The organism is Micromonospora sp. NPDC050187 (genome assembly GCF_044459745.1).
In the GTDB taxonomy this organism is placed as follows: Bacteria; Actinomycetota; Actinomycetes; order Mycobacteriales; family Micromonosporaceae; genus Micromonospora.
Map to the genome: position 1 here is coordinate 24,680 of NZ_JBITJH010000013.1, position 57,671 is coordinate 82,350.

41 protein-coding genes and 1 pseudogene (1 of these 42 cut by a window edge) are annotated in these 57,671 nt (G+C 73.8%); 25 read left to right on the plus strand and 17 right to left on the minus strand.

Annotated elements, in window-relative coordinates; translation table 11 throughout:
- Positions 1-152 precede the first annotated feature (152 nt).
- The gene (locus ACIBJE_RS20175) at positions 153-2,918 is read right to left on the minus strand and encodes an AAA family ATPase (RefSeq protein ID WP_396750453.1); all 2,766 of its coding nucleotides are present in this window, start codon (positions 2,916-2,918) and stop codon (positions 153-155) included.
- A 1,577-nt stretch (positions 2,919-4,495) separates the two neighbouring features.
- On the opposite strand from ACIBJE_RS20175, the gene ACIBJE_RS20180 reads away from it, so the two are divergent.
- Both ACIBJE_RS20180 and ACIBJE_RS20185 read left to right on the plus strand, forming a co-directional pair.
- Positions 4,496-5,878, plus strand: coding sequence for an AMP-binding protein (locus tag ACIBJE_RS20180; protein WP_396750455.1), 1,383 nt, complete (start codon positions 4,496-4,498; stop codon positions 5,876-5,878).
- A 112-nt stretch (positions 5,879-5,990) separates the two neighbouring features.
- Complete coding sequence (locus tag ACIBJE_RS20185) at positions 5,991-6,650, plus strand: 4'-phosphopantetheinyl transferase (protein ID WP_396750457.1); 660 nt, start codon at positions 5,991-5,993, stop codon at positions 6,648-6,650.
- Between the two features lie 44 nt (positions 6,651-6,694).
- Here the strand turns inward: ACIBJE_RS20185 and ACIBJE_RS20190 are convergent, their stop codons facing one another.
- Positions 6,695-8,101, minus strand: a complete 1,407-nt coding sequence (locus ACIBJE_RS20190; protein WP_396750459.1) for an acyl-CoA synthetase — start codon at positions 8,099-8,101, stop codon at positions 6,695-6,697.
- Between the two features lie 224 nt (positions 8,102-8,325).
- Between ACIBJE_RS20190 and ACIBJE_RS20195 the strand changes: the two genes are divergently transcribed.
- The 4 genes from ACIBJE_RS20195 to ACIBJE_RS20210 all read left to right on the plus strand — a co-directional run bounded on the left by ACIBJE_RS20195 (position 8,326) and on the right by ACIBJE_RS20210 (position 11,479).
- Complete coding sequence (locus ACIBJE_RS20195) at positions 8,326-8,997, plus strand: HAD-IA family hydrolase (protein WP_396750724.1); 672 nt, start codon at positions 8,326-8,328, stop codon at positions 8,995-8,997.
- Between the two features lie 227 nt (positions 8,998-9,224).
- Positions 9,225-10,166, plus strand: coding sequence for an ATP-binding cassette domain-containing protein (locus tag ACIBJE_RS20200; protein ID WP_396750461.1), 942 nt, complete (start codon positions 9,225-9,227; stop codon positions 10,164-10,166).
- Positions 10,163-10,900, plus strand: coding sequence for an ABC transporter permease (locus tag ACIBJE_RS20205; RefSeq protein WP_396750463.1), 738 nt, complete (start codon positions 10,163-10,165; stop codon positions 10,898-10,900). The genes ACIBJE_RS20200 and ACIBJE_RS20205 overlap by 4 nt, the downstream gene beginning before the upstream one ends.
- Before the next feature lie 300 nt (positions 10,901-11,200).
- Positions 11,201-11,479: a DUF5988 family protein gene (locus tag ACIBJE_RS20210; protein ID WP_396750465.1), complete on the plus strand. Its 279-nt coding sequence runs from the start codon at positions 11,201-11,203 to the stop codon at positions 11,477-11,479.
- 116 nt (positions 11,480-11,595) lie between these two features.
- Here the strand turns inward: ACIBJE_RS20210 and ACIBJE_RS20215 are convergent, their stop codons facing one another.
- From ACIBJE_RS20215 to ACIBJE_RS20225, 3 genes are all read right to left on the minus strand, one after another.
- Positions 11,596-11,970: an SdpI family protein gene (locus tag ACIBJE_RS20215; RefSeq protein ID WP_396750467.1), complete on the minus strand. Its 375-nt coding sequence runs from the start codon at positions 11,968-11,970 to the stop codon at positions 11,596-11,598.
- Between the two features lie 58 nt (positions 11,971-12,028).
- On the minus strand, positions 12,029-12,862 hold the full coding sequence (locus tag ACIBJE_RS20220) for a glycosyltransferase family 8 protein (protein ID WP_396750469.1): 834 nt from the start codon (positions 12,860-12,862) through the stop codon (positions 12,029-12,031).
- Positions 12,863-13,330: 468 nt separating this feature from the next.
- Positions 13,331-14,974: a glycosyltransferase family 4 protein gene (locus ACIBJE_RS20225; protein WP_396750471.1), complete on the minus strand. Its 1,644-nt coding sequence runs from the start codon at positions 14,972-14,974 to the stop codon at positions 13,331-13,333.
- Between the two features lie 51 nt (positions 14,975-15,025).
- Here ACIBJE_RS20225 and ACIBJE_RS20230 point away from each other — a divergent pair, with 51 nt between their 5' ends.
- Complete coding sequence (locus ACIBJE_RS20230; RefSeq protein WP_396750473.1) at positions 15,026-17,548, plus strand: CHAT domain-containing protein; 2,523 nt, start codon at positions 15,026-15,028, stop codon at positions 17,546-17,548.
- Positions 17,549-17,654: 106 nt separating this feature from the next.
- Positions 17,655-18,218 (plus strand): hypothetical protein, encoded by a 564-nt coding sequence (locus ACIBJE_RS20235; protein WP_396750475.1) that lies wholly within the window; start codon positions 17,655-17,657, stop codon positions 18,216-18,218.
- 242 nt (positions 18,219-18,460) lie between these two features.
- Here ACIBJE_RS20235 and ACIBJE_RS20240 read toward each other — a convergent pair whose 3' ends face one another.
- From ACIBJE_RS20240 to ACIBJE_RS20250, 3 genes are all read right to left on the minus strand, one after another.
- Positions 18,461-18,619, minus strand: coding sequence for a hypothetical protein (locus ACIBJE_RS20240; RefSeq protein WP_396750477.1), 159 nt, complete (start codon positions 18,617-18,619; stop codon positions 18,461-18,463).
- 117 nt (positions 18,620-18,736) lie between these two features.
- On the minus strand, positions 18,737-18,907 hold the full coding sequence (locus ACIBJE_RS20245; RefSeq protein ID WP_396750479.1) for a hypothetical protein: 171 nt from the start codon (positions 18,905-18,907) through the stop codon (positions 18,737-18,739).
- Positions 18,908-18,989: 82 nt separating this feature from the next.
- Complete coding sequence (locus tag ACIBJE_RS20250) at positions 18,990-19,580, minus strand: hypothetical protein (protein WP_396750481.1); 591 nt, start codon at positions 19,578-19,580, stop codon at positions 18,990-18,992.
- Positions 19,581-19,788: 208 nt separating this feature from the next.
- On the opposite strand from ACIBJE_RS20250, the gene ACIBJE_RS20255 reads away from it, so the two are divergent.
- The gene (locus ACIBJE_RS20255; protein ID WP_396750483.1) at positions 19,789-21,006 is read left to right on the plus strand and encodes a low temperature requirement protein A; all 1,218 of its coding nucleotides are present in this window, start codon (positions 19,789-19,791) and stop codon (positions 21,004-21,006) included.
- 30 nt (positions 21,007-21,036) lie between these two features.
- Here the strand turns inward: ACIBJE_RS20255 and ACIBJE_RS20260 are convergent, their stop codons facing one another.
- The 3 genes from ACIBJE_RS20260 to ACIBJE_RS20270 form a co-directional block, all read right to left on the minus strand.
- On the minus strand, positions 21,037-22,089 hold the full coding sequence (locus ACIBJE_RS20260) for a cation diffusion facilitator family transporter (RefSeq protein ID WP_396750485.1): 1,053 nt from the start codon (positions 22,087-22,089) through the stop codon (positions 21,037-21,039).
- A complete protein-coding gene (locus tag ACIBJE_RS20265; RefSeq protein WP_396750487.1) occupies positions 22,086-22,835 on the minus strand; it encodes a substrate-binding periplasmic protein in 750 nt (249 codons plus the stop codon). The genes ACIBJE_RS20260 and ACIBJE_RS20265 overlap by 4 nt, the downstream gene beginning before the upstream one ends.
- A gap of 211 nt (positions 22,836-23,046) precedes the next feature.
- On the minus strand, positions 23,047-23,172 hold the full coding sequence (locus ACIBJE_RS20270; RefSeq protein ID WP_396750489.1) for a hypothetical protein: 126 nt from the start codon (positions 23,170-23,172) through the stop codon (positions 23,047-23,049).
- A gap of 345 nt (positions 23,173-23,517) precedes the next feature.
- On the opposite strand from ACIBJE_RS20270, the gene ACIBJE_RS20275 reads away from it, so the two are divergent.
- From ACIBJE_RS20275 to ACIBJE_RS20340, 14 genes and pseudogenes are all read left to right on the plus strand, one after another.
- Entirely contained in the window at positions 23,518-23,841 is a 324-nt protein-coding gene (locus ACIBJE_RS20275) for a TraR/DksA family transcriptional regulator (RefSeq protein WP_396750491.1), read from the plus strand.
- Positions 23,842-24,084: 243 nt separating this feature from the next.
- Positions 24,085-24,291, plus strand: coding sequence for a hypothetical protein (locus tag ACIBJE_RS20280; RefSeq protein ID WP_396750493.1), 207 nt, complete (start codon positions 24,085-24,087; stop codon positions 24,289-24,291).
- A 284-nt stretch (positions 24,292-24,575) separates the two neighbouring features.
- Positions 24,576-24,842 carry a potassium transporter TrkA gene (locus ACIBJE_RS20285; RefSeq protein ID WP_396750495.1) on the plus strand — a complete coding sequence of 89 codons (267 nt, stop codon included), beginning with the start codon at positions 24,576-24,578 and terminating at the stop codon, positions 24,840-24,842.
- A 331-nt stretch (positions 24,843-25,173) separates the two neighbouring features.
- A complete protein-coding gene (locus ACIBJE_RS20290) occupies positions 25,174-25,383 on the plus strand; it encodes an MbtH family protein (RefSeq protein WP_396750497.1) in 210 nt (69 codons plus the stop codon).
- Positions 25,384-25,853: 470 nt separating this feature from the next.
- Positions 25,854-27,092 (plus strand): annotated as a pseudogene (locus tag ACIBJE_RS20295) (condensation domain-containing protein); the annotation flags it as partial.
- A gap of 54 nt (positions 27,093-27,146) precedes the next feature.
- A complete protein-coding gene (locus tag ACIBJE_RS20300) occupies positions 27,147-31,793 on the plus strand; it encodes an amino acid adenylation domain-containing protein (RefSeq protein WP_396750726.1) in 4,647 nt (1,548 codons plus the stop codon).
- Entirely contained in the window at positions 31,790-35,041 is a 3,252-nt protein-coding gene (locus tag ACIBJE_RS20305) for an amino acid adenylation domain-containing protein (RefSeq protein ID WP_396750499.1), read from the plus strand. Before ACIBJE_RS20300 ends, ACIBJE_RS20305 begins: the two co-directional genes overlap by 4 nt.
- The gene (locus ACIBJE_RS20310; RefSeq protein WP_396750501.1) at positions 35,038-36,408 is read left to right on the plus strand and encodes an FAD-dependent oxidoreductase; all 1,371 of its coding nucleotides are present in this window, start codon (positions 35,038-35,040) and stop codon (positions 36,406-36,408) included. Before ACIBJE_RS20305 ends, ACIBJE_RS20310 begins: the two co-directional genes overlap by 4 nt.
- Positions 36,402-37,133 carry a DUF6875 domain-containing protein gene (locus tag ACIBJE_RS20315; RefSeq protein WP_396750503.1) on the plus strand — a complete coding sequence of 244 codons (732 nt, stop codon included), beginning with the start codon at positions 36,402-36,404 and terminating at the stop codon, positions 37,131-37,133. Before ACIBJE_RS20310 ends, ACIBJE_RS20315 begins: the two co-directional genes overlap by 7 nt.
- Entirely contained in the window at positions 37,133-40,519 is a 3,387-nt protein-coding gene (locus tag ACIBJE_RS20320) for an amino acid adenylation domain-containing protein (protein WP_396750505.1), read from the plus strand. The genes ACIBJE_RS20315 and ACIBJE_RS20320 overlap by 1 nt, the downstream gene beginning before the upstream one ends.
- Complete coding sequence (locus ACIBJE_RS20325) at positions 40,516-45,000, plus strand: amino acid adenylation domain-containing protein (protein WP_396750507.1); 4,485 nt, start codon at positions 40,516-40,518, stop codon at positions 44,998-45,000. Before ACIBJE_RS20320 ends, ACIBJE_RS20325 begins: the two co-directional genes overlap by 4 nt.
- Positions 44,993-46,390, plus strand: a complete 1,398-nt coding sequence (locus tag ACIBJE_RS20330; protein ID WP_396750509.1) for an MFS transporter — start codon at positions 44,993-44,995, stop codon at positions 46,388-46,390. The genes ACIBJE_RS20325 and ACIBJE_RS20330 overlap by 8 nt, the downstream gene beginning before the upstream one ends.
- Positions 46,391-46,434: 44 nt before the next feature.
- Positions 46,435-47,490: a methyltransferase gene (locus tag ACIBJE_RS20335; RefSeq protein ID WP_396750511.1), complete on the plus strand. Its 1,056-nt coding sequence runs from the start codon at positions 46,435-46,437 to the stop codon at positions 47,488-47,490.
- Positions 47,490-49,811, plus strand: a complete 2,322-nt coding sequence (locus ACIBJE_RS20340; RefSeq protein WP_396750513.1) for a lantibiotic dehydratase — start codon at positions 47,490-47,492, stop codon at positions 49,809-49,811. The genes ACIBJE_RS20335 and ACIBJE_RS20340 overlap by 1 nt, the downstream gene beginning before the upstream one ends.
- 68 nt (positions 49,812-49,879) lie before the next feature.
- Here the strand turns inward: ACIBJE_RS20340 and ACIBJE_RS20345 are convergent, their stop codons facing one another.
- The 4 genes from ACIBJE_RS20345 to ACIBJE_RS20360 form a co-directional block, all read right to left on the minus strand.
- Positions 49,880-52,273, minus strand: a complete 2,394-nt coding sequence (locus tag ACIBJE_RS20345; protein WP_396750515.1) for an ATP-binding cassette domain-containing protein — start codon at positions 52,271-52,273, stop codon at positions 49,880-49,882.
- Positions 52,274-52,430: 157 nt separating this feature from the next.
- Positions 52,431-52,841 carry a VOC family protein gene (locus tag ACIBJE_RS20350; RefSeq protein WP_396750517.1) on the minus strand — a complete coding sequence of 137 codons (411 nt, stop codon included), beginning with the start codon at positions 52,839-52,841 and terminating at the stop codon, positions 52,431-52,433.
- Positions 52,842-52,846: 5 nt separating this feature from the next.
- A complete protein-coding gene (locus tag ACIBJE_RS20355; RefSeq protein WP_396750519.1) occupies positions 52,847-53,296 on the minus strand; it encodes a helix-turn-helix transcriptional regulator in 450 nt (149 codons plus the stop codon).
- Positions 53,297-53,377: 81 nt separating this feature from the next.
- Positions 53,378-54,736 (minus strand): cellulase family glycosylhydrolase, encoded by a 1,359-nt coding sequence (locus tag ACIBJE_RS20360; RefSeq protein WP_396750521.1) that lies wholly within the window; start codon positions 54,734-54,736, stop codon positions 53,378-53,380.
- A gap of 226 nt (positions 54,737-54,962) precedes the next feature.
- Between ACIBJE_RS20360 and ACIBJE_RS20365 the strand changes: the two genes are divergently transcribed.
- Positions 54,963-55,412, plus strand: a complete 450-nt coding sequence (locus ACIBJE_RS20365; RefSeq protein ID WP_396750523.1) for a hypothetical protein — start codon at positions 54,963-54,965, stop codon at positions 55,410-55,412.
- A gap of 79 nt (positions 55,413-55,491) precedes the next feature.
- Here the strand turns inward: ACIBJE_RS20365 and ACIBJE_RS20370 are convergent, their stop codons facing one another.
- Entirely contained in the window at positions 55,492-56,682 is a 1,191-nt protein-coding gene (locus tag ACIBJE_RS20370; protein ID WP_396750525.1) for a helix-turn-helix domain-containing protein, read from the minus strand.
- Complete coding sequence (locus ACIBJE_RS20375; protein ID WP_396750527.1) at positions 56,679-56,825, minus strand: hypothetical protein; 147 nt, start codon at positions 56,823-56,825, stop codon at positions 56,679-56,681. The genes ACIBJE_RS20370 and ACIBJE_RS20375 overlap by 4 nt, the downstream gene beginning before the upstream one ends.
- A 130-nt stretch (positions 56,826-56,955) precedes the next feature.
- On the opposite strand from ACIBJE_RS20375, the gene ACIBJE_RS20380 reads away from it, so the two are divergent.
- Positions 56,956-57,671: the start of a hypothetical protein gene (locus ACIBJE_RS20380; RefSeq protein WP_396750529.1), read on the plus strand. It continues 727 nt past the right edge of the window; the window shows 716 of its 1,443 coding nt (coding positions 1-716); its start codon is at positions 56,956-56,958; its stop codon lies off the right edge, out of view.

Consider the following 57,671-nt stretch of genomic DNA (forward strand, 5'->3'; position numbering starts at 1 on the left):
GAAGGCCCCGGCCGGTAAACGGGGCGGCAGGGAAATCAACTGGTCGCGGACCTACTCTTGTGGTCCCCACCCCTTGGGGGGGGGCGCCTCGCGCTAACGGCCGACGCCCGGCGCCGCGGGGGGGGGGCGCGGGTCGTCCGTCCGGGGGAGGGTCAGCGGTCGAGCCGAAGCCGGGTGGCCAGTTCGCTGCGGGAGCTGACATCGAGCTTGCGGTAGATGCGGGTCAGTCGCTGTTCGATGGCGCTGACCGTGAGGAACATCTTCTCGGCGATCTCCCGGTTGGTGTGCCCCTGCGCGGCCAGCGCCGCCACCCGGGACTCGGTCTCGTTGAGTCCGGTGAGCAGGACGATCGCCTCGTCGCCGGGGTCGACGGTGCCGTTGCGGGCGGCCCGGGACGCGGGCCGCAGGACCGGAATGCCGCACTCCTCCGCGATGACCCGGGCGCACCGGGACACCTCACGCGCCTGCCGCAGGTCCCCCGCCTGCTGGTACGCGTGACCGAGGTCGGTGAGGGCGTGGGCCAGTTCCACCCGGTCACCGGACTGCCGCAGCAGCCGTACGGCGGCGCGCAGGTGCCGGATGCGGTCGGTGCCCTCCTCGACGGTGGCGAGCACCCGCAGCGCGGCCCCCCGGTGCCGGACCTGGTCCGGGCGCAGCCGGTCCAGCTCCTCCCGGACGAGCTTCTCGGCCTGCTCGCGGCGGCCCATGTGCCGCAGCGCGCGGGCCGCCTCGGTCCGCCAGGGAACGAGGGACGACAGGTCCAACCGCCACGACGTCATCAGCTGACCGCAGAGCTGGAAGTCCGCCAGTGCGACCTCGGGGTTGCCCGAGGCCAGCGCGTGCAGTCCACGGGCGTGCAGGTAGTGCAGGCCGAACGGGGTCTCGAACAGGGCCGGCGGCACCGGCGTCCGCAGGCAGGCGGCGGCCTCGTCCCACTCCTGGAGGCAGGTCAGCACCCGGAGCCGTACGGCGAGCGGCATGCCGATCATGACGCCCCACCCCTTCGGGGAGAGCCGGCTGAGGGCGACCTCGGCCAGCTCCCGCGCCCGGGTCAGGTCCCCGCGGCGGCCAGCCACCGCGGCGGCGAGGGCGGCGAGCAGCGCGCGCGGGGTGCGATGCCGGCCGGTGGCGCCGTGGTCCAACCGTTCACACCAGTCACCGGCGAGGTCGAGCCGGTCGGCGTAGATCAGCGCGATCACCGCGCAGACGGCGTTCCAGATGCTCGTCTCGTCGTCCAGGCGGAGCGTGGCGAGGACGTGGTCGGCGTCCTCGGCCGCGCTGGCGTCCCCCCGTTCCAGCACCGCGCCGAGCAGGGTGACACCCCGGAGCTGCCCTTTGACCCGGGCGAGGGTCAGCGGGTCCCGGCCCGCCGAGTGGGCGGTCGGGCCGCCGACCGGAGTCCCCGGGTAGAGAGTGGTCAGCCAGCTTCGCATGACGATCAGGTCGGTGGCGGACTGCGGGTCGTGACGGTCGGCGCGTTCCTCGAGATCCCGGACGAGTTCGAGCGCCCGGTCGGTCTGCCCGTGCCAGAGCAGGTACTGGACGGGACCTGCGGCCTGTCGGCTGCTGAGGTGCCCGGCCCGGACGGCGGTGGCGACACCGAGCAGGTGGGGAACGGCGGCCAGCGGATCGAGCCGCCACTCCGCGCGGGCGAGGAGCGAACGGATCCGCGCCCGGAGGCAGTCGTCGGTGGTGTCCCGGTTGGCCCGGCGCAGGTACTGTCGCGCCGCGTCGGCGTCACCGTCGGCGAGGGCCTGTTCTCCGGCGTCCAGCAGCACCTGGACCATCCAGGTCTGGTCGAGTTCGTCGACCTTGAGCAGGTGCGGGGCGATCCGTGCGGGTGGCGCGCCGTCGTCGTGGAGCAGGCAGGCGGTGGCCCGCTGCAACCGGCCGTGCTCCTCCGCCGTCATGCTGTCCAGCACCGCCCGGACGACGGCCGGATGCCGGAGTCCCTCCTCGGTGACCAGGCCCGCGCTGGTCGACGCGTCGACCGCACGGATGTCCAGCCCTCCGGGGAGGTCGAGGAGCAGGGGGAGCAGGGGGCTGTGCCCCGGCCCACCGACCACCGCGAGCACCCGGGCGGCCTTCAGGACGAGGTGCTCGCACCGGTAGAGGCAGCTCAGGACGGCCTCGCGGAAGGACTCCCCGGTCGCCGGTCGGTCGCCGTGCCCGCCGGTCAGATGGTCGTCGGCCAGAGCGTGCAGCAGCAGGGGATTGCCCCCGCTGATCAGGTGCGCCTCGTCGGTGATGCGGCGGGCCACCGGAACGCCGAGCCGGTCGGCCAGGAGGCGGTAGGTCCCGTCGGAGGAGAGCAGGGGCAACCGTATCCGGTGCGACCGCGCCGGCTGCATCAGTTCGGCGTGGATGGTGGGATGCCACGGCCGGGTGCGGTGGGCCTCGGTGAGGACGATCAGCACGGCCAGGCCGGTCACGCGCCGAGCCAGGTAGGCCAGGCAGCGCAGCGACGGACCGTCGGCGTGGTGCACGTCGTCGACCGCGACGACCAGGGGACCCTGTGCGGCGATCGCCACCAGCTCACCGCCGATCGCGGCGGTGAGCGGGGCGAGGGACTCCTCGCCGTCGTCGTGCGTCTCCGACCAGGCGAGGGAACCCCGGTCGAGCAGACGTCCGAGCCGGTCCCGGGTGGGGTCGTCCAGGGGTGCCCGGCGGACGAGCTGGCGGACGATCTCCAGCGGTACGGTGCGTTCGCTGCGGGAGGCGCTCGCGCCCAGGAAGCTGACGTCGGCCTCGGCGCACCGCCGGGCGAACGCCTGCAACAGGCTGGTCTTGCCGGTTCCGACGGGGCCGGTCACCACCGTCACCGGACCTGGCGTGGTGGAGGGGTGGTCGGCGCGCAGGAGATCGTTGAGCCGGTGCGTCAGGATGTCGAGCTGCCGGTCCCGCTCGGTCAGCGTCATCGGGCGGGTCCCGTGGTGGGCACGGTGACCGAGGTCGCCTGGTTGTCCATCCGCTGTGGTCTCCCATGTCACTCAACGAAGTCAGAGACCCACAAATCCTTGACCAATTCTGCTGCGAAGGCCGATGACGTTCGTGCGGCCTGCGCCTGAGCATTCCCTAATTCGGGAGCTGCTCGGGCGTGTCCCCGGCTATCGATCTCAGTGCATGGTGTGGAGTATGGCAGTCCAGCAATTGAGCGGCAAGTCGAACGATGTAAAGGATAGACAAACCTGGTCTGTCGCGCCACTGGCCGTACGGCGCGCCGCGCGGCCGGCAGCGTAACGTCATAGTGGCGATTCGGAGCGTGACATCGAGCATCCTTAGGTGGCTGGTCGGGGTGGTTTGGAGGCTACCCGCAATGTGTTTTCAGGGTACCGGCAATGCGTTTCGCGAACGCCTATGCCGCGTGCCGGAGCGCCGGGAGCGCTTCCGGGTCGGCGGTGTCGTCCGTCGGGGTCCGTCCCCGGTCGTCGGGCGTCGACGGATGTGGCGGTGTCGCGCGCTCCGTGCGGCGGAGGTTGCCCCGTGTGAGGTGCTGGCTGGTGGGGGGTCGGCCGTGGAGGTCGTCGCGCCATCCCGTGCCGCCGTGGTGGTCGGTTGTCACCGACGGTTCTGTGGTGGTCACCGAATGGAGCTGGTGGCCCCACGCCGACGTCCGGCCGCGTGCGGACGATGGGTGTCCGCGCTCCGGTGCGTCCACCGGGGCGATCCGGGCGCGCCCCGCCGCTGTTGCCGGGATCCGGTGTGCGGTATTGTTTCGTCGCCCGGTTCCGAGTCAAATTCGCGTTCCGAAATCTGTCGGCCCGTGATGTGCGGCGAAACCGTTCCCGAACCGGATCGTCATTCAGGTTGCCAAACCGTAATCAATGCCGATTGTGCGCGCCCGGCAACGGGATAGCGGATCCTCGGCCGCACTCCGCGCCGTGCCATTGTTTCCGTCCGGACTGTCCGAACCGTCGGTTCCGCCTCCCTAGCCGAGGAGCTATTGGTGGAAATAGGCGCACATCCGCATGATTATCCGCCCGTGGCGTCGCCTGCCCGCGTTCCGAACGGCGGTCGACCGCCCTCGGACGACGGCCGGCTCGTCGTCGACCGGGAGGTGGCAGCGTCCCGGCGGGGCCTCGCCTGTCCTGCGTACCGGGGTCGTTCCGGCACGGTCAGGGCCTTCTCCCGGACGTCCCGGCGGTCGGTCGGTCCCGACCAGCACAAAGATGATCATTAAGGGGTTGTTCCCGGCCGGCGCCGGGCAGCCCTCGGACGGTGGCGGCAGCCAGGGGAACGGACCGCCTCGATCGCGGGCGGCGCACCCCGCGTCGGACGGAAACGGGACCGGACACCTCCGGTCCACCCCGCCCACAGGCGACCAGGCTAGGGGTTGTCGGAGACCCGGGCGCAGCCTAATTTCGGGGCATCCGCTCCGATCGGGAGATGACCGGACAGCACGAGGCCCCCGCACACCCGGAGTACGAAGGGTTCCTGGCGCGATGCTCCAGCCACTGCCGAGACTCGTCGACGCCGCCGACAGGGGTTAACCCGGATGAATCTGCTGCCGGCGCTCCGTGGGTCCGGTGCCGACCGGGCCGACGCGCTTCGGGTCGCCGGCAGGACCCTGTCCAGTGAGCACCTCCAGGGCTGTGCCAACGCCGTCGCCGACCGGATCCGGGGCGCCCGGGCGGTGGCGGTGGACGCCACGCCGAGCCTCGAGGCGATGGTCGGCATGGTGGGAGCCCTTCAGGCCGGCGTACCGCTGGTGCCGGTGCCGCCGCTGGCTTCGGCCGAGGAGCGTCGACGCATCCTGCGCGAGTCGGGCGCGAGCCTGTTCCTCGGTGCCGCCGCCGACGACACGACCCTGCCCGTCGTCCCCGTCGACCTGCGACAACGCTCCTGGAACACCCAACCCGAGGCGGATCCGACCGCCGACGCGGTCGTCCTGTACACCGGTGGCACCGGCGGAACGTCACGCGGCGTACGCATCTCCCGTCGGGCGGTCGCGGCCGGACTGGACCTGCTCGCCGACGCGTGGCGGTGGAGCGCCGAGGACGTCCTCGTCCAGGGGGCACCGCTCTTCCGGGCCTACGGCCTCGTCGCCGGCCTGTTCGGCGCGCTGCGGGTGGGCGGCCGATTCGTCCATCTCGACCAGTTCCCGGCCACCGGCCCGGGCGGCACCATCTACCTTGCCGTACCCCACCAGTGGGCCCGGATCGCCCGGGACGTCCCGGCCGCCCGGGCGCTGGCCGGGGCGCGGATCCTGGTCTCCGGCGACGGGCCGCTGGCGCCGGCGGTGAACGAGCGGATCCGGTTGCTCACCTCGCACACCCTCATCCAGGGCTACGGCACCACCGAGACCCTCATCGCGGTGACCGGCCGCGCCGGCGTACGGGGTGTCCCCGGCACGGCCGGGACCCCCCTGCCCGGCGTGCAGACCCGCCTGCTCGGCGGGGACGGACGGCCGGTGCCCACCGACGGTGAGTCCGTCGGCGAACTGAGCATCCGAGGGCCGACCCTGTTCAGCGGGTACCTCGGCCAACCGGAGCAGACGGCCCCCGGCGACGGGTGGCACCTCACCGGAGACCTGGCCACCGTCGCCCCGGATGGCTGCCACCGGATCATCGGGCGACGCCGGGCCGACGTGGTGCACTGCCGCGACCGGCCGGTCCCCGCCCGCCAGGTCGAGGAGGTCCTGCTCACCCATCCCGGGGTCCACGACGCCGCCGTGGTGGGCATGCCACACCGTGCCCTCGGCGAGATGGTCGTCGCCTACGTCGTGGCGGCGGACGGACTCACCGCGCAGATGCTCATCGACCACGTCGGACGGATGCTGTCGGCCGCGCACCGGCCCCGTCGCGTGCACTTCGTCGCCGAACTGCCCCGCAGCGCCCAGGGCCGGGTCAGGAAATCCCTGCTGATCGCGCCCGGGTGAGTCACCGGAGCGTCCGGGCGATCCCGCTAACCCGTAGTCGACCCCTACGGCCACGTCGTACCCGCCGCTTCCGGGGTCGGCGCCGGACGGCGCGGCGCCTAGCATGCCGGGTGTGATCGAGCGGATCCTGCCCCCGGCCGTCGTGGTGGTCGAGTCCTTCACCGACCCCGCCGACCTGACCCTCCACCCCGACGAGGAGCCGCTGGTCGCGAACGCGGTGGAGAAACGCCGCCGGGAGTTCACCACGGTGCGGGACTGCGCCCGCCGCGCCATGGCCCAGCTGGGTCTCCCGCCGGCTGCGATCCTCTCCGGAGCGCGCGGCGCCCCCGTCTGGCCCGCCGGAGTGGTCGGCAGCATGACCCACTGCGACGGCTACCGGGGAGCGGTGCTCGCGCCCGCGACCTCGGTCGCCTCCGTCGGGGTCGACGCCGAACCGCACGCGGCGCTGCCCGACGGGGTGCTCGACGCGATCGCGCTGCCGGCCGAGCGGACACGTACGGCCGCGTTGCGCGCCGCCGACCCGACGGTGTGCTGGGACCGGCTGCTCTTCAGCGCCAAGGAGTCGGTCTACAAGGCCTGGTTCCCGCTGACCGGACGGTGGCTCGACTTCTCCGAGGCCGACATCGTGGTCGACCCGGACGGGACGTTCGCCGCCCGGCTGCTCGTGCCCGGCCCGGTGCTGGGCGGTACGGAGGTGGCCACCTTCCCCGGCCGGTTCCTCGTCGACGGCGGACTGGTCCTCACCGCCGTCACCCTCCCACCGGCCGGCTGACGACGCGCGTCCACCACAACCGCCACCACTGCCACCGCCGAGGGTCAGCCCTCGGTCAGCAGGTTCTTCTGCACCTTGCCCATCGCGTTGCGGGGAAGGTCGTCGACCAGGCGCACCAGCCGGGGCCGCTTGTGCACCGACAGCTGCCGGGCCACGAACTCGATCAGCTCGGCCTCCCGTACTCCGTCGCCCACCACGAACGCGGTCACCTGCTGGCCCAGGTCCGGGTGCGGGGTACCCACCACCGCGACCTCCCGGACACCGGGGTGGGCCAGGATGGCGTCCTCGACCTCACCGGCGCCGATCCGGTAGCCGCCGCTCTTGATCAGATCGGTGGCGGCCCGGCCGACGATCCGGTGCCAGCCGTCCGGGCCGATGGTGGCCACGTCGCCGGTGCGGAACCAGCCGTCCGACGTGCGGCTCGCCGCGTCGGCGTCCGGCCGGTGCAGGTACCCGTCGAAGAGGGTGGCCCCCCGGACCTGGAGTTCGCCCATGGCCGCCCCGTCGGTGGGTACGGCGTCGCCCCGTTCGTCCACCACGCGGGTGTGCACGCCCGGCAACGGCAGTCCCACGGTGCCCGCCCGACGTGGCCCGTCCGCCCGGGCGCTGACCGTGATCAGGGTTTCGGTCATGCCGTACCGTTCGACGACCCGGTGACCGGTCAGCCCGGCGAGGCCTCCGAAGACGCTCTCCGGCAGCGCGGCACTTCCCGACACCAGCAGCCGCGCCGGACGCAACGCCCGGGCCGCCGCCGGGTCCGCGGCGATCCGCGACCAGACGGTGGGTACGCCGAAGTAGAGCGAGCCGGCCGCCGCCGCGTACCGTTCGGGGCGGGGGCGACCGACGTGGTCCAGCCGGCTGCCCAGCCGGAGCGGGCCCAGCACACCGAGCACGAGACCGTGCACGTGGAACAGCGGCAGGCCGTGCACCAGCCGGTCGTCCGGCGTCCAGGCCCAGGCGTCGGCGAGCCCGTCGAGACAGGCGGCGACGGCCCGTCGGGAGAGCACCACGCCCTTGGGCGCGCCCGTGGTGCCGCTGGTGTAGAGGATCAGCGCGGTGGCCTCCGGCGCCGGCTCCGGATGACGGGTGTCCGAGCGTCGGGTGAGGTCGACAGGCACCGCCGGGGGACCCGGAACGGCCGTCGGATCGGTGGCGACCGGCCCGAGCAGGACCTCGGCCGCCGAATCCCGCAGGATGTGGTCGCGCTCCCGGGGCCCGGCGTCCGGCGGCACCGGTACGACCGCCGCCCCGGCCAGCAGGCCGCCCACCACGGCGACCACGGTCTCCAGGCTCGGTGTGGCCGTCACCGCCACCCGCCGGACGCCGCGCAGGTCGTCGGCGACTGCCGCGGCCTGTCGGCGCAGGTCCACCCAGGACACCGAGCGGCCGTCGACGCGGATCGCGTCCGGCCGCTCGTCGGCGGACTCGGACAGCCAGCTCAGCAGCGGCACGTTGGCGCTCCTTCTGCGCGGTCCACCCGGCGGCGTGCCGCCGGCCGGCGTGGGCACGGGCCCCGGTACGGTCGATGGGTGGCCGGGACGCCCCTCAGTGCGCGCCCGACCGGACGCCTGCGACCGTAGTCGGACCGCACGGGGCCGGCCACCCCTACCGGTTCGGGCGGCGCGGCGCGGTCGTGGTGAGGGAGGTGGCACCGGTGTCCGGAGCTGGAGACCCGGTGGGAGCCGACGTGGTGCGGGCGGCGCTCGTCCCCGGTGGGGTGCGCGCGGTCCTGCTCGACCTCGACGGTGTGCTCGTCGACAGCCTCGCCGTGGCCCGCACGGCGTTCGCGCTGGCGTACCGGGAGGTGGTCGGCGACGGTGCCGCCCCGGTCGACGAGTACTGCCGCCATCCGGGTCGCTACCTGCCCGAGGTGCTGCGGCTGATGGGCCTGCCGGCGGCGATGGTGGAGCCCTTCGTCCGGGAGAGCAACCGTCTGGCGCACCTGGTCACGCCGGTGCCCGGCGTGCCGGAACTCCTTCGCGAGCTGCGCGGACGCGGTGTCGGCCTGGCCGTCGCGACCGGTCGCAGCGGAGAGCGGGCCCGGCTCGTCCTGGACCTGGTCGGCCTGCTGCCCCTGGTGGACCACGTCGTCGGTGCCGACGAGGTGCCCCGGCCGAAGCCCGCCCCGGACATCGTCCGCCGGGCCCTCGACCTGCTGGACGTGCCACCCGACCGGGCGCTGATGGTCGGCGACGCCCCGGCCGACCTGGTCAGCGCCCGGAGCGCCGGGGTGCTCGCGGTCGCGGCGCTGTGGGGCGAGTCGGACGCGGAGACGCTGCGGGCCGCCGCCCCGGACGTCACCCTGTCCACGGTCGAGGAACTGGCGGCGTTCTGCCTCGGTGGCTGACCGGCAGGACGGACACTCTGCGTGAACCCGGGGAACCCCTGACGGGCCGGTTATTTCCGGGTCTACACCCCCAATTCATCGTCCGACGGGTTGATCACCGTCTCGGTTAGCCGGATGATGGGCGGCGTCGGCCCCCGAGGTCGACCTCGGACGTTTCACCCACCGACGCCGCGACGTCCCGAGGGTCCGCCCTCACGACGGCAGCCACACGTGACGGAGGACCACCCATGCCGGTCATCGAAGTCGAGCACCTGCACAAACGGTACGGCGACAAGGTCGCGGTCGAGGACGTCTCCTTCACCGTGGAGCAGGGCGAGATCTTCGGTGTGCTCGGTCCGAACGGCGCCGGCAAGACCACCACCGTCGAGTGCGTGCAGGGGTTGCGCCGCGCCGACGGGGGCCAGGTGCGTGTCCTCGGTCTCGACCCGGTGCGGGACCGCACCGAGGTGCGCCAGCGCGTCGGTGCCCAGTTGCAGGAGAGCCAGCTCCCCGACAAGCTGCGCGTGCGGGAGGCCCTGGACCTCTACCGGTCCTTCTACCGCAACAAGGCCGACATCGACGAACTCCTGGCGGACCTGGGCCTGACCAGCCAGCGCGACACCGCCTTCCACAAGCTCTCCGGCGGCCAGAAGCAGCGGCTCTCGGTGGCCCTGGCGCTGGTCGGCCAGCCGGAGATCGCGATCCTGGACGAGCTGACCACCGGGCTGGACCCGCAGGGCCGGCGGGACACCTGGGACCTGGTCGACCGGATCCGGGACCGGGGTGTGACGGTCGTGCTGGTCACGCACTTCATGGAGGAGGCGGAGCGGCTCTGCGACCGGCTCGCCGTGATCGACGCCGGTCGGGTCGTCGCCATCGACACCCCGTCCGGTCTGCTCGCCCGCGTCGGCTCGGAACACCGGGTGCACTTCCGTCCCCTCGATCCGCTCGACGAGGCCGCGCTCGACGCGTTGCCGGAGGTGACCGGCGTGCGTCGCAACGGCGACGAGGTGACCGTGACCGGCCCCGAAGGCGTGGCCCAGGCGGTGCTCTCGGCGCTGGCCGACCGGAAGGTCCGGTACGGCGGGCTGCGTGTGGAGCAGCCCACCCTGGACGACGCCTTCGTCTCCCTGACCGGTCGCTCCGTCCGGACCGGTGCCACCCAGACGATCGACGAGAGGTCATCGTGAACGCCCTGTCCAAGCTCGTCGCGGTCGAGGCCAAGCTGTTCCTGCGCGAGCCGGTGTCGTTGTTCTTCGTCTTCGCCCTGCCGCTGGGGCTGATGCTCGTGTTCGGGCTGCCCTCGCGTGGCTCGTCCGAGGGGGGCACCGGTCAGCACGGCGAGCTGACCTTCCTGCCGGCCCTCGCGCTCTCCCTGACCATCGGGATGCTCGCCCTGTTCACCCTGCCGATGGCGCTGGGTATCTACCGGGAGCGACGGGTGCTGCGGCGGCTCGCCACCACGCCGGTCAATCCGGCCCTGCTGCTCGTCGCACAGGTGGTGGTCAACCTGGCGATGGGCGTCGCCGGCGCGGTGGTGACCGCCATCGGCGTCCGGTTCCTGCTGGACCAGCCGGCCCCGGCCAACGTGCCGGGCTTCGTGCTGGCCTTCCTGCTCGGTGTGGCCTGTCTGTTCGGTCTGGGTCTGCTCATCGCCGCGCTCGCCCCGTCGGCCCGCGCGGCCCAGTCCATCGGCCCGACGCTCTTCTTCCCGTTGCTCTTCCTGGCCGGAGCCTGGTTGCCGCGCGACCAGATGCCGGACGTGCTGGCGAAAATCGGCGACTACTCGCCACTGGGGGCCACGGTGGACACGGTCGCTGCGGCGTGGGCGGGGGACGCCCCGGCCGTACCGCAGCTGGTGGCCCTGGCGGTGACCGCCGTGCTCGGTTGCCTGCTGGCGGTCCGCTTCTTCCGCTGGGAGTGAGGTGCGCGTGCCGCGCCGTCCGGTGGCCGGTGGCGGTCCCGCGCTGGTGGAACCCAAGCTAGGGGGCGACTAAGGGTTCTTGCCAAGTGTGACCTGGATTACGTTCGTGGCGGACGAGGGGCCGCTTCACCTGCGGCGGGACCACTGGTCCCGCCGCTTGCGTTTCCGGCCTCCCGGACGCTGCGGCCCTCTCGTCACACACGCGCCGCAGCAGGAACCGGCGCATGGCGAGGCGGAACGACGAGCGACGGAGGTCGTGCGATGACAGGTTCTTTCGATCCCGCCCCGACAGTCCGGACGGTGGATCCCGTCGTCAACGGTGACGACCGGATCGCCTCCTCAGCACAGGTACGGACCGACATCGGCCGGGAGGCCGGCGGTATCGTCGACGCGGTTCTGGAGGGTGGGCCGACCACTCTGCCGGCCGAACTGCGCAGCCACCGTGTCCCCCTGGTGGAGCACAAGATCAAGGTACGTCACCACGGAGGGTACGAGCACTTCGAGCGGGACATCGCAGGCGTCGCCGACGGCACGCCGCTGGTCTTCCGCTGGAGTGGCCGTACCCGGATCGCCGAGTAGCCGAGGGCAGGTGGTCGCGTCCAGGATCCGGTGTCCGGCGGGGACCGTCCCGGGTCGCGTCGCCGGCACCGGATCCGGCGGATGAGGCTGAGGGAGGACGATCTCCGCCGGGCTTCTCAGCCCGGTTGCGCGGTGGCCCGGGCGGCCCGACCGGCCGCGCCCGCCGCGAGCACGAGGAGGACCGACTCCACCGTCAGACCGGCCATCCCCACCAGGACGGCCCAGGGCACGCCGGCCGCGACGTGGGTCGCCACGGCCAGCACGACCGCGACGACGGCGACCCACACGGTCCTGGTCACCATGGGCAGGGCCGCGGCGTGACCGGCCTGCCACGCCGCGTCGGAGACCTGGGTGTCCCGGGTACGGATCCCGACCGCGCCGTTGCGCTCCAGCCGGCCGGTCGCGCCGGCGCGGGTCACCGCCACGCACACCAGGGGAACCGCCACCACGCCGAACAGGAGAGGCACCAGGCCCACGATCCCGGAGTCCATCGGCGTTTCCTCCCAGGTCGTCACGTGGGGCGGGACGCGTCCACGGTACGACGTGCCCTCACCTGCCGAAGGTGCGGGTCAGGCCCCCGCTGTTGCGCCGGTGCCGCCAGTACATGTCCCGCCGGGCGCCCTTGGGGAAACCGGGCTGCCACGGCTTGACCGGTCCGGCCATGTGGAGGATGGCCGAGTCGCTGAGCTTGCCGCCGAACTCCGGCTCCAGCCGCCAGGCCATCAGGTCGTTCCACCGGTGGGGCAGGCGCAGCCAGTTGTCGTAGGTGGCGAAGTTCAGGGCGTCCTGGTCCGGGTAGCGCGACTCGTGCGCGTGGCGGACGAGATAGGCCAGCGACTTCTCGCTGACCTCGCACTCCTTCCACCGGGGGACGTCGATCAGCAGCACCCCGGAGTTGAAGTAGTGCCCCCGGGGGTCGAGGTTCTCGTACGACGACAGGCCCGGGATGCCGCCCATGTCGTAGAGCCGGCGGTTGAACGGGTCGCGGACCGCGCCGAGCGGGACGCCACCCATGTCCAGCTCGAACAGGGGTTTGATGCTGTTCGTGCACAGGGTGTCGCAGTCGAGGTAGAGCAGCCGGTCCACCTCCTGCGGCAGCGCGGCGGGCACCAGCAGGCGTAGGTACATCGCCGGGGAGAGGTACGCCATCACCGGGTCGTTCCCCTTGGGCAGGTCGACCGAGGAGGTGTCCACCTTCAGGTACTCGACCGAGGCGTGCGGTCCCGCCGCCCGGGTCAGAGCGGCCCGGGAGGAGGCCGACACGTCGTCCGCGGCGATCAGCCAGTACCGGAGCCGCTCGCCCGGGTTCGACTCGGCGACGGTCGACACGACGACCGCGGCGTGCGCCGCGTACGCGGCGTCAAAGGTCAGGGTGAGGTCCACGGCCGCTCTCCTCCGCACAGGTTGCGCAAAACTCGGAGAAATTAGCCCGAAAATTGCGAAAGAGGCAAGGCTTCGCGATTCTTCTAGGGGTTCGGAAATCCACCCCCAGAAGAAACCCTACAATTCGGCTCCATCACTGGACACCGCCGTCTGGACCATGCGGTCGCGGTCGCGCGAGCCCACTCCGGGCAGCCGGTTGGGCGGTCGTAGTTGCTCGTGGTCGTGCCGCGACCGTCGTCGGCGCTGGTGGGAGGCTCCGGCGGGCCCGTCGCCCCTGCACGGTACGGCAGGCTCATCCACCGTGGGGCCTTCGTGGCGCGGTTTCCCGACCGGTCGCGGAATACGTCCGGAAGGCTGTTCCGGAAGATCCAGACGGTCGATTCGGTGCCGTTCTCCGGCATGACCGCCGGCGCCTGCTGGTCAACAGGGTGTTGCTGCGGCTGCTGCCGCCGCGAGCTGCGGAGACCGTCAGGACAGCGTCCCCAGCACGGCTGCCGCCGCGTCCGCGTTGGTGACCCGCCCGGCCATGGCCCGGCGGATCCGCTCGGCCGCGGCGAAGGCACCCGACGGGTCGCGCAGGACCCGGGTGGTGTGGGCCGCCCAGAGCCGGGTGGTGGCCCCGTCGTCGGTGTCGATCGGCAGCACGGCCAGCGCCGCGTCGTCCGGCGGCAGCACCTCGCGCAGCAGCATCCCCAGCCCGCTTTTCGCGCTGACCAGTAGCGGGGTGCCGGCGACGACGGCCTCCAGACCGACCAGGCCGAAGCCCTCGGCCCGGGAGGGCATGAGCACCAGACTGGCCCGGCGCAGGTCGTCGCGGACGTCGGCGGTGTCGGTGGAGTAGGTCCGGGGAGTGACCTGCAACCCGGGCCGGTCCGCCCACCGCAGGACCGTCTCCCGTAGCCGGCCGTGTTCGGTCGGCGGCACGCCGCGCAGCAGCAGTTCGATTTCGGTGCCGCCCGGACTCAGCAGCTCCACGGCGGCCCCCACCGCCCGGGCCGCCAGGTCGAGGCCCTTGACCTGCCAGTCGTCGAGCCGCCCGGAGAGCATGACCTGGCGCTGGTGCCAGCGGGGCGGCGTCCGGGGGGTGTCGTCGTCGAGGTCGAAGCCCGGGTCGATCCGTCCCGGAGCGGCGACGTCGGGATGGACGGACAGGTCCCGCTCGAGCAGACCGTGCAGCAGCGGACCCACCCCGAAGGCCCGGGTCGCGGTGCGGGCCAGCTCGATGTCCTCCTTCCAGCGCCGCTCGGCGATGGCGCCGGAGTCGGAACGGTCACCGCGCTGCCACTCGATGTGGTCCGACCAGGTGTGCACGACGTGCGCACGGGCCGCCGAGCGGAAGTGGTCCTCGACCAGGATCCGGGCGTGCATACCGGTGATCCGGCCGTGTCCCACGACGAGGTCCGGCTCCCAGCCGTCGGGCAGGGGCGGCCGGCGGAGCAGCGCGTCCCGTGCGGCGCTGTCGGCCGCCGCCGGGGGAGCGGCCACCAGGGTGACGCCCACCGCCCGGGCGTGGGCGGTCTCCTCCGGTGCGGGCCGGAGGACGACGCAGACGACGTCCGCGCCGGCACGGACGAGCGCGGCGCACAGAGCGCGGTTGAACGTGCTCAGTCCGCCCTTGGCCGAGAACCAGTGGGTGTCCAGCGTCAACACCCGTGGCGACGAGCTCCCGGTGGGGCCGGCCGCCGCCTCCTCCGGCTCCGGGCCCCATCCGTTCCCGGTCCACCCCACCGGGCCGGTGGTGGCGGTGGGCAGGGCGGCGGCGAGCAGTCGGACCGCCGTTTCGGGATCGCGCGCCCGGACCCGGACCACCTGGTCGGTGGCACGCAGTTCCACCTCGACGAAACCCGACTCGGCCGTGGCGACCAGCCAGTCCCGGACGATCCGGGTGACCCCGGCGACGACCTCCGTGCCCGCTGCGGTGAGGTCGTCGAGGAGGGTGACCACCGCCACCGGGGCGAACCGTTCCCACCGGGGACCCCGGTCACCCAGGTCGAGCCCGGTCCGTGCCGACAGCCCCAGGTGCTCCAGCCGGGACGTGAGCTGCGCCCGCGCGGAGTCGTCGACGTCTTCGACGAACTTGACGACCGCCTGCCCGGGGGCTGAGTGTGTCATGGCGACCATGATGACAGTCCACAGTCGATGGTGGGAGTGGATGGTGACACGGTGAGCCCTCCCGGACGGTCGGACCTCCTCGACCACCTCGTCGATCCCGTGGCCGCGTTCCCGTCGGACCATCCCCGCCGGTCCGCCGCCGTGCGCCTGCACGCGGAGCGCGACTGGCCGCTCCTGGCCGACCTCTACCAGCAGCAGTCGGAGGCGGCCTGGCGGGAACACCACCGGGCCCTGACGCTCCGGCTCCTGCTGGCCGAGAGTCGGGTGGCACTGCGGATGGACGACCGGCGACGGTTCCACGAGGTGGTCCTCATCCTCGGCCAGAGGCACCGGCTGACCGGGGGATCCACCGCGGCCGAGGCGTGGAACCACGTCCTGCTGCGGGAACCCCTCGGTGCCGACACCGCCCGGTTCCACGCCCACGCGTGGCGGGAGGTGGCGGCCCTGCGGGAGCTGACCCGCCGGTACGACGAGGGTCTGTCCTGTTGCGAGCGGGCCCTCGCGGTGTGCCGCCGGTACGCTGACGCGCCCGGTGTCGCCGGGCGACACGTGCGGGCCCTGATGCAGACGGCGGCGATCCGACGACTCCGGGGCGAGTTGATGATCGCCCGGGAGCTCCTGCGCGAGGCCCACGAGCTTGCCGAGACCCTGGACGTCGACCCGTTCACCCGGGGGCTGGTCGCGCTCCGGGAGGGTGGTCTGGAGATCGTCCTCGGGAGGCCGGAGGTGGCGCTCGCCGCGTACCGGCGTGCCGCGACAGCGTTCGAGGGGGTGAGCGAGAACAACCTCCTGTACACGCGGTTACGCGAGGTCGCGGCGTTGCGCGAGCTGGGGCGGTTCGACGGCGCACTGCGGATCACCGGCGACCTGGCCGACCGGTTCCGGGCCCGTGGCGACGCGTACCGGCTCGGTCAGGTCCTGCTGGAGCGGGCCGAGGTCCTGCAGAGCCTGGGGGACACGGCCGCCGTCGCGGCCACCCTGGAGGAGACGAGGTCGTACTACGAGCGGGTCGACACGCTGGAGGCGCTGCGCTGGCACCGGCACGTCGCCCGCACCCTGATCGCCTCGGGTGGTGACGGGGTGACCGCCGCCGGGCATCTGGCCCTGGTGCTCGACCGGGCCGGCCGACCGGGCGGGCGGGACCTCAACCGGACCATGCTCGCGCTCCACGACCTGCACCGGATCCCGGAGACCGACGTCCTGTCGCCGTCGCTGCGGCACGCGGCGGGGCGGGGCGCGCTGCTCGCCGCCGACCTGCAACGTGACTCACTGCACGAACCGGACGTGCGGTGGGCGAACCATGCCCGTCGGGAGGAGGTGTACCAGGCGGCGGTGCTGGCCCACACCGTCCTGGACGAGCCGGAGAGCACCGCGCGGATCGCCGAGACGGGCCGTGCCGACCTGCTGAACCAGCTGCTCGTCACCCGCTCCGGCGGGTCGGCCGGCACCATCGCCGAGTCCCGGATCGACGTGCCGCCCGCCGATCCCGGACTGGCCGACGAGGTCTTCGGGGTGGCCCGGCTCGCCGCCGGGTCGATCCGTTCCGGACGGGCACCCGACCGGGTGACGCCGCCGCCGCTGCCGGGTCGCCTGCCGTCCCCGGCCGTGCTCGACACGATGGCCGACGTCGTGGTGGTCGTCAACCTGGGTAGGGGCCCCGACGGCTGGTGGTCGTCGGTGCTGACCCGGCCCCGGCACGGTGCGTGGCGGGCGGCGTTGCGCAGCGCCTCCCCGGAGCTGGCATCCCGGCTCGACAGCCTGGTCGCCGGCGTCCAACTGCCGCCCCGGGGCGTGCCCCGGAGAGTGTGGGCGGAACTCGGCGCGTTCCTGCTGCCCGATCCGGCCATCTGGGCCGGGTCACCGGAGCGACCCCGATCGGTGGCGATCGCCCCGGACCCACGGCTGTGGCATCTGCCGCACGTGGCGCTGCTCCGGGACGGCGTGTACCTCTGTGACGTGGCCGAGGTGAGTCTGACGCCGAGCCTGCGGACGCTGGAACTGCTGCTGGCCCGCCCGGCGTCCGCCGACCCCGGCACGGCGCCGGTCGGTCCGGCGGTGAGTCTGCTCGACCGTGGTCTGGGCGGCCACCTGGTGGAGCGGGCCGCCCTCGACGACTGGCCCGGGGACCACCGTGCGGTCGGCGGGCTGCCGGAGGTCGACGAGGTGGCGGATCCCGCGCTGCTGTACGTCTCGGGGCACGGCGACCGCGCGGGTGCCGCCACCCTGCTGGGGCCGGACGGTGTCACGATGGACGCCCTCGCCCCCCGGCGGATGCCGCCGCTGGTGGTCCTGAACGGCTGCTGGAGCGGCACGGCGTCCAGCCGGTACGGTCACGACCCGCTGAGCCTGGCCGTGGGCGCGCTGCTCGGTGGCGCCGACACGGTGGTCGCCGGCATCGCGAAGATCGGCAGCGTGGCGTCGGCGCACGTCGGCGCGCGACTCGTCGGGCAGGTCGGGCGGGGTGTTCCGGTGATCACGGCACTGCGGCACGCGCAGCGGGAGATCCGTGCGGAATATCCCGACCTCGGACCGTTCGAGTGGGCCGGGCTGTGCGGCGTGGGCGCCGGCAGGTGATCCTCCGGTCGCCGTTTCCCGTCGGTCTCCACGGTGTTTCCTCGCCCGCGCGAACTGGATACTACGGTCCGTGGTGATCGCGTCACCCCCGGGGGAGACTGGACGTGTGGAATGGATCCCGGTTGTCGGTGTGGTCTGCGGGGCGGTCATCGCCCTGGCCAGCGCCCTGACGGTGGAGGCGCAGCACAATCGCGCCCAGCGTCGCCAGCATCGTGAGGCGGAGCGGGTTCGCTACTGCCTGGAGTTCGCCCTGGCGCTCGACTCGGCGCACAGCGGGTTGCGCGAGGTCGCCCAGGACCACGACGATCCCCGGGACCGGCTCCGGCCCGCGAACCGGGCGGTCCACCGGGCGGGTGTCTTCGCCGCCCGGGAGCGGCTGCTCGTGGCCGGCACGGTGGATCTCGTCAAGACCGGGGAACTGGCCTACGACCGGCTGATCGCCGTCCGCAACGCGGTGCGGTCGGGTGCGACCCTCCAGTCGAGGGAGTACCACCAGGCATACCACGCGTTCGCCGAGGCGATCTGGCAGCTCAGGATGGCGGCGCGCGCGGATCTCGACCAGGCCGTGCTGGAGCCGGCGGACCTGGACCGCCGGAGCTGGTCGGAGCGGGAGGGCTGCCACCGGTGCCTCGAACCGGCGTCCCGGGAGCCCGACCCGTCACCGGCCTGAGGCACCCCGTACCCCCGCAGGGAGCCGGTGTGGTTCTCCAGCCGGTGGATCGTCCGGCGGATCTCGTCGGCGTACGGGGATCCGGTGATGGCGGTGGTGATCGGCAGGTCGGTGGAGACGTGTTTCCTGTGGCCTGGCGCAACGGGAAACAGCACCGTGCTCGGGCACCCGGAGGATCATCCGCAGCGACGGCGACGTCAGCGCCCGCACGGGTGCTGGCGTCGCCGTCGGCGGGGCGTCGGTCAGCCCCGGGCCTCCCGCTTGGCCATCTGCGGTTCGGCACCCCGCCCGACCTTGCGCAGAGCCTCGCGCAGCTGATGCTCGGTCATCTTGGAGTTCCCCTCGATGCCGGCCTGATGGGCCTGACGGCGCAGGTCGTGGATTTGCTCCCGGTCTGCCATGTCAACCTCCCCGTGTCCCGTTCCCGGCCCGAGAGCGGCTCGGACCGTCTGCCGCTGGCTTCCCGGGCCCGGGGCCGGCAAACCGTCGTCCCGGTGGTCTGCCGGGCGGCTGCCCCGTCACTGTTCGTCGTCGACGACGTCGGTCTGGTCGTCGTGGGTGACGGTGGCCGGAAGATGCTCGTCCGGCTGGGACGCCTGTGCGGTGGTGTGGTGGGGGTCCCCGTCGGGGGAGTACAGCACCCGGTCGGTCTTCGGGGTCTTCCCCTGACCCTCCTCCGGCTCGGTCACGTCCGGTCCCCCTGTCTGTCGGCGGCGACCTCGCCGCTGGGCCCTGTCTCGCGGATCTTGTCGCCGGGTGCCGGCGGGGCCGTCAGTCCGGCAGCAGGCGACGCAGGACACCCCTGGCGGTGGCGACGCTGCGGTAGGACTGCACGAGATACGAGCCGAGCACGATGTTCGCGCCGGCCAGCGCGGGTACCGCGTACTGGGCGACGCGCTGCCGGCGTTGCCATACCGCGATCTCCTCGGGGGTGCCCGTGGTGGGCAGGGTGGCGTCCTTGACGTCCACCTGGCTGCCGCGCTGCCGGGCCGCCTCGGCGAGTTGCCCGATACGGGTGCCGCAGTAGGCGGCGTAGCCGGTGGCGGCCGCCCCCAGCACCGCTGTGCCCGCCTTCGCCATCCCGACGGACGCGAAACCCTTCTGCAGCGCCATCCGACGACCACCGGTGCGGGCGAGGTAGAGCCCGGCGAGCAGGGTCGCGCCGATGCCCGCCCATTGGACGGGACCGAACCGGCTCCACGCCGACTCCGCCACCCGGATGCGGTCGATGCCCTGCGCCAGGTCGCTGCCGGACTTGTTCACCCCGGCGACGCCCATGACGGTGCCGCCGAACCACAACGCCGATCCGACGTCGTGGACCGCCTGGGCGACAGCGTGGTTGTCGGTCACTGTCATCTGCATGGTCTGACTCCTCCGCCCGTTGGCGACACTGGTGCCGATGACCTCACCGTAAGGCGAGGAAGCCGGTCTCCTCCCGCGTTTGGCGTGAACGAACCGCCTCGGGTGCCCCTGCCGGGGCCACCGGTCGTGATCCGTCGTCAAACCTCGTCGGATGGAGGGCCGGCCATCCCGCCGGTGGACCGGGGAGCCACCGGCGAACATGGCGGGTATGGGCCTACGCCGGACCGGGAAGTGGGGGCAGGACCTGCTGCACCGTCGGGAGGACGTGCGGCAGGCCAACTTCCTGGAACTCTTCGTCGACCTGGTGCTGGTCTTCGCCCTTTCCGGGGTGGTCAACCGGGTCGTCCAGGACATCACCGACGACGAGGCGCTCGTGCGGATACGGTCGCTGGGCTACCTGCTGATCCTGGCGCTGCCGCTGATCTGGCTGTGGGTCACCACCGCGCACATCACCAGCTGGTTCGACCCCCGCCGCCGCAGGATCCAGGCGATGGTGCTGGCCAGCGCCTTCGGGTTGCTGGTCATGTCGTCGTCCCTGCCGGCCGCGTTCAGCGGACGGGAGTGGGCGTTCGTGCTGCCGTACGTGATCCTGCGCATCGTACGGCCGCTCATCCTGATTCCCGCGCTGCGCGGGCTCGCGCTGCGGGACCTCTACGTGCGGTCGGTGGTGTGGTGCGCGATGTCCGGGGTGATCTGGCTGGCCGGTGTGACCGTCACCGGTGGGGCACGGGCCGCCGTCTGGGGGGTCGCCATCACGGTGGACCTCGTCGCGGCACAGGTGCGTTGGCCGTTGCCGGGCATGCGGCGCCCGCCGGTCAGCGCGTGGGCGATGGACAGCGGCTACCACCTTCCCGAGCGCTACCAGCAGCTGTTGCTGATCGCCCTCGGCGAGAGCGTGCTGGCCGCCGGTATCACCTTCACCAACCAGCGTCTCGATCTACCGACCTGGACGGCGCTGGTGGTGGCCTTCCTGTCGACGGTGCTGTTGTGGCGGATCTACTTCTACCGCTCCGGAGAGGTGCTCGCCGAGGCGGTCACCGCGTCCGGCGACCGCCTCGCGGCCGGTCGGGCCACCGGGGTGGCGCACCTGGTGATGGTGGTCGGCATCGTCGCCATCGCGGTCGGCTTCGAGGTTGCCCTGAAGCATCCGGGCGGTCGGCCCGAGCCGTCCTGGCTGGCGGTGATCCTCGGCGGGCCCGCCCTCTTCCTCTACGGCCGTATCCGGCTGGAACGCGTCGTGTTCGACCGGCTGTCCATGCGCCGGGTCGTCGCCATCGTCGTCCTGGCGGTGGTGGCCCTGCCCCTCGCCTTCGCCCCGCCGCTGGCCGCCTCGGTGGTCGCGGCGATCGTGCTGCTCGGCGTCGCGGTCGCCGACGCCCGGCACGCCGCCGGTCGTCCCGCCGAGGCACCCTCGCCGGCCCACTGACCACCGGACCCCGTACGGAGTTCCGGCGCGTCACCCGGTGCGGGCGTCGGTCGACTCCCGCGCGGACGACCGGCCCTCGGTCCGGGGGCGCGGTCGCCTCCGGACCGCGTCCGGCCGGTCGTGCTCGTCGGCGGGACCCTCGATGCGGGTGACCGGGGCGACCACCAGGTCGTGGATCCGCCAGTCGAGGTCGCGGACCCAGGCGCCCAGGTCCTCCAGCCGTTCCACCAGCCGGTCGGTGCCGGGCACCGGCACGACGAGCAGTTCGCCGACGAAGACGTGGCCCTCCTCGCGCAGCCGTAGCCAGGCGTCGGCGATCCAGTCGTGGTCGCGGACGGCGGTGAGCAGGTCGTCGGGCAGGGGGTGCGGCCGGCTGCCGTCGACCACACGGGGCCGGCTGTCCATGAGGTTCGCGACCGCGCTGCGCAGGGTGCGGATCCCGTCCCGGACGATGTCGCCACCGATGATCAGCGCGGCCACCGCGTCGGCCCACCACAGGCCGGCACCGATGCCGAGGACGCCGAGGATCGCCGCGCCGGCGGTCAGCCAGTCGGCCCGGTTCATCTCCGCGTCGGCGTGGAGCACCTTGTCGTGCAGTTGCCGGGCGATGCGCTGCTTGATCCGGCCGAGCAGGATCGCCGGCACCATCGTGGCGAACAGCACCACGATCATCAGCCAGCCCAACCAGAACCGGTGACCGAACAGCTCGATCAACCCGATCGGCGGGCGTTCCCGGGCGAGCAGCCGGACGGCGGAGTCGTAGACGACGTACCCGCCGAGGCCGAGCAGGGCGACCGAACCGGTCAGGAAGGCGATGCTGACCGAGCGGTGGTAGCCGTACGGGAAGCGGGGGTTGGGTCGGCGGTTGCGGAACCGGGCCGCGACCAGGAAGGCGACCGGCGGCACCAGACCGAGCATGTCCTCGATCCAGGCCGCCTTCATGGCCTGGGACTGGCCGAGGGTGAACGCCAGCAGGGTGATCGCCACGACGAAGAACCCGATGGTCCACCATTCCAGCCGCACCGCCCGCCGGTGCAGCTCGGCCTGCTCCGGTGGCAGCTCGAACCGGTCGTACACCCTCATGACGCCGCCTCCTCGTGCTCGGCGTCGACCAGCAGCTTCTCGACCTCGCCGTGCGACAGCGCCAGCAGGAACCGCTCCACCTCGACCTGCCAGCCGTTCTCGCCCAGCGGCACCGCCCACACGTGGTCGTGCTCGGCGAGGTCGTGCCCGCCGTCGCGCAGCCCCAGCTCGGTCAGCCGCCACTGGCCGACGACCACCGGCAGCCCCTCCCGACCGGTCACCTCCGGGACGGGCACCGGTACGGCGTCCTCGCCGCGCAACACGGCGATCTCGGCGGTCCCGGCCGGGGCGGCCACCCGGGCGCCGGCCAGGTCCGACGGCGCGGTCACCCCGTCGGGCACCGCCACGACCGTGCGCATGGTGACGTAGGGCCGGGTCAGTGCGGCCTGCTTCGTCCAGGGCGCCTTCGCGTCGAGTCCGCCGACCACCAGGTCGAGGACCCGGTCCTTCAGCGCCGCCATCAGCGTGGACTCCGAACCGGGGTACCACTCGACCCGGGCGTCCAGCCGGTCCGCCAGGCGCTGCACCAGCCGTATCTCGGCTCCGGTGACCGTGCCGTCGTCGGCGACCCGGGTCCAGGGCGGCGCCTCGCTCACCCCGACCCGCAGCACCCCGCCACGGACGTCGCCCACCGTGGTGCTGGCGTCCTGCGGCCACCGGCAGCCGGACAGCGCCAGCAGCAGGACGACCCCGGCCAGTGCCGTCGTCGCCCGCCATCTCCGCCCGCGCCCACGGCCTCCGGTCACCACGTCCACCCGCCTCTCCCGTCCGCGCGGCCGGTCCGGGCCCGGCCCGACGTGCCGCCGATTCCAGCCAATCCCGAGCGAGGTGCCCCACGCCCTTGCCCGCGAAACCTGGGCGGCCGGGTGGGGGGAGGGCGGTGCCGAGGACGCCCGGCGGGCCCACCGACCTGCCGCCACCAGGGCTGATGCCGGTCAACGGGCGGGTCGTCCGTGGTCAGCTCTGCCGGTCGGGCGTGGCCACGTCGGGGGCGAAGTGCGCCAGGGACACCTCGGTCGCGGCGCTGATCTCCTCGGGGCCGGCCGTTCCCGAGGCGGTGACGACGTCGACCCAGGCGAGCACGGAACCATGGGACAACCAGGGAGAACGTGAGCCGCGGTCAGGCCCGCCGATGTCGGTTGGTTTGTTCGCACGGACGGCCTATGGTGGGCCGATGCGTCCGCCCGTCCGTCCGGTCCGTACCGTCGCCATCCTGGTGACGCGTACGGCGCTGCGCGGGGGAGCGGGGCGGAGCGTCGGTGTCACCTGCCCGCCCGCAGCGGGTCGCTGCGGGCTGCCGAGCCCGGTGCCGGCCGGTCGTGGCCCTCCCGGAGATGACCACCCAGTGGTCCACACGGTCATCTCCCCCAGGGCGAAGCGGCATACCGCTTCGGCCCTTTTCTTTTACCCGGACAAGAGGGCATCGACATGAGCATCCAGACTTCCGGCACGACCCAGCCGCACTGGCTGACCAAGGTGCACGCCACGCTGGTCTCCCAGTTCGAGGAGCAGAGCGCCAGGCTGACCCAACTGACCGCGGACACCGGCGACCCGCAGCAGGCCCACACCCAGGCGGCCCTGGTGGCGGCCACCCGACAGAGCCTGGAGCAGATCACCGGCGCGCTGCGACGGATCGCCGAGGGGCGCTACGAGGTGTGCGAGAAGTGCGGCGGGGCGATCCCCGTCGAGCGCCTGCAGGCACTGCCGCACGCTCGGTTCTGCGTGCCGTGCCAGCAGAGGCACGGTCACTGACCACGGTCCGCCACGGGTGGCGGGGCGCCGACGCCCCGCCACCCGGTGCCGCTCGCGCCCGTTCGGTCGCCCAGGCGCGCCCGCAACCACTGCCCAGGTCCACCGCGACAGCGGTCGGCGACGCGGTGGTGGCCGGCCTGTTCCCGGCCGGCGGCACGCTGGTTCCACGGGCATCGCCCCGGCCACGGGTTTGACATTGGTTTGTCATGGTTGTCGCCGAGCCGGCCCGGCTATGGTGGCCCCATGCAGACCCGGCCGGCCCGTACCGGCGTCGCCCAGCGCAAGCCGCTGCCGACGCTGACCGTGCTGGCTGTGCTGGTGATGGTGCTGTGTGCCGCCCGGTCGGTTGGCCTGTGCATCGTGTTCCGGCTGACCCGGCGGGCCATCCCCGGCTGCGTGCCGGCCTGGTCCGCGGATCGCGCCCCGCCCGTCCTGGCGCCGCGCGCCTGACCGCCACCCACCCGACCGGCTCGCACCGCGTGCCGACCTTCTCCGCCGGAACCCGGGCCACCGGCGCAGGTTCCGGCGGACGGTGCCGTGCGCCCGTGGAGCGGGTCGTGGGCGGACCGGTCGGGTCTGTGGCGGCCCGCCTCCTCGGATGACGGGTCGACCACTGCCGGACCCGTTCGCCCCGTCCCGGACAAGCGGCGGTCGGGTCGGCGTCGACCCATGCGCCTGGTTGGGCGGGGCTCCGCCCGGCGCACCCCTGTCGTCATCACCGCTGTGGAGCTGTCATGGACCTCGAGCTGACCCCGCTGCCCGGTATCGGGCTTCGGCATTCGTTCACCACCGGGGAGGGCCGCCGGATCGGGGTGGTCGTCCACCACGTCGGTGGCCGCCGGGACCTCGTACACGACGACGGCGTCGACCCGGACAGCGCCTGCAGCCTGACCCTGACCCGCGCGGAGGCGATCGCGCTGGCCCGCCTGCTCGGCGTCCTCGACGTCGTGGCCGGCGCCAGTGCCGGGTGTGCCACCGGGGAGCCCGGCCGGGAGGCGTGATCGGCGTCCAGCGGTCGACGACGACCGTGGCCGGTGTGGTCCACCCCGGTTGCGTCGCGCGCCTCCGGTCAGCTCCGACGGCGGACCGCCCGACGCGACGGTCGGCGGGCAAATGCCGGAACGGTTACCGTACGAGATGCCGGCGTCACTGCGGCGACGCTTTCTGTCGCGTGGCCGTTCGCATTACCGGTCGAACGTCGGTGCGCGATCAGTCAATTTTCGACAATCGATCGGCCGAACCGGCGTCGCCGATCGGTCAACTGTGACCGGTCGTATTGGACGGTAGAGTCGCGGTCTAATTCGTGGGCATCACCGCACCGGGAGAGTGGCGATGGAAGAATCCGAGGACCGGCGTCGGTACCAGGTCGTCGTCAACGACGAGGAGCAGTACTCGATCTGGCCGGACGGGTCGGACATTCCGGTTGGCTGGCGGCCGGTGGGCGTCGGCGGCGACCGGGCCAGTTGCCTCGCGCACATCGACGAGGTCTGGACCGACATGCGTCCACGCAGCCTGCGTGAATGGCTGGCCGCCCGGGACTGAGTCGGCCGACAGGCCCGCCACCGGACGGGGCGTACCGGTACTCCGGTACGCCCCGGGCCGGCGGTCGTCGACCGGCGGCCCGCCGCGTGCCCGTGGCCGCACGTCGAGGCGCCCTCCACCGGCGTTGATCCAATATGGAATAGCCCCTCCGGTCCCTGCGGGAATGCGGGAAACCCCTCCCGTCGGGCAGATCAGTGGCGGTCCGTCCGATGGCGACCGGCGGACCCCGGACAGTGACTGTTGACATACCTGAATCACCCTCGTAGCTTCTTGTCTGCCGTCGCCGCCGCTGGAAAACCTGCTGACCAAGGCGGATAACGGGCGTCTGAAATCCGCTTTCCCGACGGTCCTCTCTGGTTTGTCGGGTGTTTTTTGTCCGGTCCGCCGGATGTGAAGGAGTGCAGGTGCCAGCAATGTCCTCCGACGCAGACACCGACGGCCGGTACGGCACGGTCACGTTGCAGCCGGGCATGCTCTTCAGCCAGGAGCAGCAGCCCGGCTCGGGTATCGACATCCTGCAGGTGGTCGTCGACTGGCCGGTGCCGTTGGATCCGACCGCCATGCGGACCGCCTGGCAGCACGCCACCGCCCGGCATCCGGTGCTGCGCACCGCCTTCGTCTGGCCCGGTGACGGTGACCCGGCGCAGGAGGTCCGTGCGCAGGCGAGCCTGCCCGTGGTGCACCACGACTGGTCCGACCGGCCGCCCGTCGGCCGCGCCGAGCGGCTGGCCCGCTACCTCGCCGCCGACCGGGCCGCCGGCTTCGACTCCTCGACCGCGCCGCTGGCCCGCGTCACCCTGATCACGCACGGGGCGGAACGGCACACCCTGGCGGTCACCCTGCACCACGCCATCCTCGACGGGCGCTCGGTGTCCATGCTGCTCGACGAGGTCTGCGCCGAGCACGACGCGCTCGTCGCCGGCCGTTCGTACGCGGCCCCGTCCCGGCCGCCGTTCCGTGACTACGCGGTGTGGGCGGCCGGCCGGCCGCTGCACGCCGACCGCCGGTTCTGGAGCACCCGGCTCGCCGGGATGCCGCTGCCGACCCCGTTGCCGCTGACCGGCCGTCCGGACACCCCACCCCGCGACGCGTCGTCGGTCCGCGAGGCGGCCCGGTCCCTCGACGCCGGCACCACCGCCGCGCTCGTCGCCGCGGCCCGGACGGTCGGCGTGTCGCTGGGCACCCTGGTCACCGCGGCCTGGTCGGTGCTGCTGCACCGCTACGCCGGAGTCGACGACGTGGTGTTCGGCTCCACCCGCACCTGTCGACGGGACACGGTGGACGGTGCCGAGCGGATGCTGGGCCTTCTCATCAACACGGTGCCGATGCGGATCCGGGTCGAGCCGGACCGGCCGGTACGCGACTGGCTGCTCGACGTCCGGAGGCAGATCGACGAGGTCCGTCCGCACCAGCTCGCCCCGCTGGGCGAGATCCAGCGCTGGAGCGGCGTGCCGGCCAGCACCCCGCTCTTCGACAGCCTCCTGATGTACGAGCACCAGGACCTCCAGACCGCGCTGAGCCGGTCGGTGCCCGACTGGGGTGACCGGGTCGCCCGCGTCCACCGGCACCCCGGCCCACCCGTCACCGTCTGCGTCTACGGCGAGCCGACGCTGACCGTGCTCCTGTACCACGACCGCCGCCGGCTGACCGAGGCCGGCGCGGACGCGATGCTGCGCCAGTTCCTGCTCGTCCTCACCGGGCTGGCCACCGGACCGGACCGGCCGGTGTCCGCGCTGCCCCTGATCGACCCGACCGACCGGGCCCTGCTGGCCGGCTTCCGCACCGCCACCGACCCCGTCGGGGAGTACCCGGCCGACGCCACCGTGCCGGAGTTGGTCGCCGCCGTGGCGCGCCGGCAGCCCGACGCGGTGGCCCTGGTCGGTGCCGACGGCAGCACCCTGAGCTACCGCGAACTGGAGCACCGCGCCGACCGCCTCGCCGACCGCCTCGTCGTGGCCGGAGTGCGACCGGACGAGCCGGTCGCGGTGGCCCTGCCCCGCTCGGTGGACCTGGTCGTCACACTCCTCGCCGTCCTCAGGGCCGGCGGCGCGTACCTGCCGCTGGATCCGGACGACCCGCCCGCCCGGATCCGGCAACTGCTCACCGTCGCCGGAGATCCGCTGGTACTGGCGACCGGAGAGGTGCCGGGCGCCACCCGCCTGTTCCGCCTGGACCAGCCCACCGCCGCCGACCGGCTGGCCGCCCCCGACGAGCTCACCGCCGCCGACCGGCCGGCTGCCCCCGACGGGCCCACCGCCGCCGACCCGGTCTTCGCCGCTGATCGGCGCGGTGCGGCGCCGGGCGGGCGGGCGCACCCGTCCGGACTGGCCTACGTCAGCTTCACCTCCGGGTCCACCGGCACCCCCAAGGGGGTCGCGGTCCCGCACGCCGCCGTGGTCCGCCTCGTCCACCAGCCCGGCTACCTGCGCCTGGGCCCGGAGGAGACCGTGCTGCACCTCGCTCCCGTGGCGTTCGACGCGGCCACGCTGGAGATCTGGGGTGCCCTGGCCAACGGCGCCCGGTTGGTGGTGGCCCCGGCCGGTGCGCCCGACCTCGCCGAGCTGGCCCGGCTGCTCCGTCGGGAACGGATCTCCGTGCTCTGGCTGACCGCCGGACTCTTCCACCAACTGGTCGAGTTCGACCCGGAGTGTCTCGCCGGGGTCGGCCAGCTGCTCGCCGGTGGGGACGTGCTCGCCCCCGAGGCGGTCCGCCGGGCGCTACGGGTGCGCGGCGGAGCGCCCCTGGTCAACGGGTACGGCCCGACCGAGAACACCACCTTCACCTGCGTGCACCCGATGACGGACCCGCAGGCCGTGCCGGACCCGGTGCCGATCGGCCGTCCGGTGCCCCGGTCAACGGTCTACGTCCTCGACCCACAGGGACGTCAGGTGCCGGTCGGGGTGCCCGGCGAGCTGTACACCGGCGGCGCCGGGCTGGCCCGGGGCTACCTCGGCCGTCCGGGGACGACCGCGGCGGCGTTCCTGCCCGACCCGTTCGACCCGCGTCGGGGCGCCCGGATGTACCGCACCGGCGACCTGGTCCGCTGGCGGCCGGACGGCACCCTCGACTTCCTCGGCCGTATCGACGGGCAGGTCAAGATCCGGGGCTTCCGGGTCGAGCCGGGCGAGGTGGCCGCGGTGCTGCGTACCCACCCGGACGTCGGGGACGCCGCCGTGGTCGTCGACGGGGAGGGGGAACGACGCCGGCTGCTCGCCTACCTGACGCCCCGACCCGGCCGGGGAACCCCGCGCCCCGAGGAGCTGGCCCGGTACGCCGCCGAGCGGCTTCCCGCCCACCTGCGCCCGGCCGCTCACCTGGTCCTGCCGGCCCTGCCGCTGACCCGTAACGGCAAGATCGACCGTCGGGCCCTGCCCCTGCCGGAACCGCCGCCGGTCCGGCCGCCCGCCAACCTGACCGACCCGACCCACCTCCGGCTGGCCGAGGTCTGGGCCGACCTGCTCGGCACCGCACCGGCCCGGGCCGACGACGACTTCTTCCTCCTCGGCGGGAACTCGCTGCTGGCCACCCGGCTCACCTTCGTCGTGGCCGACCGGTTCGGCGTCGACCTGCCGGTCCGCCTGGTCTACGAGCGGCCCACCCTCGCCGCGTTGGCCGACGCCGTCGCCCACCGCGCCTCCGGTGTGCGGGTCGCGTCCACGGGAGTGGTCCGACGGGATCGGGGCGGGTACCGGTCGGCGCAGGGCCAGGTCGCCGTCGTGTCGTCCGTGTCGCTGGTCCCTCCGCCGCCGATCGTCCCGTCCGTGGCGGGGCCGGTCATGGCGCCTGCGCCGACCGTACCGCCCGGGCCGGCCCACCTGGTCCGCCCGGTCCCCGGGCCGTGGGCGGTGTGGCGCTGGGTCGGGTTGCGCGCTGCCGGATTCCCGGTCGAGACGCTGACCGCCCTGGGGGACGTGGACCTGGTCCGGGCCGCCGACGCGCTGCTGGCCGCCGGGGAACGGCTCACCGGGGCCCGACGGGACCTGGCCGAACGGCTGCGCCAGGTCCGGGCGGCCAGCCCGGCGGGGGAGCGGACCGGCTGGAACCGGGCGGTCCGTCAGCTCCGCCGGGACACCCCACCGGAGCCGTTGCCCGCCGGTGCCGCGTCGGTCGACGGCGGGGCGCTCGTCCGCGCCCACGCGGCGCTCCGCGCCGCCCACGCCGACCGGGACGTCGCCCTCGTCGGGTACCGGGCCGCGTACGACCGGGCCGCCGCGGAGCGGACCGCCGCGTTGCGGGCCACCGCCGCCGACCCGCTGTTCCGGGAGGCGGTGACCTGGCAGAACCGGCACGCGTTGCGCACCGGCGTCGACCCGGTCCGGTCCGCCGGGGACCGGCGCGACTCCCGGCACCGCCAGCACGAGGCGCTGGTCGCCACCTACCTCCAGCGCTACTGCGTCAAGAACGACACCATCGGCTTCTTCGGCCCGGTCGGCTGGGCCCGGATCACCGACGCCCCGTCCGCGCTCGCCGTCCACCACGGTGACTCACCGCTCGCCCGCCGCACCGTCTACCTGGAGAACTGGGCGGTGGTGGAGGTGGCCGAGGCCCTCGCCGCCCGCGACCCGGGGCTGCGACCGTGGCTGGTGCCGCGTCGGATGCCCTTCCTGGCCGTCCTCGGTGACGAGCTGCACATGCCGCTGACCCCACCGGTCGAGCTGCCGGCGGCGACGGCCCGGCTGCTGCGCGCCTGCGACGGCATCCGGCCGGCCGGCGAGATCGCCGCCGAGCTGGTCGCCGACCCCGCCAGCGGGATCGCCACCCTCGAGCAGGTCTACCGGATGCTCGCCGAGCTGCGCCGGGAACGCCGGATCTCGTGGTCGCTGGAGGTGCCCAAGGAGGACCTCTTCCCGGAACGCGCGCTGCGGGCCCGACTCGCCGCGATCGGCGACCCGGCGGTACGGGAGCCGGCCCTGGCCGCCCTCGACGACCTCGAACGGGCCCGGGACGAGGTGACCGCGGCGGTCGGGGACGCCGACCGGCTCGGTGCCGCGGTCGAGGCGCTGGAGGAGCGCTTCACCGCGATCACCGGTACCGCGCCGACCCGCCGCGCCGGCCGGACCTACGCCGGGCGGACCCTGGTCTACGAGGACTGCCGGTCCGGCACCGAGGTCACCCTCTCCACCGACCTCGTCGCCACCTGCTGGCCCGCACTGAGCCTGCTGCTGGAGAGCGCCCGCTGGTTCACCTCCGCCGGGGCGGCACTGTTCCGGCGCGCCTTCGTCGAGCGGTACCGGGAGCTGGTGGCCCGCACCGGCAGCGCCACGGTGTCCTTCGCCGACTTCTGGCTCTGGGCCAACGACCTGCTCTTCGACCCGCCGGAGAAGCTGATCGCGCCGGTGGTGCGCGCACTCCAGGACCGGTGGGCGAAGATCCTGCCCGAGGCCGTCGACCACCGGATCACCGCTGCCTCCGCCGAGCTGCGGGAACGCGTGGCGGAGGCGTTCGCCGCACCCCGCCCCGGCTGGGTCGGCGCGTACCAGCACAGCCCGGACGTGCTGCTCGCCGCCGACGGCCCGGAGGCGGTGGCGCGCGGGGACTTCCACTGGGTGGTCGGTGAGGTGCACCCGGGCGTGAACACCCTGCGTTCGGCGCTGTTCGTCGCCCAGCACCCCGTTCCCGAGGAACTACGTGCCGCGATGGCCGCCGACCTGCCGTACGGCCGGATCACCCTGGCCGCCTCGGGGGAGGAGGGCGGCGCGTCGTCCCGGCTGACCGACAAGCTGGTCACCGACCGGGACCTGCACCTGGTCTTCGGCCATGACAGCTGCGGGCTCGATCCGGTCACGTCGTTGCCGGTGGCCGACTGCCTCCTCGGACCGGTCGACGGGGTGCTGACCGTGCACAGCCGGGACGGCCGGCACCGGCTGCCGCTGACCGAGGTGCTGGGGGAGGCGCTGATGGTGCAGCTGGTGCAACGCTTCGACATCCGGCGATCCGCCGACCACCAGCCCCGGATCACCGTCGACCGGGTGGTGCTGGCCCGGGAGAGCTGGCGGTTCACCGCCGCGGGGCTGGACTTCGCCGGGCTGCCCGACGAGGGCGAGCGGTTCCACCGCGTCCGGCGCTGGCAGCGGGAGCACGCCCTGCCCCGGCACGTCTTCGTCAAGACACCGGTCGAGGAGAAGCCCTTCCACCTGGACTTCGCCAGCCTCGCCTCGGTGGACGTCTTCGCCCGCGCGGTGCGCCGCACCGTGGGTCACGACCCGGACGCCACCGTACGGATCACCGAGATGCTGCCCGGGCCGGAGCAGGCCTGGCTCACCGACGCGCAGGGCCGGCACCGGACGGCGGAACTGCGCCTGGTCGCCGTCGACACGCGCACCCCCGGCCCGGTCGAGAAGACCGTGCCCGGCACTCCGGCCGCCGACCGGCGGTCGGACCGTCCCCACCGCACCCAGGCGGGATTATGAACACCGAAACCTATGTCCTGCCGTCGTCGTTCACCCAACGTCGACTGTGGATGATCGATCAGATGGCCCCGGGCTCGGTGACCTACCACATCGCCTGGGCGGTCGAACTGCACGGCCCGCTCGACGTGGCCGCGCTGGAGGCCACCCTGAGTTGGCTGGTGGAGCGACACGAGGCGCTGCGCACCCACTTCACCGCCGTCGACGGGGAACCCGCCCAGGTGGTCGGCCCGGCCGCGCCGGTACGGCTGCCGGTCGTGGACGGCGGCGAGCACTGGACCGACCTGGTGGACGCCGCCGCCCGGGAACCCTTCGACCTGGCGACCGGCCCGCTGGCCCGGTTCGGGCTGATCCGCCGGGCCGCCGAGGCGCACGTGCTCACCGTCGTGGTGCACCACGGCGTGGCCGACGGATGGTCGTTCGGGGTCCTCTTCCGCGAACTCGCCGCCGGGTACGCCGCCCTGGCCGCCGGCACCCGACCCGACCTGCCCCCGCCGCCGGTGCAGTACGCCGACTTCGCCGTCTGGCAACGTGAGCAGGACGAACAGGGTGCCTTCGACGCCGACCTGGACTTCTGGCACGCCGAGCTGACCGGCGCGCCGACCCTGCTGGAACTGCCCACCGACCGGCCCCGCCCGGCCGAACAGTCCGACGCCGGCGGTGAGGTCCGGTTCGCCTTCCCCGACGCGCTGGCCGCCCGGCTGCGCGCCGGCCGGGACGGCACCCTGTTCACCCGGCTGCTGGCCGGCTTCCAGGTGCTGCTGCACCGGCTCACCGGCGCCGACGACCTGCTGGTGGCGGTGCCGGTGGCCGGTCGGACCCGGCCGGAGACCCGGGACGTGGTGGGCTTCTTCGCCAACACCCTCGCGCTGCGGGCCCGGTTCACCGACCGGCCGGACTTCGCCGGGGTGCTCGCCCAGGCCCGGGCCTCCGCCACCGCCGTCCAGTCCCGCCAGGACGTCCCCTTCGACCGGATCGTGGACCGGCTGGCCCCGAGCCGCAGCCTCGCCCACGCGCCCGTGGTGCAGGTGATGTTCGCCCTCGACGAACCGCCGGCCCCGGACACCTCGGCCGGCCTGCGGCTCACCCCACGCCTGTGGGAGAACGGCACGGTCAAGTTCGACCTGACGCTTACCGTCGAGGACCGTCCGGACGGCCTGACCGGCCGAATCACCTACCGCACCGACCTCTACGACCCCACCCGCGTCGCCCGCCTCGCCGACCGGTACCTCACCCTCCTCGACGTCGCTCTGGACCGGCCCGACACCCCCGTCGGCGAGCTGCCGATGCTCGACGCGGGAGAGCGGGAGCGGCTCCTGCGCGCCGGCAACGACACCGACCTGCCGCTGCCCCCGGTGGCGACGGCCGGTGAGCTGCTCGACCGGTACCCGCCCGCCGTCGGTGACGCCGTCGCGGTCGCCGGCCCGGACGGCGCGCTCAGCCACCGGGACCTCGCCGTGCGCGCCAACCGGATCGCCCACCTGCTGCGCCGCCACGGCGTCGGCCCGGACACCCCGGTCGGGCTCTGCCTCGGTCGGGGCACCGACCTGGTCGCGGCGGTTCTCGGCGTCTGGCGGGCCGGCGCCGGCTACCTGCCCCTCGACCCGGGGCTGCCGACCGACCGCCTCGCCACCATGCTGGCCGACGCCGCCCCGCCGGTGGTGCTGACCGACGCCACCGGTGCCGACCCCGCCGCCGGGGCGGTGGCCGCCGCCGGCACCACCGCGCCGGTCGTGCTCCGCCTCGACCAGCTCGACCCGACCGGCCTCCCCACCGACCCGCCGCCGGTCGCCGGTCACCCGGACGCGTTGGCCTACCTGCTCTACACCTCCGGTTCCACCGGCCGCCCCAAGGGCGTCGCGGTCACCCACGGCGCGGTGGTCAACCTGCTCGTCGGGTTCCACCGGCTGCTCGATCTGACCCCCGCCGACCGGGTCGCCGCCATCACCACCCCGGCGTTCGACATCTCCGTGGTGGAGTTGGTGCTCCCGCTGCTGGCCGGTGCCCGGATCGAGATGCTCGACGCGGACACCGCGCTCGACGCCACCGCCCTGCACGCCGCCCTCACCGACCGGGGCGTCACCGTGCTCCAGGGCACCCCGGCGACCTGGCGGATGCTGGTCGCCGCGCGGGGCGTACCGGCCGGGGTGCGGCTGCGGATCAGCGGCGGCGAGGCGCTCACCCGCGACCTGGCCGACCGGCTGCGCGCCGACGGGGCGCGGGTGCTCAACGGGTACGGGCCGTCGGAGACCACGATCTACTCCTCGGCCGGTCCGGTCGATGCCAACGGCCCGGTCGACCTGGGCCGACCCTGCGCGAACACCCGCATCCACCTGCTCGACGCGGCTGGCGAGCCGGTGCCCGACGGAGTGGTCGGTGAGATCCACATCGGCGGTGCCGGGGTGGCCCGGGGCTACCACGGCCGGCCGGGGCCGACCGCCGACCGGTTCCGGCCCGACCCGTTCGGCGACCGCCCCGGCGGGCGGCTCTACGCCACCGGAGACCTGGCGCGGCGGCTGCCCGACGGGCGGATCGAATACCTCGGCCGGGCCGACCAGCAGGTCAAGGTACGCGGGTTCCGGATCGAACTGGGCGAGATCGAGGCCGCGCTGCGCGACCAGCCCGGCGTCCGGGACGCCGTGGTGACCACCTGGGGGACGGGGGCGGACGTCCGGCTCGCCGCGTACGTGGTCACCGAGCCGGCCGGTGCCGACGCCGCGTCGCTCTGGCCGCAGGTGCGTGCCGCGCTGGCCCGCCGACTGCCCGAGTACATGGTGCCGGCGACCCTGGTCGTCCTCGACGCGCTGCCCCGCACCGCCAGCGGCAAGCGGGACCGGCGGGCCCTGCCCGAGCCGACCTGGCGGGAGACCAGCGGCGACGGGCCCACCGCACCGCGCGACCCGGTCGAGGAGCAGCTCGCCGCGCTCTGGCGGGACGTGCTCGGCCGCGACGAGGTGGGCGTGCACGACAACTTCTTCGCCCTCGGTGGGCACTCGCTGACCGCCACCCGCCTGATCGCCCGCGTCCGCACCACCTTCGGCACCGAGTTGGCGCTGCGCAGCCTCTTCGCCGCGCCCACGATCGCCGAACTCGCCGTCATCGTCGCCGCCGGGGGTGGGGCCCCCGTCGGCACCGACCGGATCGGTCCCGCCGGGCCAACCCCGCAGGACCTGCTCGCCTCGCTCGACGACCTCTCCGACAGCGAGGTCGACGCGTTGCTGGACACCCTGATCGCCGAGGAGGGCATGTGACCCCGCACAGGGAACGGGTGGTCGTCATCGGAGCCGGCCTGGCCGGTTCACTCGCCGCGCTCTACCTCGCCCGGCGGGGCTACACGGTCGACGTCCACGAGCGACGGCCCGACCCCCGCACCGCCCCGCCCGGCGCGGGCGGCCGGTCGATCAACCTCGGCCTTTCCGCCCGGGGCATGCGCGCCCTCGACGGGGTGGGTCTCCTCGCCGACGTGCTCAAGCGCAGCGTGCCGATGCGCGGCCGGGTGGTGCACGCCCCGGACGGGTCGGTGCGCTTCCAGCCGTACGGGGTGCGGGAACACGAGATCCTCCACTCGGTGCTCCGCGACGAGCTGATCGCGCTGGTCGTGGAGGCCGCCGAGGCGGAGCCGGGGGTCCGGTTCCACTTCGGCAGCCGTCTGCTGCGGCTGGACCGGGAGACCGCGACCGTCGAGGTCGCGCCGACCGGCGGTGGGGAACCGACCCGGATCACCGCGGACTGGGTCGTCGGCGCCGACGGGGTGTTCTCCACCGTCCGGCAACAGATGCAGCACGGGCTGCGCAGCGACTACGCCCAGGAGTTCCTGCCCTGGGGATACAAGGAGCTGACCATCCCGGTCGGCCCGGACGGCCGCCCCCGGGTCCGGCTGGAGGCGCTGCACGTCTGGCCCGGCCACGAGGCCCTGATGGTGGCGCACCCCAACCGGGACGGCTCGCTGACCTGCTCGCTGTTCATGGCCCACGAGGGGCCGGTGAGCTTCGCCGCGCTGGACACCCCGGCGGCGGTGCGCGACTTCTTCCGTTGGCACTTCCCGGACGCCGAGGACCTGATGCCGAACCTGGTCGACGAGATCGCCGGACACCCGACCGGGCACCTGGTCACCGTCCGCACCTCCCCGTGGCGGCACGCCGACCGGGTGGTGCTGATCGGGGACGCGGCGCACGCGGTCTACCCGTTCTACGGCCAGGGCATGAACTCCGCCTTCGAGGACTGTCTGGTCCTCGACGGCTGCCTCGCCGACCATCCGACGGACCGGGCGGCGGCGCTGGCCGCGTACGAGGCGGCCCGCAAGCCGCACACCGACGTGCTGGCCGACCTGTCCACCGCCAACTTCGTCGACCTGCGGGACCGGGTGCACCGGACCGGATACACCCTCTCCGCAGCCGCCGACCGGGTGCTGTCCCGACTGCTGCCGGGGCGCTGGGTGCCGCTGTACACGATGGTCGCCCACACCACGACCCCGTACGCCGACGCGCTGGCCCGGGCCCGCCGCCAGGAACGTGTCCTGCGCGGCGCCGGTGCCGGTCTCGCCCTGGGCGTCGCGGTAGCCCTCGCCGCCGGGGTCCGCGCCGGGCGCCGGGTCGGGGGGCGGTGGACATCGTGCTGACCCACTCCCTCCTTCCCGGACAGATCCTGTTCACCGCGGCCGACCTGTCCGCCGACCCGCCGCACCCGTTGCTCGACGGGGCAGTCGACCAGTTGCGGGCGGTCGTCGCCTGGGCCCGGGAGTACCTCTGCGAGCCGCACCCGGAGTTGGGCCGCAAGGGACCGGTCTGTCCCTACGCCCAGGGCTCGCTGGACCGGGACACCTTCTACCTGGCCGTGCACCGGGGCGGCACCGTCGATCCGGTCGAGCTGGACACGGTGCTCGCCGGGTACCGGGACTGGTTCGCCGGGCTGGAGCCGCTGGCCGGGCCGGCCGCCCAGTTCAAGACGATCCTGCTCACCCTGCCCGACCTGCCCGTCGACGTGGCCCGGGATACGGTGGACCGCACCCAGGCGCGGCTCAAGCCGGCGTACACCGAGCAGGGTCTGATGCTCGGCGAGTTCCACGACGGGCCCCCGGCCAAGGGCGGCCTGTGGAACACCGAGTTCCGACCCCTGCACAGCCCGGTGCCGATGCTGGTGGTCCGGCACATGGTCGCCAGTGACCTGCCGTTCCTCGTCGACGATGCGGTGACCTGTGCGGCGTACCTGCGGTACTTCGCGCACAGCGCACCCGGCGCGCTGCGCCAGCAGATCGCCGCGGCGGCCGCCCGGCACGGCCTCACCGTGCCCGAGGCCCCCGCCGGCCCGCCGCCGCTGCGCCGGCTCCTGAGCCAGGAGGTGTGATGAGCACGACCGACTCCGCCGCGGACAAACGGGCCCTGCTCGCCCGGCTGCTGGCCGAACGGGCCCGCGCACCCCGCCGGCACCCGGCCTCCTTCGGCCAGCGTCGGCTGTGGTTCCTGGACCGTCTCACCGGCGCCGATCCGGTCTACAACATCCCGGCGGCGTTCCAGGTGTGCGGTCCGCTGGACGTCGACGCGCTGCGGACGGCTCTGGCCGCGATCGTGGCCCGGCACGGGGCGCTGCGGACCACCTTCGCCGAGTCCGGCGGGGAGCCGGTGCAGGTGGTCCACCCGACCGGCGTGCCGGACCTGAGCGTGGTCGACCTGACCGGGCTGCCGGCGGCCGACCGGGACGCCGAGGCCACCCGGCTGGTGTGGGAGCAGGCGCGGCAGCCGTTCGACCTGGCCACCGGCCCGCTGCTGCGGGTGGTGGTGGTCCGGACCGACACCGACCGGCACCACCTGTCGCTCTGCCTGCATCACATCGTCTCCGATGCGTGGTCGCTGAGCGTGCTGTTCCGGGAGTTGGACACCGCGTACGCCGCCGCGCTGGCCGGCGAGCCGGCCCAGCTGCCCGAACTGCCCACCCAGTACGCCGACTTCGCCGTCTGGCAGCGGGAACGGCTGGCCGGGGACACCCTGCGCGGGCAGCTCGACCACTGGCTGGCCCACCTGCGTGGGGCTCCGGCCCTGCTCTCCCTGCCCACCGACCGGCCCCGCCCGACGAGCCGCTCCCAGCGGGGCGCGGCGCACTACCTCACCCTCCCCGTGGAGGTCACCCGCCGGGTCGAGGAGTTCAGCCGGGAGGCCGGGGTCACCCTGTTCATGACCCTGCTCGCCGGGTTCCAGGCGGTCCTGTCCCGGCACAGCGGGCAGGACGACATCGTCGTCGGCACCCCGGTCGCCGGCCGGGACCACCCGGACCTGGAGGGGCTGATCGGGTTCTTCGTCAACACCGTCGCCCTGCGGGTGTCGACGGCGGGGTCACCGTCGCTGCGGGAGCTGGTCGACCGGGTACGCGAGGTCGCCCTCGCCGGCCTCGGCAACGCCGAGCTGCCGTTCGAGAAACTCGTCGAGGAGTTGCAGCCGGACCGCAGCCTGTCCCACGCGCCGGTCTTCCAGGCCCAGCTCGTCCTCCAGAACGCGCCGTACGACGGTTTCCGGCTCACCGGCTGCACGGTCACCACGCTGGAGGTGGACAGCGGCTCGGCCAAGTTCGACCTGACCCTGGTCGGGGAGCGGATCGCCGACGGCGCGCTGCGGCTGGCGTTCGAGTACGACACCGCGCTGTTCGACGTCGCCACCGTGGACCGGCTCGGCCGGCACCTGTGCACCCTGCTGGCGGCGGCGGTCGCCGACCCGGACCGTTCCCTGGACCGGATCCCGCTGCTGGGTGGTGCGGAACTGCGGCAGGTCCTCGTCGACTGGAACGCCACCTACCGGCCGTTGCCCCGGGTCTCCTCGGTGCTGGAGCTGCTGCCCACCGGCCCGTCGGCCCCCGGTGCCCCACCGGCGGTCACCGGCCCGGACGGACGGCTCGACCGGGCCGAGCTGCACCGGCGGGCCGGCCGGATCGCCGGTCGGCTGCGCGCCGCCGGGGTCGGCCCGGACACGCCGGTCGCCATCTGCCTGGACCGGGAGGTCGGGATGGTCGCCGCGGTGCTCGGGGTATGGCGTGCCGGGGCCGGCTACCTCCCGCTCGATCCCGCCCTGCCGGCGGACCGGCTGCGTTTCATGCTGGCCGACTCCGGCACCCGGGTGGTGCTGACCAGCCGCGCGGTCGCCGACCGGCTGACCGGGGTGCTGGACGGGGTCCCGACCGTCCTGCTCCTCGACAGCGACACCGACAGCGACGCCAATGCCGATGCTGACACCAATGCCGACGCCGACGCCGTTGGCACCGCCGAGAAGGCAACCGGCACCGGGACCGACGCTGGCATGGACCAGCCGGGGCCGGCGGTCGTCCCGCACCCGGACGCGCTGGCGTACCTGCTCTACACCTCCGGCTCGACCGGCCGCCCGAAGGGCGTCGCCGTTCCGCACCGGGCTGTGCTCAACCTGCTCACCTCGTTCCGCGCCGACCTCGACCTCGGGCCGGGTGACCTGCTCGCGGCGGTCACCACGTGGTCGTTCGACATCTCCGTGGTGGAGTTGCTCCTGCCGCTGATGTGCGACGTCCCACTGCTGGTGGTCGGCGCGGACGAGACGGCGGACGGGCCGGCCCTGCGCCGCCGGCTGGCCGAGAGCGGGGCGACCGTGCTCCAGGCCACCCCGGCCACCTGGCGGCTCCTGCTGGCCGCCGGTGGGGTGCCCCCGTCGGTGCGGCTGCGGCTCACCGGCGGCGAGGCGCTGCCCCGGGACCTCGCCGACGCGCTCCTCGCCGACGGGGCGTCGCTGTGGAACTGCTACGGACCGACCGAGACGACGGTCTACTCGTCCGCCGGCCCGGTGCCGCCCGCCCCGGCCGCCGTCACCATCGGCGGGCCGATCGCCAACACCCGGCTGCACCTGCTCGACGGGGCGCTCCAGCCGGTGCCGGTGGGCGTGGTCGGCGAACTGTACGTCGGCGGGACCGGGGTGGCCCGGGGCTACCACGGCCGGCCCGGCCTCACCGCCGACCGGTTCGTGCCCGACCCGTTCGCCGACCGGCCCGGCGCCCGCCTCTACGCCACCGGCGACCTGGCCCGGCGCCGGCCGGACGGCACGGTGGAGTACCTCGGCCGCGCCGACCACCAGGTCAAGGTGCGCGGCTTCCGGATCGAGCCGGGCGAGATCGAGACCCTGCTGCGGGCCCGTGACGAGGTCGCCGACGCCGTGGTCACCGCCTGGACCGGCGGGGACGGCGACGTCCGGCTGGTCGCGTACGCGGTGCCGGCCGCCGGGACCGACCCGGACACCCTGTGGGACCGGGTCCGGCCCGCGCTGGCGCGCCGGCTGCCCGAGTACATGGTCCCGGCGACCCTGGTGCCGCTGGCCGCCCTGCCGCTCACCGACAGCGGCAAGGTCGACCGGAAGGCGCTGCCCGCTCCCCGCTGGACCAACTCCGCCGCCGTCCCGGTCGCCCCCCGCGATCCGGTGGAGCGGCTGGTCGCCGAGATCTGGCAGGAGGTGCTGCGGGTCGACACGGTCGGTGTGCACGACGACTTCTTCCGCCTCGGCGGGCACTCGCTGCTCGGGGTGCGGGCGCTGGGCCGGATCGGCGCGGCGGTGGAGATGGAGGTGCCGATCCCGCTGCTCTTCGCCGCCCCCACGGTCGCCGCGATGGCCGACGCGCTCCGCGCCGCCGAGCCGGCGCCCGGTCACGTCGACGCCGTCGCCGCCTTCCGGCAGGAGATGGCCGGCCTCTCCGACGAGGAACTGCGGGCACTGGTGGAGGGCCGGGAATGACCGACCGGGAACGGCTGATCCGGGAGCTGATGGCCCGCCGGGGGCTGGGCACCGCGACCCGGCCGGCGGGCATCCCCCGGCGGGCTCCGGGCACGCCGGTGCCGCTGTCGCCGACGCAGGAGGGGATGTGGTTCCTCGACCGGCTCCAGCCGGGCAGTCCGGCGTACGTGATGAGCCACGCCGTGCGGCTCACCGGGCCGCTGGAGCCGACGGCGGTGCAGGCCGCACTGGACGACCTGGTGACCGCGCACGAGGCGCTGCGGACCCGGTTCGTCGACCGGGACGGTCAGGTCGAGCAGGAGGTGCTCCCCGCCGACGATCCGGCGGCCCGGTGTGAGCTGGTGGTCGAGGACCTGACCGGCGGGTCCGTCGCGGAGCGCGAGGCGGCGGTCGCCGACGCCGTCCGGCAGGAGACCGAGACCCCCTTCGACCTCGGCCGCGCGCCCCTGCTGCGGGTCCGGCTCGGTCGGCTGGACCGCGACGAGCACCTGCTGGTGGTCAGCCTGCACCACATCGTCGCCGACGAACGGTCCGTCGACATCGTCCTGACCGGACTGCTCGACGGACACCGCCGGCACCGCACCGGCACCGGCACCGCTCCCGGCCCGGTCGCCCAGTTCCCCGACCACGTCCTGTGGCAGCGCGAGCGGCTGGCCGGCGGCGTCGCGGACCGGGCGCGGGAGTTCTGGGCCACCCGCCTCAAGGGCTCTTCCGGCCTGCTCGACCTGCCCACCGACCGGCCCCGACCGGCCACCCAGACCTTCGCCGGACGCACCCACGGCTTCACCGTCGCCGACGACCTGACCGCCGCCCTCGACGCGCTGGGCGGGCGCACCGGCTGCACCCGTTTCATGGTGCTGCTCGCCGGGCTCCAGGTGCTGCTGGCCCGGATCGGCGGCACCGACGACGTCTGCGTCGGCTCTCCGGTGACGCTGCGCGCCGACGCGGCCCAGCAGGACATCGTCGGCCTGCTGGTCAACACCCTGCCGCTGCGGACCGACCTGTCCGGCGACCCGACACTGGCCGAGGTGGTGACCCGGGTCCGGGCCACCTGCGTGGAGTCGCTGGCCCACGCCGAGCTGCCGTTCGAGCGGATCGTCGAGACCGCCCGGCTGCCCCGCGATCTGAGCCGCAACCCGCTGTACCAGGTGATGCTGGTGGTCAACCAGGGCGGACCGGAGGGCCCGAGCGGTGATCTCACCGTCCGGCCGGTCCCGGTGGTCCGGGAGACCTCCCGCCTGGACCTGACCGTGGCGGTGCGCGCCGCCGGCTCCGGCCTGGCCGGTCTGGTCGACTACAACACCGACCTGTTCGACGAGGTGACCGTCGCGCGTCTCGTCGACCGTTTCACCGCCGTGCTGTGGGCGCTGGCCACCGAACCGGAGCGCCGGCTCGCCGACCTCGACCTGACCGGTCCGGCCGAACGGCGGGACCTGGCCCGGTGGAACGCCACCGACCGGGCGTACCCGACGGGTGGCCTGCACGACCTGGTCCGGGCCCGCGCGGCGCTCGACCCGGAAGCGCCCGCGCTGCTGGACGTCAGCCCGGACGCCCCGGCCCGGCCGCCGCTGACCTACGGCCGGCTGGTCGCGGACGCCGACCGGCTCGCCGCCCGACTGCGCGACCTCGGCGTCCGGCCGGACCAGCCGGTCGGGCTGGCCCTGCCGGCGGGAGCCGCCGCGCTGACCGGCATCCTGGCGATCCTCACGGCCGGCGGCGGCTACCTGCCGTTGGACCCGGGCCACCCGCCGGTCCGGTTGCGCGGCCTGCTCACCGCCGCCGGCACCACGGTCTGCCTCACCGACGCCGACCTCGCCCGGACGTTGACCGCCCCGCCGGACCCCGACGATCCCGACGACCGGCCGTACCCCGGCACGCTGCTCGTCGTCGACGCCGACGGTCACCCCACCGACGGGTGCGACGGTGCCGAGCCGGCCGACGGGGTGCCCACACCGGTCCACCCCGACCAGCTCGCCTACGTCATCCACACCTCCGGCTCCACCGGCACGCCGAAGGGCGTGACGGTCGGCCACCGCACCGCCGTCAACCTGGCGCTGGCCTTCGCCGACCTGCACCGGATCGGCCCCGGCGACCGGCTGCTCATGCTGCCCCCGCTCAGCTTCGACGCCTCCGTCGGCGACCTCTTCCCGGCCCTGGCCAGCGGGGCGGCGCTGGTGGTGCACCGGCAGCCGGCAGCGATCACCGGTCCCGGCCTGGCCGAGCTGTGCCGCACCCACGGGATCACCCTGGTCGACACCGCCGCGCCGCTCTGGGCACGCTGGGTGGACGACCTGGCCGCCCGGTCCGGGCCGGTCGACGCCGGGCCGCTGCGCGCCATGATGGTCGGCGGGGAGGCCGTCGACCTGGACACCGTCCGCCGGTGGGCCCGACTCACCGACGGCCGGGTGACCATGTACAACCACTACGGTCCGACCGAGGCGACCGTCTGCGCCACCACCTACGCCACCGTCGACGGGGCGGAACTGCCCGGCCTGACCCGGCTGCCGATCGGCCGTCCGGTGCCGAACGTGCGGGTCCACGTCCTCGACGCCGACCTGCGGCCGGTGCCGATCGGCCTGCCCGGCGAGGTGTACGTCGGCGGCACCGCGCCGGCCCGGGGCTACCTCGGTCGACCCGCCGAGACCGCCACCCGCTTCGTGCCCGACCCGTACGCGTCCGGGGCCCGGCTCTACCGCACCGGCGACCTGGCCCGGCACCGCGCCGACGGCACGCTGGAGTTCCTCGGACGCACCGACCGGCAGGTCAAGATCCGTGGGTACCGGGTCGAGGTCGGCGAGGTGGAGGCGGCCTGCGCGACCCTGCCCGGGGTGGGCCGGGCCGCCGTGGTGGTCGACCACGCCGCCACCGGTTCCCGGCTGGTCGCGTACCTCGTCGGCGACGCGGACGCCCCGGACGGCGCGGCGGCGCGCGCCGCGCTACGGCGGCGGATGCCGGAGCACCTGATCCCGGCGGCCTTCGTCCGGGTGCCGGAGCTGCCCACCAACCGGCACGGCAAGCTGGACCTGGCCGCCCTGCCGGCCCCCGACGACGCCACCGACCGGCCCGCGCACGAACCACCGGCCACCCCGACCGAGAAGACCCTCGCGGAGATCTGGGTCGACCTGCTCGGCACCGGACCGGTCGGCCGCCGGGACAACTTCTTCGACCTCGGTGGACACTCGCTGCTCGCGGCCACCGTGGTCACCCGGATCCGGGCCGCCCTCGGCGCGGACCTGCCGCTGCGGGCGCTGTTCGAGGCCGCCGACCTGGCCGGGCTCGCCGCCGTCCTCGACGGCGACGGGCCGACCCCGGCCGACCACGGCGACCTGCTGCGCGCCGAGGCCCGCCGCGCCGACGACCTGCCCGTGCCGGCCGGCACCGTCCCGGCGGTGCCGGAGCAGGTGCTGTTCACCGGGGCCACCGGGTTCCTCGGCGCGTACCTGCTCGCCGACTGGCTCACCCACACCCGGGCCACCGCGCACTGCCTGGTCCGCGCCGACACACCGGCCGCCGCCGTCGACCGGGTCCGCGCCAACCTGCACCGGTACGGCCTCTGGCGACCGGAGTACGCCGACCGCCTCGTGGGCGTCCCCGGGGACCTCGGCGCACCCCGGCTCGGGCTGACCGGGGTGGCCTTCGCCGAGCTCGGCGAACGGCTCGACGCGGTCGTCCACAACGGCGGCGTGGTCAACTTCGTGCAGCCGTACCCGGTGCTGCGTCCGGCCAACGTGGACGGCACCCTGGAAGTGCTCCGGCTCGCCACCACCGCCCGCCCCAGCGCGGTGCACTTCGTCTCCACCCTCGGGGTCTTCGTCACCCCGTCGCGCATCCGCACCCTGGTGTACGAGGGGGACGTGCCGGACGACTGCGACGGCCTGTACGACGGCTACAACGCCAGCAAGTGGGTCGCCGACGCGCTGGTCCGCGCCGCCCGTGACCGGGGCCTGCCGGTCAGCGTGCACCGGCCCGCCCGGATCACCGGCGACGCCCGTACCGGGGTGGGCAACGTCGACGACTTCTTCAGCCGGCTGCTGAAGACCTGCGTGCAGCTCGGTGCCGTACCGGACATCGACGACCCCGCCGACCTCGCCCCGGTGGACTACGTGGGGGCCGGCATCGGCCACCTGACCCGGACCGGGTCCACCGGCGACCACCACTACTACAACAACCGCACCATCACCTACGCCGCTCTCGCCGAGGCGATCACCGACTTCGGCCATCCGGTGGAGCTGGTGCCGTACCCGCGTTGGCGGGCGGCGCTGCTGGCCCGGCCGGACGTCGCCCTCGCCCGGTTCACCCCGCTGTTCGGCGCGGGCACCCCGGTACGCACCCAACCGGACTTCGACTGCACCGCCACCGAGAACGCCCTCGCGGCGGCCGGCATCACCTGCCCGGCGGCGGACGCGCACCTGCTGCACACCTACCTGGCGGCGTTCGTCGCCGCCGGGTTCCTCGACTCGCCGGGGAGGACCCGTGGCTGACCGTACGCTGCCGTACCACCGCTGGGTGGCCATCTGGCTCGGCCAGCTCGTCTCGCTGATCGGGTCGAGCCTGACCGCGTTCGTCCTCGGCGTCTGGGTCTACCAGCGCACCGGCTCGGTCACCCAGTTCTCGATGATCTTCCTGGCCGCCACCCTGCCGGCGGTGCTGGTGGCGCCGTTCGCCGGAGCCCTCGCCGACCGCCGGGACCGCCGCCGGTTGATGCTCGCCAGCGACACCCTCGCCGCGGTGGGCACCGCCGCGCTCGCCGCGCTGGTCGCGGCCGACGCGCTCCAGGTGTGGCACATCTACCTGGCGACGGTGCTCAGCGCCGGGGCGTCCACCGTGCACCAGGTCGCCTACCAGGCGATGACCCCGGCACTGGTCGGCAAGCGGCACCTCGGCCGGTTCAACGGGCTGATGCAGGTCTCCCGGGCGGTGCAGATCGCCGCGCCGCTGGTCGCCGGGGTGCTGGTGGTGACCATCGGGGTCGGCGGGGTCATGGCCGTCGACCTGGCCACCTTCGTCGTCGCGGCCGGCACCCTGCTGCTGGTCCGGCTGCCCGCCGAGGTGACCCGCCCGGCCGGGAGAGGCGCCACCGACGAGCCGGTGCTGCGCGGGGCCGCCGCCGGCTGGCACCACCTGCGGCAGCGCCCGGGCCTGCTCCGGCTCATGCTGGTCTTCGGGGCCTTCAACTTCCTCTTCGGCATCGCCGGGGTGCTGGTCCAGCCGCTGATCCTCTCGTTCACCTCGGCGGACACCCTCGGCGTGCTGATGTTCGCCGGCGGGGCCGGACTCTTCGCCGGCAGCCTGCTGATGGGTGCGTGGGGCGGGCCGACCCGGCGGGTGACCGCCGTGTGCGGTGGACTCGCGATCGGCGGGGTGGCGCTGGTGCTGCACGCGGCGGCCCCGTCCGTGTGGCTGATCGGCGTGGTCGCCCCGCTGTTCCTGTTCACCCTGCCGATCGTGAACAGCTCCACCATGACCCTGATCCAGACCAAGACCGAGCCGGCCGTGCTCGGCCGGGTGCTCGCCACCGCCCGGGTGATCGGCGACGCCAGCATCCCGTTCGCGTACGTGCTGGCCGGGCCGATCGCCGACGGGGTCGAGCCGCTGCTGCGCGCGGACGGGGCGCTCGCCGGCTCGGTCGGCTCGGTGATCGGCACCGGCGACGGCCGGGGCGTCGCGCTGGTCTTCGCGGTCACCGGGGCGTTGATGGTGCTCCTCGCCGGGTCCGCGTGGGCGTGGCCGGCGCTGCGCGGCGTCGACGACCTGCCCGACGCCCTCCCCGACGATCCGGCCGAACCGGTCGGCCCCGATGCCGACCCCGTCGACCGTGCCGGCTCCGCCGACGGTGCCGCCGGCCCCGAGACCGTCCCCGCGAACCGCTGACCCTGTCCCTGCATTCGTACCCTGACCCGAAGGAGCGCCCCGCCATGCCGGTGCCGCTGAGCCCGGACGAGGCCCACCTGTTCCTCGCCTCCGACGCCGCCCCCGCCGCGTACCTCGACCTGCTCGACGCGGTCTCCTTCCGCAGCGCCGCCGCCGGTCTGCGCCTGGGGGTGTTCGAGGCGCTGGCCGACGGGCCGCTGCCGGTCGACCGGCTCGCCGAGCGCACCGGCACCGACCCGTTGGGGCTGCGGATCCTGCTCGACGCGCTGGCCGGCTACGGCTACCTGACCCGGGCCGACGGGCAGTACGCCAACAGCGCCAACACCGCCCGCTGGCTGCTGCGCGACGCCCCGGGCAGCTTCGCCCCGGCGCTTTCCTTCTGGTCGACCGTGCTCACCGGCTGGTGGCAGGACCTGGAGTCGTCGATCCGCTCCGGCGGCCCGACCGGCGACTTCTACGCCTGGCTGGAGAAGCACCCGGAGGCCCTCGCCGACTTCCACACCATGCTGCGCGGCCTCGCCGACGCGCTCGGTCCGGAGATCGTCGACCTGGTCCCGGTCCCCGCCGGGGCGCGCAGCGTGCTCGACGTGGGCGGCGGGCACGCCGCGTACCCGGTCGCCCTCCTCACCGCCCACCCGCAGTTGCGGGCGACCGTGGTGGACCTCGACGGGGCGCTGGCCCAGGGCGTGCGGACCGTGGCCGATGCCGGCCTGACCGACCGGGTCACCCTGCGTCCGGGCGACCTCTTCACCGCCGACCTCGGCATCGACCACGACCTGGTGCTGCTCTTCAACATCGTGCACGGCTACCAGCGGGAGGCGGTGGGCACCCTGCTGCGCCGGGCCGCCGCCGCGCTGCGCCCCGGCGGCCGGGTGGTCCTGCTCGAACCCCTCGCCGAGGTGCCGGAGCGGCCGGCCGGGCCGGGGGAGGCGTTCGTCCGGATGTTCAGCCTGAACCTCTTCCACACCCAGGGCGGCCGGGCGTACGCCTACGACGAACTCGTCGCGCTGTTGGGCGAGGCGGGCTTCACCGACGTCCGCCAGCACATGCTGACACGTTCCGACACCGACCACCTGGTGACCGGCGTGCTTGCCGGCTGATGTCCGCTCCGCACCTGGTCCCGCTCGGCGGCGGGTGGGGGCTGTGGCCCTCGTTCTGCGTCCGGGCCGCCGGCTTCCCCGTCGACCTGCTCGAATCCCTGGCCGACCCGGAGTTGGCCGCCCTCGCCGACGCGGTCGACGCCGGGGCCGACGATCGCGCGTACCGCGCCCGGTTCCGGCACGCCGAGCGGGCCCTCGCGCGAGCGCTGCACTCCGCCGCCGCCGATCCCCGGATCCGGGAGGCGGTCGCCTGGCAGAACCCGAACGCTCTGGACACCGGCTTCGACACCCTGCTGCGCCGTGACCCGGAGACCGTGACGCGCACCGGCCGGCACCGCAAGACCGAGGCCCTGGTCACCAGCTACCTGCACCGGTACGCGGCGAAGAACGACACGATCGGTTTCTTCGGGCCGCTGCGCTGGGCGCGGATCGACCCGGAGCAGCCGGAACCCGTCCGCGCCGTGCACGACGGCACCGCCGGGGACCGCACCCTCTACCTGGAGGGGTGGGCGCTCGCGGAGCTCGGCCGGACCCTCGCGCCGCCGCTGCGCCCCTGGCTGGTGCCCCGGCTGCTGCCGCTGCTCGGCGTCGACGGCGACACCCTGCGGGCGCCGCTGGCCGACCCGGTGCCACTGGACCCGGTGCAGGCGGCCGTCCTGCGGGCACTGCGGCCGGGGCGTACCGCCCGGCAGGTCGTCGCGGCGGTCCACGCCGACGCCGGAGGAGACCCGGACCGGGTGTGGGCGGCGCTGGACCGGCTGCACGCCGACCGCCGGATCGAATGGACCCTGGAGGCCGCCCCCGACGACCTGCACCCCGCCGCCACCCTGCGGGCTGTCGTCGCCGGAGTCGACGACCCGGCGGTACGCGCGCCCGCGCTGGCCGCCCTGGACCGGCTGACCTCGGCGGCGGCGACCGTGGCGGCGGCCCGGGGTGACGCGACGGCGGTGCGCGACGCCCTCGCCGGCCTCGGCACGACCTTCACCGACCTCACCGGCGCGGCTCCGGTCCGCGCGGCCGGTCAGCTCTACGCCGGCCGTACGCTCGTCTTCGAGGAGTGCCGGCGGCCGGACTCGATCCGGCTCGGCCGGGCGGCGCTGGACACCCTCGCCGGGCCGCTGGCCCTGCTGCTGGACAGCGCCCGCTGGTACACGGCGGCCGGCGCGGCGCTCTACCGGCGGGCGCTGCGCACCCTGCACGACCAGCTTGCGGCCCGACGCCCCGGCACGCCGGTGCCGCTGGCCGACCTGTGGCTCGCCGCCCGGAGCGTGCTGATCGACGACCCCGGCCCGGTGGTCCGCCCGTTGACCCGCGCCCTGCACCACCGGTGGGAACGGCTGCTCGCGGTCGGGGCCGGCGACCGACGGGTGCGGCGCTCCACCGCCGACCTGCGCGGTGCCGCTGCCGCTGCGTTCCCCGCCGGCCCGCCCGGCTGGGCCACGGCCGTCCAGCACAGCCCGGACCTGATGGTCGCCGCCCCCGACCTGGCCGCGATCGCCGCCGGTGACGTCGACTGGGTTCTCGGCGAGCTGCATCCGGGCTACCACACCATGCGCTACGCCAGCTGGGTCGACTGCCACCCGGACCCGGCCGCGCTGGCCGGGGCGATGGCTGCCGACCTGCCCGGCCCGGTGGTCCGGCTCGGCGCGACCGGCAGCCAGGGCGGCAGCGCCACCCGCTTCTCGCCCCGGCTGCTCGCCCCCGCTCACCGGCGGCTGGTCTTCGCCCCGGACACCTGCGGCCACGACCCCGACCACGACCTGGTGGTCGGCGGCTGCGACGTGGTCGACACCGACGGCCGGCTGCTGGTCCGCCGCCGGAACGGCGGCGACTGCCACGACCTGCTGGAGGTCTTCGCGGACCTGGTCGCCGCGAACCTGATGCCGCACTTCCGGCTGCTCTCCCCGGCACCGCACCGGCCCCGGGTGACCATCGACCGACTGGTGGTCAGCCGCGAGTCGTGGACGCTCCCGGCCACCGGCCTGGACTTCGCGGACGACCCGGACGAGGCCCGCCGCTTCCTGCGAGTGCGCTCCTGGGCGAATCGGGTCGGCCTGCCCCGGCACGTCTTCCTCCGCTGCAGCGGCGAGCGCAAACCGGTGCACGTCGACCTGGCCAGCCTGGCGTCGGTCGAGGTGCTCTGCCGAGCGGTCCGCCGGGCGCGACGCACCGGCGGGGCCGCCGCGGAGGTCACCGTGACCGAGATGCTGCCCGGCCCCGGGCAGCTCTGGTTCACCGACCCGCACGGCCGCCGGCACAGCGCCGAACTGCGCTTCGTCGCAGCCCCGCTGCCCGCCGACCGGCCCCCGTCACCCACGTGACAGGCGGACCGGTCGGACGGTGCGGACGTCACCCCGAGCCCGCCGTGCGGTGTCCGCGAGGACCCCCGTCAGCCGCCGACGTAGGCAGCGAGGTGCTCGCCGGTGAGGGTGGAGCGGGCCGCGACGAGGTCGGCGGGCGTGCCCTCGAAGACGACCTGGCCGCCGTCGTGGCCGGCGCCGGGACCCAGGTCGATGATCCAGTCCGCGTGTGCCATGACCGCCTGGTGGTGCTCGATGACGATGACCGACGTGCCGGACTCGACGAGTCGGTCGAGCAGGCCGAGCAGTTGCTCGACGTCGGCGAGGTGCAGGCCGGTGGTCGGCTCGTCGAGGACGTAGACGCCGCCGCTGGCGCCCATGTGGGTGGCCAGCTTGAGCCGCTGCCGCTCGCCGCCGGAGAGCGTGGTGAGCGGCTGGCCGAGGCTGAGGTAGCCGAGCCCGACGTCAGCGAGCCGGCCGAGGATGGCGTGCGCGGCCGGGGTGCGTGCCTCGCCCGCGCCGAAGAACTCCTCGGCCTCGGTTACCGACATCGCGAGCACCTCGCTGATGTCGCGACCGCCGAGGTGGTATTCCAGCACCGCCGGCTGGAACCGCTTCCCCTCGCAGTCCTCGCAGGTGGTGGCGACGCCGGCCATCGTCGCCAGGTCGGTGTAGATGACCCCGGCGCCGTTGCAGGTGGGGCAGGCGCCCTCGGAGTTGGCGCTGAACAGCGCCGGCTTCACGCCGTTGGCCTTCGCGAACGCCTTGCGGATCGGGTCGAGCAGTCCGGTGTACGTCGCCGGGTTGCTCCGCCGCGAGCCACGGATCGCGCCCTGGTCGATCGAGACCACTCCGGCGCCGGCCGGGATCGACGCGTGCACGAGGGAACTCTTGCCGGAGCCGGCGACGCCGGTGACGACGACGAGCACCCCGAGCGGGACGTCGACGTCGACCGACCGCAGGTTGTTCGCCGTCGCCCCGCGGATCTCCAGCGTGCCGGTGGGCGTCCGTACCTTCTCCTTCAGGGTGGCCCGGTCGTCGAAGTGGCGGCCGGTGAGGGTGCCACTGGCCCGCAGCCCCTCGACGGTGCCCTCGAAGCAGACGGTGCCGCCCGCCGTACCGGCGCCGGGGCCGAGGTCGACGACGTGGTCGGCGATCGCGATCGTCTCCGGCTTGTGCTCCACGACGAGCACCGTGTTGCCCTTGTTCCGCAGTCGCAGCAGCAGGTCGTTCATCCGCTGGATGTCGTGGGGGTGCAGGCCGATGGTGGGCTCGTCGAAGACGTAGGTGACGTCGGTGAGCGAGGAGCCGAGGTGGCGGATCATCTTGGTGCGCTGCGCCTCGCCGCCCGACAGCGTGCCCGCCGGCCGGTCGAGCGACAGGTAGCCCAGCCCGATCTCGACGAACGAGTCGAGGGTGTGCTTCAGCTTCGCGAGCAGCGGTGCCACCGACGGCTCGTCGAGGCCGTGGACCCACTCGGCCAGGTCGCTGATCTGCATCGCGCAGGCGTCGGCGATGTTGACGCCCCGGATCCGCGACGACCGGGCCGCCTCGCTGAGCCGGGTGCCGCCGCACTCCGGACAGGCGGTGAAGGTGACCGCCCGGTCCACGAACGCCCGGATGTGCGGTTGCATCGCCTCCCGGTCCTTGACGAGGAAGGACTTCTGGATCCTCGGGATCAGACCCTCGTACGTCAGGTTGACGTTGTCGACCTTGATCTTGGTCGGCTCCTTGTACAGGAGGTCGTGGAGTTCCTTCTTGGTGAACTTCCGGATCGGCTTGTCCGGGTCGAAGAAGCCGCAGCCGCTGAAGATGCGGCCGTACCAGCCGTCGACGCTGTAGCCGGGGATCGTGAGCGCACCCTCGTTGAGCGACTTGGTGTCGTCGTACAGCGCGGACAGGTCGAAGTCGGTGACCGACCCCATGCCCTCGCAGCGCGGGCACATGCCGCCCAGCCGGGTGAAGGTCGCCTTCTCGGTCTTCGTCTTGCCGGCGCCGCGTTCGACGGTGATCGCACCGCTCGCCTTCACCGAGGGCACGTTGAACGAGAACGCGTTGGGTGAGCCGATGTGCGGCTGCCCGAGCCGACTGAAGAGGATCCGCAGCATCGCGTTGGCGTCGGTGGCGGTGCCGACCGTGGAGCGGACGTTGGCGCCCATCCGCTCCTGGTCGACGATGATCGCCGTGGTCAGCCCCTCCAGCAGGTCGACGTCCGGCCTGGCCAGCGTCGGCATGAAGCCCTGCAGGAAGGCGCTGTAGGTCTCGTTGATCAGCCGCTGCGACTCGGCCGCGATCGTGCCGAACACCAGCGAGCTCTTGCCCGAGCCGGAGACCCCGGTGAACACCGTCAGCCGGCGCTTCGGGATGTCGATGCTGACGTCCTTGAGGTTGTTCTCGCGCGCGCCCCGCACGCGGATCAGATCGTGACTGTCGGCGGAGTGCGGCGCAGGCGACTGCGCGTCCGTGCTCGTGGCCATGCTCATCGTGTCTCCATCGGGTTACGCGGGGGCCGCCTTCGCGGCCCCCGTCGGCGTCGCCTGGCTCGAGCCCATCATCCTCGAGCGGTACCTCTGGTCATCCGTCGCCGTCGAGGTCGGGGCAGCGGTGCGCCGTCCACCTGACGGCTGGTCGGTGGACGACTCAGCTCAGTTCCTGGATGCGGACCATGTTGCCGGCGGGATCGCGGAAGGCGCAGTCGCGAACGCCGTACGGCTGCTCGGTCGGCTCCTGGACGACCTCGGCGTCGCCGGCCTGCAGCCGCGCGAAGACACCGTCGAGGTCGGGGGTGGCCAGCAGGATCATGGCGTAGGTGCCCTTGGCCATCATCTCGGTGATGGTACGGCGCTCGTCGTCGGTGACGCCGGGGTCGGCGACCGGCGGGTGCAGGACGATGGACGTGTCGGGCTGGCCGACCGGACCGACCGTGATCCAGCGCATGCCGTCGTATCCGACGTCGTTGCGGACCTCGAAGCCGAGGGCGTCACGGTAGAAGGCCAGGGAGGCCGCCGGGTCGTTGTGCGGGAGGAAGCTCGCGTTGATCGTGATGTCCATGGCAGTCACGCTAGGTGAGGATCGGGGGCCGGGGCTTCTCGATTCCTGACCGGTCTGGTCACCTTCTTCGCCACGCAGGACGGCATCCCCGCCGTCGCGCGTGCCGCCCGGCGCCGGTAGACGCTGGGCGGCACGCCGACCAACTCGGTGAAGCGGGTGCTGAAGGTGCCCAGCGAGGAGCAGCCGACCGCGAAACAGACCTCGGTGACGTTGAGGTCGCCACGACGCAGCAGCGCCATGGCGCGTTCGATGCGCCGGGTCATCAGATAGGCGTACGGCGACTCACCGTAGGCGAGCCGGAACTCACGGCTGAGGTGCCCGGCCGACATGTGCGCGCTGCGGGCGAGGGCCTCGACGTTCAGCGGCTGTGCGTACTCCCGGTCGATCCGGTCGCGGACCCGGCGCAGCCGCGCGAGGTCGTGCAGGCGCTGCGCCGTGGCGGATGTGCTGTTCACCTGCGAAATCGTGCCACATCGTCGGGGCCGGCAGCCGGGAGCCGCCGGTGAGGGCGGCTCCCGGTCCCGGTACGGGCGGTGTCAGTTGGCCGTGCAGGACAGCGTCGGCCTGCTGTTGGTGCCGTTCCAGGCGCCGACGAAACCGAAGGTGGTGCTGGCGCCGGCAGCGAGTGCACCGTTGTAGCTCATGTTGCGGGCGGCCACCGTCGCGCCGCTGCTGGTGACCGTCGCGTTCCAGGCCTGCGAGACGGTCTGCCCGTCGGCGAAGGTCCAGACCACCGTCCAGTCCCGGATCGCCGAGGTGCCGGCGGTCACCTTCACCTCACCCTGGAAGCCGCCCTGCCACTGACCGACGACCGAGTAGGTGGCGGAGCACCGGTCCGGTGGCGGCAGGGTGGGCGGCGGAGTGGTAGGGGGCGGGGTGGTCGGCGGGACGGTGGTGGGCGGCGGCGTGGTGGGTGGGGTGGTGCCGAAGATGCTGGCCTCCCGGGCGGTGGCCCTGATGCCGTGCGCCCCGTTGAAGATCCGCTCGCCCCAGGTGGTGAGCTGGTCGGGGTCGAAGTTCAGTGCCATGTCCAGGATCGGGTCGGTGTTGCCGCTCCAGGACCACCCGAGGTAGCCCAGCCCTCGGGCGTCCGCCTCGGCCAGCAGGGTCTCGTGGTCGACCTCGCCGTCGCGGAACCGCCAGCCGAACTCACCGATGACCAGCGGCCAGCCGTTGGCCTCGAACCGGTCGAGATAGTCGACGATGCTGGCGGCGGTGCTGTACACCGCGTACATGTGGATCGACAGCACCGTGTTGCGCTGGCTGTCGGCGTCGAGCACCGTCTGCGCGTTGTCCCGCATCACGTACTGCCAGTCCTGACCCCAGTTCGGGCCGTCGACCATGAGCAGGTGCGCGAAGCCGTTGGCCCGCATCTTCCGGATCGCGGCGACCGTGGCGTCGGTCCACTGGGCGGCGTTCACGTTGCCGATCGGCTCGTTGCCGATGTTGATCACGACATAGTCCTCCTCGCCGACCAGCGCGCTCTTCTGGCCGATCCAGTAGTCGACCGCCTCGTCGAGCGAGGCGGCGGCGCCCTCCTCGCCGTAGCCGGTGGTGTCGTGCACCTCCAGCACGCAGATGAGCCGGTTCTCCTTGCACAGGGAGACCACCTGGGCCACGTCGTTCGACGGGCCCCAGCGCTTGCCGGTGCCGAGCACCACCCGGACCGTGTTGGCCCCGAGTGCCTTGACGTCGGCGAAGGAGTCGGTGCGGCCGGTGAACCAGACGTGCGGGTGGTTCACCCCGCGCATGACGAACCGTTGACCGTTGGCCTCGACGATGTCGCTGCCCTCGACGTGCAGGCCGACCGCCGCGTGGGCGGGGGGCACGAACATCAGGACGGAGCTGACCAGCGTCAGCAACGCGGCACCGAGAAGGGTGAGTCGTCTCTTCATGACCTACCTCAGGAGTGGGAGGCCCGAGACCGGGCGAGCGCCGGGTCACAGGCGTTCAGGCCCCGACGACCCGTTGCCCAGACGGTCGTCGGTCGGCCCGGTGTGTGGACGTCACAGGACGACCCGGCTCGTGCAGAACGGTACGCAAGGGTGGTCGACGACGCAACGCGCCCGCCCGGCAACGGCGGGCGACCGTCGCCCCTCGCGGTGCCGTACGGTGTCCCGGATGGACGAATCGGTGGCCGGAACCGTGACGCCCCGCCGCCCGGGACGCGGCACCCTGGTGTTCCAGTACGTCACGGCGGCGATGTTCCTGCTCGGCGCGGCCTACCCACTGCTGGCCGCCGCGGCCGGCACCGGCGACTGGGCCGGGCTGGCCGATCCCCGCCTCGAACGCTACGGCGACCCCAAGGAGTGGTACCCGCCGTTCGGCGTCGAGGCGTCCTGGAACCCCCTTCTGTGGATCTTCGCGATCAGCAGGGTGCTCGTCATGGTCTCCGGGATCACCCTGCTGGGACTCGTCGGCGTGGTCGCCGGGGTGGCCCGGCTCGCCGGTGGGGGAGTGGGACGGGGCCGCTGGGTGGCCGTCCTGGTCGGCACCCTGCTCTGCGCGGCGGTCACCGTGGTCATGCTGACCCCGTACGGCGCGCAACTGCGCACCTGGCTGCTGGACTAGCGACCTCGTCGCTACTCGCCGCACCCCACGTCCGATGAGACGACGCGCCTCGTCGTGCGACCCACCGTGCACGAAGTCGTCAGCCGACACGAGGACGGGTCAGGCCGACGGTGGTGGCGAGGCGGGTCAGGTCGGCCGGGGTCGGGCCGGCGCGGAGGACGGCCGCCAGGGCGGCGTGGGCAGCGGGTCGGAGCCGGACTTCGGCGGGGGCGATGCGGTCGGCGGTGACGAGGGCGCGGCCGGCGGCACAATGGTCGCCGAGGTCGAGGTGGGCGCGGGTGATGTCGATCAGGTGGGCCGCGCGGTGTTCGGCGGGGAGCCGCTGCCAGGCGTCGCCGCAGACGGCGCGCTGATGCAGAGCGATGGCGAGGTGGTTGTCGCCGAGGCGCGCGGCGGCCAGTGCGCGGGCCAGGTCGACCACGATCGGCCCGAACCCGCCGCCGTCGTCGGCGTGCCGCGCGGCACAGTTGGCGGCGCGCTCGGTCAGGTCGTCCATCGCGGAGGTGTCCCCGCAGGTGGCGGCGGCGAGAGCGGCCTCCGTGAACAGGGTCGCGGCCAGGGCGGGATCGTCCGGAACGGTCGCGCGGGCCGGAACCGAGTCGATCGCCCGTACAGCGGTGGTCGCGACGGCCATCGCCAGCCGGCCCCGGTCGAGCGCGCGGAGTGCCTGCGCCAGAGGGACGGCGGCGAGGGCGGTACGACGCGGGTGACCAGCGGCGGCGGTCATGGCGCGGTCGGCGGCCAGCCAGGCGAGGTGGGGCTCGCCGAGTTTCACCAGCACTTGGGCGGTGAGCTGGTACACCCGCACCGGCAGGCCGGCGTCGGGGCGGTCGAGGTCACGGGTCGCGGCGAGCAGGTCGGGCAGCATCCGGAGCATCTGCGGGTGGTGGGCGTGCCGGTAGGCGGCCCAGGCGTACCCGATCTGGCGGTCGAGTTCGGCTGCCGATGGTGGCTGGTCGCCGGTGGGGTCGTGGTGGGCCAGTACCGCGCGGATCCGCTCCACGGCGGTGGCGGCGTCGGTGACCGGCGTCCGCCGGGCCGCGCGGCCGACCAGCACGCCGGGTGCCACGCCGAGGGCGGCGGCCACCGTCTCGATCACGGAAAGACGGTCGAGGGTACGCACGCCGCGCTCAACCTTGTCGACCCAGCTCTTGGACCTGCCGACGCGGTCGGCGAGGACCTGTTGACTCATGCCCCGACGGGCCCGTAGCTGCGCCACCCGCCGGCCGATCGGCAACTCCCGGCGGTCCTGCCGGCCAGGCGTGGTCACCGCTGGTCGCCGCAGTGCAGGGCCTCGGTGGACCGCCCACAGGACGGACACCACCGGGACTTGACCCGGAACGCCAGCAGCCCGAGCAGGAACCCCGGCACCAGCCCACCGAACACGATCGCCGCCACCATCTCGGAAACCACGAGCACTCTCACCTTCTGTCGAGGCTGGCTGGATGCAGGGCGTCAGGGCGACGCCCGTTTGCGGTTTCCAGTCGACCGGAGCGAATCCGTCGTGGGAGGAGGTGCGCGCGGTGCCTAAAGGTGCGAATCGGTGCCGTTGCGCGCGAGCCTCCATACGCCCGCTACTCTGCGTATGGAAGACCGTTACGCGGGAAGGGCCGACGGCGTGGCACTCAACGGAGAAGCGATCACCCGCCTGCTGGCCGAGGTGGGCTGGCAGCCCGAGCAACTCGCCCGGCGTCTCAACGAGTGCGCGCAGCGTCATGGCCGCGTGGAGCGGCTGCACCTCAAGACGCCGTACAAGTGGAAGAAAGGCGATGTCCCCCGTAGTCCGTGGCCCTCGCTGACTACGGCGTTGTTGTCCGAGCAGTTGCAGCGGATGATCACTCTCGACGAGCTGGGGTGGCCGGACGACGGGCTGGATGCTGTACCCGCCTCAGCCGGTCTCGAACTGCCCTGGTCGCCAGCCGGAGCCTTGCGGGCGGCCGAGGTGGTGAACGAACCTGAGGGAATGATGCACCGACGGATGTTCCTGACTCTGCTCGGTTCCGCACTCACGTCGTCGGCGCACGAGTGGCTGATCGCCCGGCCTCCGCGCGCCGTCGCGTCGATCACGGGTCGTCCGCTCTCCGGTGAGGTCGTCGATCAGCTTGACGCGGTCACCGCAAGCCTTCGACGCATGGACGACCATCTTGGCAGTGGGCAGACCCTCGGTCTGGTTCGCCAGCACCTGAGCACGGTGGTCGACGTGTTGCGCGGACGCAGCTACACCGACAGCGTCGGTCGACGCCTCCACGCCACCGCTGG

Excerpts from the sequence above, each read along its gene's own strand:
- ACIBJE_RS20325 (WP_396750507.1), top strand. The coding sequence starts at position 40,516 with ATGACCGACCGGGAACGGCTGATCCGGGAGCTGATGGCCCGCCGGGGG.
- ACIBJE_RS20285 (WP_396750495.1), top strand. The coding sequence starts at position 24,576 with ATGGACCTCGAGCTGACCCCGCTGCCCGGTATCGGGCTTCGGCATTCG.
- ACIBJE_RS20260 (WP_396750485.1), bottom strand. The coding sequence starts at position 22,089 with ATGAGGGTGTACGACCGGTTCGAGCTGCCACCGGAGCAGGCCGAGCTG.
- ACIBJE_RS20335 (WP_396750511.1), top strand. The coding sequence starts at position 46,435 with ATGCCGGTGCCGCTGAGCCCGGACGAGGCCCACCTGTTCCTCGCCTCC.
- ACIBJE_RS20290 (WP_396750497.1), top strand. The coding sequence starts at position 25,174 with ATGGAAGAATCCGAGGACCGGCGTCGGTACCAGGTCGTCGTCAACGAC.
- ACIBJE_RS20200 (WP_396750461.1), top strand. The coding sequence starts at position 9,225 with ATGCCGGTCATCGAAGTCGAGCACCTGCACAAACGGTACGGCGACAAG.
- ACIBJE_RS20175 (WP_396750453.1), bottom strand. The coding sequence starts at position 2,918 with ATGACGCTGACCGAGCGGGACCGGCAGCTCGACATCCTGACGCACCGG.
- ACIBJE_RS20215 (WP_396750467.1), bottom strand. The coding sequence starts at position 11,970 with ATGGACTCCGGGATCGTGGGCCTGGTGCCTCTCCTGTTCGGCGTGGTG.
- ACIBJE_RS20305 (WP_396750499.1), top strand. The coding sequence starts at position 31,790 with ATGAACACCGAAACCTATGTCCTGCCGTCGTCGTTCACCCAACGTCGA.
- ACIBJE_RS20350 (WP_396750517.1), bottom strand. The coding sequence starts at position 52,841 with ATGGACATCACGATCAACGCGAGCTTCCTCCCGCACAACGACCCGGCG.
- ACIBJE_RS20275 (WP_396750491.1), top strand. The coding sequence starts at position 23,518 with ATGAGCATCCAGACTTCCGGCACGACCCAGCCGCACTGGCTGACCAAG.
- ACIBJE_RS20180 (WP_396750455.1), top strand. The coding sequence starts at position 4,496 with ATGAATCTGCTGCCGGCGCTCCGTGGGTCCGGTGCCGACCGGGCCGAC.
- ACIBJE_RS20255 (WP_396750483.1), top strand. The coding sequence starts at position 19,789 with ATGGGCCTACGCCGGACCGGGAAGTGGGGGCAGGACCTGCTGCACCGT.
- ACIBJE_RS20345 (WP_396750515.1), bottom strand. The coding sequence starts at position 52,273 with ATGAGCATGGCCACGAGCACGGACGCGCAGTCGCCTGCGCCGCACTCC.
- ACIBJE_RS20360 (WP_396750521.1), bottom strand. The coding sequence starts at position 54,736 with ATGAAGAGACGACTCACCCTTCTCGGTGCCGCGTTGCTGACGCTGGTC.
- ACIBJE_RS20280 (WP_396750493.1), top strand. The coding sequence starts at position 24,085 with ATGCAGACCCGGCCGGCCCGTACCGGCGTCGCCCAGCGCAAGCCGCTG.
- ACIBJE_RS20250 (WP_396750481.1), bottom strand. The coding sequence starts at position 19,580 with ATGCAGATGACAGTGACCGACAACCACGCTGTCGCCCAGGCGGTCCAC.
- ACIBJE_RS20225 (WP_396750471.1), bottom strand. The coding sequence starts at position 14,974 with ATGACACACTCAGCCCCCGGGCAGGCGGTCGTCAAGTTCGTCGAAGAC.
- ACIBJE_RS20365 (WP_396750523.1), top strand. The coding sequence starts at position 54,963 with ATGGACGAATCGGTGGCCGGAACCGTGACGCCCCGCCGCCCGGGACGC.
- ACIBJE_RS20240 (WP_396750477.1), bottom strand. The coding sequence starts at position 18,619 with ATGGCAGACCGGGAGCAAATCCACGACCTGCGCCGTCAGGCCCATCAG.
- ACIBJE_RS20320 (WP_396750505.1), top strand. The coding sequence starts at position 37,133 with ATGAGCACGACCGACTCCGCCGCGGACAAACGGGCCCTGCTCGCCCGG.
- ACIBJE_RS20340 (WP_396750513.1), top strand. The coding sequence starts at position 47,490 with ATGTCCGCTCCGCACCTGGTCCCGCTCGGCGGCGGGTGGGGGCTGTGG.